Consider the following 56,355-nt stretch of genomic DNA (forward strand, 5'->3'; position numbering starts at 1 on the left):
CGTGGCATGGAGAGATCCGGCAGCCGAGTGCGGCGCGGATGCTAGCATCCGCAGGATTTACCCTCCCGCACCGCGCGGTGGCAGGGCATGGAAGGATTGGCCGCTCTCGAACGTCATGTCATCAGATACCCGTGATTCCCAACAGGCGGTGCGTGATGGACTGCTCGCAATCCTGCCGCGGCTGCGGCGACTGGCCCGGGCGCTGGCCGGGCATGTCGACGACGCCGACGATCTGGTGCAGCTGGTGCTGGAGCGTGCCTTGAGCCGCGCCGACCAGTGGCGTCCGGACGGCGCGCTGGACAAGTGGGTGTTCGCGATCGCGCGCAACGCCTGGCGCGACGAGCTGCGCTCGCGCGGCCGCGCGCAGGCCGTGTTTCTGCCGGAGGAAGCGGGTATGGCGATCATGGACGACAGCATCGCTCCCCCGGTTGAGCAACTCGCCGTGGCCGCCGCCATGGCGGCGCTGCCGCCGGAACATCGCGAAGTGGTCGCCCTGGTGCTGGTGGAAGGGCTGTCCTACGCCGAGGCCGCCGAGCTGCTCGACGTGCCGGTCGGCACCGTCACCAGCCGTTTGGCGCGCGCCCGTGCCGCACTGCAAGACCAGCTTGGACCCGAGGCATGAACCCGATCGACGACCACACCCTGCAGGCCTACGTGGACGGCCAGCTCGACGCCGAAGCCACCGCGCGCATCGACGCATTGCTGGCGACCGATCCGCTGCTCGCTGCGCGCGTGCAGCGCGAGCGCGCGCTGCGTGCCGCGCTGCGCGGGGCCTTCGATCCGGTGCTGGACGAGCCGATCCCTGCGCGGTTGGCGGCGCTGCTGCAGGCGCCGGCGGCCGAAGCGTCTCTGGCCTCGGTGACCGCGCTGCCTGCGCGACGCCCGCGCCGCTGGATGATGCCCGCGCTGGCGATGGCCGCCTCGATCGCCGCGCTCGCGGTGCTGCTGTGGCAGTCCTCGGCGCATGACCTGGTGCGCCTGCGCGATGGCGAAACGTTTGCCGGCGGCGCGCTGTCGCGCGCGCTGGACGATCAGCTCGCCAGCGCCCCCGAGCCCGGCGCGCCGATCACGGTCGGCCTCACCTTCCGCGCGGCGGATGGCCATATTTGCCGCAGCTTCGTGCGGCACGCCGCGCCGGCGCGGGCCGGGCTGGCCTGCCATGCCGAACAGGGCTGGCAGGTGCCGGTGGTGGTGCCGGTGGGCGCGCCGGCCGAGGGCGACATGCGCCAGGCTGCCAGCGTGCTGCCGCCGGCCGTGCAGCAGGCGATCGACGCGCGCCTGCAGGGCGAGGTGTTCGATGCGAGCCAGGAGCGCGCTGCGCGCGACGCGGGCTGGCGCTGACGGCGCCCGGTGGGCCCGGATGCCCGGCCGCGGCGGGCTGCGAATCGTGTAGGCTGCGGCGCCACAAAGAGGGGTCGCACATGCATCTGGAATTGCCCAAGGTCCGGCTTGAATCGCTCAAGGATTTCGCCAAGCATTACCTGATGATCGTGTTGTCGATCCTCACCGCGCTCGGGCTCGAAGCGTGGATCGAGCACGTGCATCACACCGAGGCGGCGGAGGTGGCAGAGGCTCGGATGAACCGTGAGCTGCGCGCCGATCTGGACGACATCGATCAATCGCTGTCGAAGAATCGGGGCGCGCTGGCCAAGCTGCTCGAACTGGAGAAGCGGGTGCGCGCCGACGTTGCGGCGGGCCAGACCGAGGCGCAGGTGAATGCGGACATCCACGCGCATCGCGAGCTGTTCGCGCTCAACCTCAATTTCCCCACCCTGGCCACCGATGCCTGGGACGTGGCGGTGGCCAACCAGTCGGTCGGCTGGATCGACGCGCCCACGCTGCAGCGTTACTCCTCGGCGTATTCGTCGGTGCGCGAGCTGGCCTCATGGATCCAGCACGATGCCGTGCTGCTGTTCAACGGCCCGCGCATGGTCGACTACCTCACCGATCTGCAACTGGGCAATCCGGTGGTGCCGCGGGAATTTTTGTACGAGGTGCGCCAGATGATCACCACCATCAACTCCACCCAGGGCGAGCTGGGCAGCCTGCACGACGAGCTGCACAAGGATCTCGGCCTGCCGCCCGCCCCGGCCGGTTGATCCGCCGCGCCGACTTCAGCGCCGCGTGGCGAGCACGCCATCGAGCGCGAGCTGCGCCTTGAAGCCGGCTTTTTCCAGCCGCTTCGCCACCTCGCGCGGCACGTCGCGACCGCTGGTGAGCCTGTTCGGACTGCCGGTGTAGTGGAACAGCCGGCCGCCCCGGCGCAGCACGCGGGCGAGCTGGTCGTAGAACGCCTGCGAGTACAGCTCGCCGGCGATGCCGAAGCGCGGCGGATCATGCAGCAGGGCATCCACCGACGCGTCGGCGATCTGCGCGATCGCTTCGGACACGTCGGCATGGGCGAGCTGCAGGCGACCACCGTGCTCCGGCGCCTCCGGATCGGGCGACCACGGATTGAGCGTGCGCAGCCACAGCACGTCGTCGTTCTTCTCGAACGACTGGATGCGCGCCGCGCCCGCGTCCAGGCAGCAGGCGGCGAAGTAGCCCAGGCCGCCGCAGGTGTCGAGCACGGATTTTCCGCGCGGCTCGATCAGCGCCACCTTGCGGCGTGCGTCCTCGAACGGCGATTCCTTCGCGGTGGGCAGCATCTTGATGCCGTCGATCTCGAAGGTCGGCGCGCCCCACTCGGTGGGCACCAGCTTGATCAGCGAGCCGGAGAAGCGCGCCACCGGCGCGAATTCCTCGCCGTCCCACCAGTAGACCGTGCGCTCCTTGAGCTTGCCGGGGTACGGGTAGCGCTGGCCGCGCCACTGCCAGGTGTCGGTGTCGAGCGCGGCCTCGGCAGTGGCGCGGCCCAGATCCAGCGAGCCCTGCCATGCGGCGTCGCCGCGCATGGCGGCGTCAAGCAGAGCCGCGCCGGTGTCGCGGGTGAGCAGGGGGCCGGTGTAGTGCGCCAAGGAAAGCTCCGGAGCCGCTGCGTCGGCCGGTGGTGATGCGGGAAGGGCCGGCATATTACCCCACGCCTTAGTGCTGGCCTGTGCGCGTGCGATGCAGCATGCGCCCGCTCCATACCTCGTCGTACGCTCGCATGTCTGCCTTTCCGGATGCACCGCGCGCAATGACCAACGCTCCCTTTCCGCGCCTGCGCGCCATCCGCGGCCCCGGCCTGCGCCGCGCGCTGATCGGCGGCGCGCACCGCGTGATCGCCCATCGCGATGGGCTCAACCGCATCAACGTGTTCCCCGTCGCCGACGGCGACACCGGCAACAACCTGGCTTTCACCATGGGCAGCGTGCTGAGCGGCGCGTTGAGTCGACGCGCCGGCAGTGTGGGCGAACTGCTGCGGCAGGTGGGCGAGGATGCGGTGGACGGCGGGCGCGGCAATTCCGGCGCGATCCTGGCGCAGTTCCTCACCGGGGTCGGGGCCGGCTTAGGCGACCGCATCGCGGTGGCTCCGGCGCAGCTCGCGCGTGCGGTGCAGGCCGGCGCGAGGGCGGCCCGCGAGGCGGTGGCCGATCCGCGCGAGGGCACCATGCTCAGCGTGATCGCCGCGTTCGCCGAGTCACTTGAGGCGCGCGAGGACGTGCGCGATTTGCCCGCCTGGTTCGGCGCGGCGCTGGAAGGCACGCGCCGCGCGCTGGCCAGGACACCCCAGCAATTGCCGGTACTGCTAAAGGCCGGCGTGGTGGATGCGGGCGCACAGGGCTTTCTGCATCTGCTCGAAGGCATCGGCGCGGTGATCGGCGGCGAGGCGGTGCCGATGCATAACCCCGTACCCGAGCTCGATGCGCTGCAAGCCCACGGCCATGACGAGCTGATGACCGACGCCGACCCCGCGCATCGCTGGTGCAGCGAGTGCCTGGTGAGCGGCGAAGGCCTGCATCCGGCGGCGCTGCGCGAAGCGGTTACCGCGATGGGTGCCTCCTGCGTGGTGGTGGCCGGTTCCAGCACGCGCATGCGGCTGCATGCGCACGTGGCCGCACCGCAGGAGCTGTTCGAAGTGGCCTCACGCTTCGGCCGGGTTGAGTCGACCAAGGCCGACGACATGCACGCTCAGGCCCGCACGGCGGAGGACGCCAGCGCAGTGGCGATTGTCACCGACAGCTCGGCCGACCTGCCCGACGGCGTGGCCGAGGCGCTGCACCTGCACGTGGTGCCGCTGCGGCTCAACTTCGGCGAGCAGGATTATCTGGACAAGGTGGGCATGACGCCGGCGCAGTTCTACGCGCGGCTGCGCGAGAGCGACGTCTTGCCGCGCACCAGCCAGCCGGCGCCGGGCGACTTCCGCCGGCAGTTCGAGTTCCTGCTCGCGCACCATCCGGCGGTGGTTTACGTGGGCGTGGCGCGAGCGGTGTCCGGCACGATCCAGTCCGCCGAGTCGGCTGCGCAGCGCGGCGATGCGGCGCGCACCTTCATCGTCGACAGCGCCAACGCCGCCGGAGGCCAGGCGCTGCTGGCGATCGCCGCGGCGGAATTGGCGCGGCGCGGTGTCGACGCGGCCACCATCGTGGCGAAGCTCGACGCGCTGCGCCCGCGCACGCTCACCTGGGCGCTCACGCGCGACCTCACCATGGCCGTGCGCGGCGGTCGTCTCCCCGCCTGGAGCAAGACCGTGGTGGAGCTGCTCGGCCTGGTGCCGATCGCCAAGGTCAAACCCAGCGGCAAGCTGGGCGTGGTCGGTGGATTGTTCGGAAGCGCGCGAGTGATCGAGCGTTTCGCCCGCTACGTGGCGCGGCGGCTGCCGGACGGCGAGCGCTGGCGGCTGATCGTCGGCCACTGCGATGCGGCGGGCGAGGGCGCGGCGCTGCTCGACGCCTTGCGTGTGCAGGTGCCGTGTCACGAGTCGTGGCTGGTGGAGACCGGGCCGGCGATCGGCGCGCACGCGGGGCCGGGCACGCTGGTGGTGAGCCTGCAGCCGGTGGAGGGCTGAGTTATGGCGCTCCCCGCTCCCGTCCTCATCGTTGCCTTGCTCGCGTTCGCCTACCTGCTCGGTTCGCTGTCCGGCAGCCTGCTGCTGGGCAAGCTGCGCGGCGTGGATATCCGCACCCAGGGCAGCGGCAACGCCGGCGGCACCAACGCGCTGCGCACGCAGGGCTGGCGTTTCGCGCTGGGCACCGTGCTGATCGACATCGGCAAGGGCGCGCTGGCGACCGCGCTGGCGGCGCACTGGATGCCGGCCAGCGCACACGCATGGGGCGCGTATGCCGCGGCGCTCGCCGCCGTGATCGGCCACGTCTGGCCGGTCTTCCACGGCTTCCGCGGCGGCAAGGGCGCAGCCACCCTGGTCGGTGCGCTCGCCGTGGCATGGCCCGGCGCGCTGCCGGTGATTCTCGGCGTGTGGCTGCTGTGCCTGCTGGCCACTGGCTACGTGGGGCTGTCCACCGTGCTCGCCGCAGTCAGCCTGTTCGTACTGGCGCTGCTCGTCCAAGCCGACATCGCCCGACTGGCCTTCGCGCTGGCGATTGCCGCGCTCATCCCCTGGACCCATCGCAGCAATCTCGCGCGCCTGCGCGCCGGCACCGAGTCGCGCTTCGAACGGGTGCGCTTGCTCGGGCGGCTGTTCGTGAAGCGGTAGTTCCTTCGTGCCACCACTTGCATCCAAGCTGTTCATGGCGGGCGGGCGGACGGTGCGCGGCGGGATTGCATCATGGATGGAGGAACATGCTGATGAACCGTTTGAACTGTTTTCTCATGGGTATTGCTTTCAGTGCGATGACCCCGTTGGTCGCTGTGGGCGGCGCGGAAATCACCGTCAGAGCCAACCCATTATTCGATCCGATGACGGCCATGCAGGCGGCGATGGGCGCGCTCGCACCGACGTTATCGGGTGATGCCTCGATCGGGGCAGTCGAGTTCGACCCCGTCCGGAGCGAGTGGCATTTCACCGTCGATCGCCCGGCCGCCAAGCTGCTGCCGCACGCGCTGGTGACGCTGGAAGAGCGCACCGGCAGGGTATGTGCGCGTGATCGCGAAGCCGCCCGCGGCGCTTGTGCGATCCGCGGCGATGTCAGTGCATCGCTGGATAACCTGCGCAGGCAGCGCGTGGCCATGTCGAAGGCCTTGGCCCATCCACCGCCGGACCTGCAAGGGGTGATGGGTGCGCTCATCCGCTACCAGGCGCTGAATTCCAGGGGCTACCTCCACCAGAACCGGATGCCCGTCTACGTCAGCATGAGCTGGCCGGACAATCGCCCACCGCTGGACCTCTCACCCGACGAGATAGGCAAGCTGGGCGATGTGGGCATGCCGCTCCACCCAGGCAGCGCGTTGCCGAAACACGATCCACGCGCGGTCGATCTCGGGGTGATGGCCATGAGCGTCGGCTTGCCGGTGCGCCGCGCCGATGGTGACTACGATGTGCAGTATGGGGCGGTCTGCGGGAGCCTCTGTGGCTCATGGTGGTCTGCCGTCCTGCATCATGATGCCACGGGATGGCACGTGGTTTCGACGCAGATGAATGCGATCTCCTGAGGTTCCCGTGGAGCGTCACGCAGAACAGGCACGGGCGACGGAGGCGCTGCGCGCAAGGCATCCCGAGGCTGGCTAGCGCCGGATGGCGCTGTGCACCTGGCGGGCGGTGACGGGGCGGGATGCGACCGGCACGCCGCGTGTCGGTGGGCCGCTGTATGCGCGCGCATGCAGCGAAAGCAGCTTCTTCAACGCGGATCGCCGTGCCCGTCCGCGCCCCAGCCCGGGGGCGGAGGCGATGGCGCGCGCTCTGGCAGGTCAGCCTTTGCGAAGCAGCATCGGCGCATCGAGCCGGCGCATCGCCGCCAGCGTGTGCACCAGTTCGCGATAACTGGCGGCAAGCTGCTCGTAGAGCGTGGCGGTGGCGCGGCGACCGGCGTCGGCCACGCCCTGGTAGGCGGCGCGGCCGATGTCGATGTAGTAGCCCACGTTCACGCGGCGGCGTTCGGCCACGTCGGGAAACAGGCCGGCGACCAGCAGGCAGCGGTCGCCGACGTCGCGCAGCGCATCTCCGCGCGCGGTGCCGGCCAGTTCGAGGGCGTCCAGCCAGTCCACGCCGTGGGTGTGGGCGAGCAGCTGCGCGTCGCGCTGGAAGCGCAGCAGCACGAAGACGAGGTAGCTCTCGCGCGTGTCGTCCAGCGGATGGCCGGCCCGCTCGCCGGCCTCGTGCACCAGCGCCTGCCACAGCTGCACGGGCGTGCCGTGCTGAAATCTGTCGATCATGTCGTCTAACCCCCTGTTGGTTGTCGACGGCACCAGCCTAGCGCGGCGTATCGCGTCACGCGCGGCAGCCGGGCAGGGAGAGTGCTGACAGGGGAGCCCACGCATCGCGGGACGCAAACGACGAGGGGCGCCTCGGTGGGAGGCGCCCCTCGCGTTGTTTCCAGCAGTCAGCCGATCAGTGGGCGGCGGTGGTGCTTGCTGCGGCGGCGGGCTGGGTCCACAGCGTGGCCTCGACCGGGCCGCCCAGCATCTGCGCACGCACCAGCGGAATCGGCGGGCCACCGTAGCTGAGGAACTGGTCGTGGAAGGCCTTCAGCGCGTCGGTGCCGGGATGCTTGGCGATCCAGTCCTGGCGCAGCTGCATGATCATCAGCTTGCCCAGCGTGTAGTTGAGATAGGCCGGGTCGTAGGTGCCGCGGGCGCCCTGCTGGCGCGCGCTGCCGGGGTCCTGGAAGGCCTTGTCTTTGAACATCTGCTCGGACTGCGCCATGGTCATGCCGCCGGTGTGCAGGCCGATCGCCGAGAGGTAGCGCACGTCGCGCAGCAGGGCGTTGGTGAGCTGGCCGATGTGCACCTCGGGCGTGGCGCCGTCGACGCCGGCGTCGAACATCATCTCCTCGGCATAGTGCGCCCAGCCCTCGGCATAGGCGTAGCCGACGAACAGCCGGCCGAACATCCACTTCGCGCGGTTGGCGTGCAGGAACTGCAGGAAGTGGCCGGGCCACACCTCGTGCGAGGAGACGAACTCCAGCGCCGCCTTGCCCGGCACGTAGGCGGCCTGGTCGGCCTTGCTCCAGCTCGGATCCGGCGGGGCGATGTAGTAGACCGACGGCAGGTTCTTCTCGTACGGGCCGGGGATCTCGATATACGCGAAGTTCCAGCGGTTGAACGGCGGGGCCTCTTCCACCTTGGCCTGCTCGGGGCCGGGAATGGTGACGAGGTTCTTGTCGACCACGAACTGGCGCAGCGTGGCGAGCTGCTTGCGCGCGCCTTCCACCGCGCCGCCTGCGGGCTTGTCGGCGGCCTCTTTTGCCACGCAGTCGGCCAGCGACTTGGCGGGCGCGAACTGGTCGCAGGCTTTCTTCAGCGCGTCGAGGTTGCGTTGCAGATCGGCCTCTCCGATCGCCTTGAGGCGATCCAGCGGCACGTCGACACGCTCGGTGGCGTGCAGCATGGCGGCAAACTTGACTGCGCCCAGCGCGTAGTCCTGCGTGGCCTGCGGTTTCTGTGCCTTCAGCCAGTCGGCCAGGTCCTGCGTGGCCGCGATGGCGGCCGCGTTGGCGGCCTTGAAGCGCGCCTGCAGCGCCTTGTCTTTCACGTTGGCGAAGATGCCCGGCACGTCGTTCTTGAAGAACGACGCGAAGCCGCCGAACGAATTCACGCCCAGGTCGATATACGACGCGGGCAGCGGCGTCTTGAAGTTGGCCTTCACCTGCGCCAGCGCCTTGGGCAGCGCCTCCTCGTAGCTGACGAAGGCCGCCATGCGATCGGCCAGCGGCGCGTACGGGCGGGTCAGGTACATGCTCGGCGAGAGGTCGCCGGTGTAGAACGCCGGGTTGGAATACGGAAAGCCCGACTGCTCCAGCCAGAACAGCTGGCCGTCGATCACCGCCAGCACATAGTCGCGCTGGAAGCGGCCGGTCGCGTCGAGCGTGTCGTCGGTGAACGCGGCAAACGCGTCGTGCTGGGCATGCAGCCAGTCGGCCGTGGCCTTTAGGCCTGTGGGGCTGTAGTCGGGCAGCTTGCCGTCGTACTCGTGCTTGCCGGCGTTGGCGGCGAACACCGGGTTGTGCTCGAACATGCCCTGGATGAATGCGTCCACGGCGGTGCCGAACGCCACCGTCTTGTCGGTGCTGGCCTTGGATACCGTGGCGGCCGGCGCCGGGGCGGCAGCGTCGCCGGATGGTGCGGCCTGTTCCTTCGAACAGCCGGCCAGCAGGGCGGCGGTGATGACGGCGGACAGCGTGAGAACGCGCAACGATCGCATGGTGGATTCCCCCGAGTGACGAGAGCGCCGAGCCTAGGTGCTGCGGCGACGGACGGCAACGGGGCCGGCATGTCGAATTTTCCCGCCGTGGTTCGTCGAGGGAATGGCACGGTCTCCTGCGGGAGCGGTGCAGAGCCCCTTTCATTGAGTCACGACGGAGACGACATCGTGCAATTTCTTTCCATGGTCCGGATCAACGAGAACGGCACGCGCCGCCCCGACGAGCAGCTCATGCGCGACATGGGCAGGCTGATCGAGGAGATGACCGCCGAGGGTTCGCTGCTCGATACCGCCGGCCTGCGACCCACGGTCGAGGGCAAGCGGGTGCGGCTGAGCGACGGACGCATCCGCGTGGTCGATGGCCCGTTCACCGAAACGCGGGAAGTCATCGGCGGCTACGCCATCCTCGAGGCGCCCTCGCTGGAGCGGGCGATCGAGCTGACCCGGCGCTTCCTGGCGGTGCATGGCGACAGCTGGGAGCTGGAGTGCGAGGTGCGGCAGTTGGAGCGCGGCCCGGACGCTTGCTCCTGAGTGGTGCATGCGTGGCGCCGTGGCGATGAAATCAGCGCCGCCGCTTCCAGCGGATCCAGCGGCGCTCCGCCCCGATCAGCGCGCGCCGCACCGGGCGACGGAGAAACGGCAGGTCCTGCGCGAGCAGCAGCAGGCCCAGCGGCAGCATCCATATCCCCAGGATGGGGAGGAAGCTGAGCAGCCCGCCGAACACCAGCATCAGGCCGAGCGGGATGCGCAGCCACGCCGCGCCGGGCGCGCGCAGCCAGAGCAGGATTTGGTGCAGCCAGCCGGGAAGCACCCGCTCGAGGCGGTCCAGTTGATGGTTCAGCCGTTGCTCGTCGCGGTTCACCGCTCACTCCCTGTCATTGCCGGGAACGAGGTTAGCGACTACGGCTTTATCGCCGCGGAACGCCCGGCCTGGGGCGATGGCAAGCTCACCAGAAGTACACCTGCAGCGATTCCTCCCGCGGGCGCGGCGGGATCGCGCCGAGCAGTTCGCGGTGATCGGGGAAGTTGAGCGCGCTGCGTTGGATGAGGTTGTCGATCGCCGCGAGGCTGTGCGGCGGTTCGTGGGCGGCAGGCGCGCGCAGTTCGCCGTCGTCCGGAAACAGGCCCATGCCGGCGAGCAAGCTGTACCAGGACATCACCGGATAGCCTTGGCCGAACGTACCCTGCTGGATACCGCCGACGATGGGCCGGCGCGCCAGCCAGGTCTTGAGCAGGCGAGTGAGCGGCTCGGACAGCCGGGTGTTGGCGGCATTGGCGCGCCAGTAGTCGGTATCGGTGCGGGTGTTGGTCTTGTAATGGGCCACGATGTAGTCGCGGGTGCCGTCGAACTGCGCATTGACGGCGGTGTTGAAGGTGGCCTGCGCCGCGGCGCCCAGATCCCCCTTTTCCAGCGCGTCGACGAACAGGCTGGCGGTGCGCTGCACCAGCATCAGCGCGGTCGCCTCCAGCGGCTCGATGAAGCCCTGCGCCAGCCCCACCGCCAGGCAGTTGCGGTGCCAGTGCTGCTCCACCCGGCCCGTGCGCATGCGCAGGTGCTTCGCCGGCACGTCGGCGTCGAGCAGGCCCAGCTGCGTGCGCAGCTCGGTCTCGGCTTGCTCGGGCGTGCAGAACGCGGTGCTGTAGACGTAGCCATTGCCATGGCGCCGGGTGAGCGGGATGGTCCACGCCCAGCCATGGCGCAGCGCGGTGGAGATCGTCTGCGACATGATCGGCCCGTCCAGCGGCGTGGGCATCGCCACCGCGGCGTCGTTGAACAGGGCGTCGGCGTAGGAGACGTAGGGGGTCTGCAAGGTCTTGTCGATCAGCAGGCCGGCGAAACCCGTGCAGTCGACGAAGAAGTCCGCCGCCAGCGTCTCGCCGCCTTCCAGCTGCAGGGAGGCGATGTCGCCGCGTTCGTTGCGATCCACCGCCACCACGTGACGCGGCAGGTGGCGGATGCCGCGCTCGACCGCCTTGCGCTGCAGGAATGCGCCCAGCAGCACCGAGTCGAAGTGGTAGCCGTACCACACGTCGAACGGAAACTCATGGCGCGGCCGCGGCGCCTTGCACGCGTGCGCGAGCCGCGTGGCGAGGAAGTAGCGATCCGGGTGGGCGTGTACGTCCTCGCCGTCCAGCCGCCGATGCACGTGGTCGACGAACTGGGTCATCGTGAGGTTGTCGAGCATCGAGGCGAAGGCGTGGAAGTAGCTTTCGTGCCCTGGTCGCGTGGACCAGCCGTCGAAGCGGATGCCGCTCTTGTAGGTGGCGTGGCAGGCCGGCATCCATTCGGACTCCTCGATGCCCAGCTCCTCGAAGAAGCCGCGCAGCCACGACGTGGAACCCTCGCCGACGCCGATGATGCCCACCTGCGGCGATTCCAGCACCGTCACCTGCAGCCGCGGCCCGTAGCCGGAATGGGCCAGCAGCAGCGCCGTCATCCAGCCGGCCGTGCCGCCGCCGACCACCGCGACATGCCGGATCGGCGGTTCGGCTTCAATACGCGGTCGGGCGCTGGCGCGCTGGCGATAGACGGTGGCGGTATCGGACATGCGGGCGTGCCGGCGGGACGAAGCCCGCAGCGTAGTGTGCGTGCTGGTGCGGTGCCAGAAGTCCTCCGCGCAAGCCGCTCAGCGCGATGGCGTCGCGCTGACCGGCAGGGTATTTACTGCGGCCACTTCATGTCGCCCTTGACCACCCTGGCGCCCAGCTCCAGCCACGACCGCTCGGGCAGGTCGGGGTACGCGGTTTCCATGGCGGTGATCAGCGCGTCGGCAGTTTTCGCCTGCTTCGCCTGCGCGTCGAAGGTGGTGAGGTAGTCGGCGTTGAACTTCACCGCCGCCAGCCCGGCCGGCGCCTCGCCCAGGTAATGCCCCGGCACCACGCGCACCGGCTTGAGCGCTTCGATTGTCTTGAGCGTGGCCTGCCACTGCTGGCGTGCTTCCGGCGTGGGCGTATCGGCCACCCACACGTGCGAGCCGCTGAACACCACGGCGCCGCCGACCACGGTCTTCAGCGAGGGAATCCACACGTAGCTGCGCGCCGGGGTGGGGCCGTCCAGACCCTCGATCTGCAGGCGGTGACCTTCGAGCGTCAGGTGGTCGCCCTTGAGCACCTGCGGCAGCACCAGCGCGTGCGGCTTGTTTTCCTTGAGCTGCGGGCCCCAGAAATCGAGCTTGCGCTGCATGATGGCCTTCATGGCGGCCACCGTGGGCGCGGTGGCGACGATGCGCGCCTTCGGAAACGCGGCGTGGATGACGTCGAGCCCGAAGTAATAGTCCGGATCGCTGTGGCTGACGTAGACGGTGGTGAGCGTCTTGCCGCTGGCGCGGATCTTGTCCACCAACGCCTGGGCGTCGTTGCGCTGGAACTGTGCGTCGATCAGCACGGCGTCGTGCGCGCCGCTGACGATTTCCGAGGAGACCGGAAACATCGATTTCGCGCCGGGGTTGTAGACCTCCAGCGTGAGCGGCGCGGTGGCCGCGGCGGCAGTGTCGAAGGAGGCGAGCAGTGCAAAAGCCAGGACGGTGCGACGAAACATGGCGAGGATCCCCTGAAGAGTGCCGTGGCGGCAGCGACAGGACGATAGGCAGTGCGCGGCCGGGGAAAAACCGCGATTCGGGCGACGGTTTGTTGCATCGTCCGGCGCAATGGGGCGGACGAGCGGTCCCTGGTTCCTTGTCGATCTCGCCATGCTGCGGCGCTGCGGCAGTTGCGATTCCACGTGCGGCGGCGCCCAATGACGCAAGTGATGCCTCGCGCATCGGCGACCGTCCAGTGAGGATTCCGCCATGAAATCGATGACTACGCTTGTTGTTGCGGGGGTGCTCGCGCTGGCGGCTGGTGCCGCCGTCGCCGAGTCGATGTCGTTAAACCGTTTCCGCGACCGCGTGCTGCCGGTGCTGGTGAAGGTCGACACGCACGGCAAGGTGACGCGCCTGTCCTCGGCGATCGAGCTGACGCCGCGCTTCGACCGCCTGCTGCGGCAGACCGTGGATCAGTGGATCACCGGGCCGGCCATGGATCACGGCAAGCCCGTGGCCAGCCAGTTCGTGATGAAGCTCGGCATGCAGGCCACGGCGCGGCCGGACGGCGAATACGACACGCGCTTCGTCTACCTGTCCAGCTCGCCGGTGCCCTCCGGCGAATGGATCTGGCAGAACGAGGACGGCCACCGCCTCGCCCTGGTGCGGGCCGACGGGTTGAATTACCGCGGCATGCGTTATCGGCACCACGACTTCCCCACCTGGCGTGCCCCGTGGATCGGCGACCGGCCGATGCGCCAAGCCCCTCAGCCGGCTCCGGCACAGGCCCTGCCGAACAGCCGCCCCGGCCGCTGACCGCCTCGCTCAATCCCGGTCCGGCGCGCCCAGCGGAAAGTAGTGGCGATACGGGCGCGCCTCGTCCACCGCGCGGGCGAATGACGGCCGCGCCAGCAGGCGCCGCCGGTAGGCGTGCACGTTGGCGAAACGTGCGTCGATCGGGTGCGTCCAGTCCGCATAGAACAGGAAAGGCGCGGCACCGCAGTCGGCCAGGCTGAAACGCTCGCCGACCGCCCACGTGCGCCCGGCCATGCGCTGGTCCAGCCAGGCATAGGCGGTGTCGAGCATGGCACGGGCCTCGGTCACGCCGAAGGGATCGCGCTGGTCTTCCGGTCGTATGCGGTCGAACACCACTTTCTGCTGTGGCGTGGAAATGTAGTTGTCGAAGAAGCGATCGAGCATGCGCACCTCCAGCGCGGCTTCGGCATCGTCCGGCACGAATCGGGTGGCGCCGGGGTAGTGTCGGTCCAGGTGCTCGATGATGCAGGTGGCCTCCAGGATCGTCCGCTCGCCGTCGACCAGCACGGGAAAACGCTTGATCGGCCACCGCGCGGCCAGCTCGGCCTGTGCCTGCGGGTCCTCCAGCATGCGCAGCTCGAACGGCGTGCCGTTCTCGTAGAGCGCCACCAGCACCTTCTGGCAATAGGACGAGAAGGGGTGGGCATAGAGGCGGGGCAGGGCAGGCATGGGCGCGATTCTCCAGTTGGGTTTCGCTGACGACGAGCCATGGCAGCGCAGATCGACAGCGCCCGGCCCGCCGGCTCCGTCGTCGCGCTCCGCCGTGCCAGAATTCCCGGGGCGGCGCGCCCCGTGGGCGCCATCCGGCCGCCACGAATGGACGCCATACTGTTGCCACATCCAGGGAGAGGTTTCTCATGTCACGTCTGTCGATTGCGCGGCACCGGCCTGCCCGCTGGCCGCGGTATCTGCTTGTCCCGGCGTTGTGCCTGCTGTTGCTCGCCGCCTGCGGCCGCGGCCACGAGGGCGACAAGCCAACCCTGCAGGGCGCACCGGCCGGATCCTCGACTTCCGCCCAGGCCGGCGACAAGGCCGGCTTCATGCTGATGTCGGGCAGCTCCTCGGTGCGCAACGATCGCACCCAGCTCGATCTGGTGTTCAACGCCAAGCTCGCCTCGTCGCAGGCTTTCGACGACGTGCTCGCGGTGACCGGCCCCTCCGGCGAGACGGTGAGCGGCAGTTGGGGCCTGAGCGACGATGGCACCACGCTGAGCTTTCCCTACGTGGCCCCCGACACCCGCTACGCGGTGGCGATCAAGCCCGGCCTGCTGGCGGCGGACGGGCGCACGCTCGGTCACGCGGTCAAGCGCGACATCTATTCGGGCAACCTGCCCGGCGCGGTGGGCTTCGCCTCGCACGGCAGCGTGCTGCCGGCGCGCGGCACGCGCGGCCTGCCGCTGGTCTCGGTGAACGTGCACGACGCCGACGTGGAGTTCTTCCGCGTGCACGAGGACGCACTGTCGGACCTGTTCTGTTCCTACCCGCGCAACGGCCATCGCGACAGCTACGAGCTGGACCACGACCCCTACACCTACGACGCCTGCGGCCCGAACGGTAGTCGCAGCAAGCGCGCGCTCACCGACATGGCCGACTCGGTCTATGCCAACCACTACGCGCTCAAGGGCGCGCCGAACGAGCGCACGGTGACCTACCTGCCGGTGCAGAACATCCGCGAGCTGGCCGAGCCGGGCGTGTACATGGCAGTGGTCAAGGCCGCCGGCACGTTCAAGGGCGGCTACGACACGGCGACCTTCTTCGTCAGCGACCTCGGCCTGCACCTGCGCGTATACCGCGACAACGTGCTGCTGCACGTGGCCTCGCTGCGCGACGGCACGCCGGTGGGCGGCGTCGAGGTGGAGATCCGCGATGAGGCCGGCAACCCCACGCTCAAGGCCACTACCGACGACGCCGGCAACGCGCTGATCGCCTACAAGGTGCGCGATTCGGACGTGCTGGTGGCACGCCACGGCAAGGACATCTCGGTGCTGCCGTTCAACCGGCCGGCGCTGGACGTGTCCAACTTCGACATCACCGGGCGCAAGCAGGCGCCGTTCGAGGTGTACGCGTGGTCCGGCCGTGACCTGTATCGCCCCGGCGAGACGCTGCGCGCCTCGGCGCTGCTGCGCGACGCCGACGGTCATCCGATGAAGCCGCAGTCGCTGTTCGTGCGCGTGCGCCAGCCCGATGGCCGCACGCTGCAGGACACCCGGCTGGAACCGAAGCAGCTCAACTACTTCGAGCTCAGCGAAGCGATCCCGGCCGATGCACCGACCGGACTGTGGCAATTGGAGTTCCGCCTCGACCCGGCCAGCAAGGAGTCGGTGCAGGCGTTTCCGTTCCACGTGGAGGAGTTCCTGCCCGAGCGGCTGAAGGTGGCGCTGGACAGCCCGCAGCAGCGGCTGGCGCCGAACGAGCCGCTGCAGCTGAAGGTGGCGTCGAGCTATCTCTACGGCGCGCCAGCCGACGGCAACCGCTTCACCGCCAAGCTGCTGGTGGCGCCGGAGGTGCATCCGGTGGACGCCATGAAGGACACCTTCTTCGGCGATCCCACGGTCGAGCTGCCCAAATCCGCCGACGACGTGATCGATGCCAAGCTCGACGCGCAGGGCCAGCTCGCCCAGGACGTGCCGCTGCCCGATGACGTCAAGCCGGTCGCTCCGCTGGCGGTGACGCTGTCCGGCAGCGTGTACGAGAGCGGCGGGCGCGCGGTGACACGCCTGCTCAAGCGCACCTACTGGCCGGCCGACGCACTGGTCGGCGTGCGGCCGGAGTTCGATCCCAAGCAGGGCGCGGAAAGCGAGAGCCCGGTCGGCTTCGAGATCGTTCGCGTGGGCGCCGACGGCAAGCGCGTCGCCGGCAGTCATCTCAAGGTGCGCCTGCAGCGGGAGCTGCGCGATTTCTATTGGCTGTACGAGCGCGACGGCGGCTGGAAATCCGACGCCAACCAGCGCCTGCAGCTGATCGACGAGAAGGACGTCGACGTCAGCGCCGGCACCAACACGCGCGTGGAGTTCCCGGTGGAGTGGGGCAGTTACCGCGTCGAGGTGTACGACCCGGAGACCAAGCTCACCACCGTGTTCCCGTTCTTCGCCGGCTACAGCTGGGACGACGAGAACCTCGGCAAGGAAGCGCGCCCGGACAAGGTGAAGCTGGCGCTGGACAAGGCGCGCTACCGCGCGGGCGACACCATGAAGGTCACCGTCACCCCGCCGCACGACGGCCCCGGCGTGCTGCTGGTCGAGTCCGACCACCTGCTCTACACCAAGAACATCGACGCCAAGGCCGGCGCCACGTTCTCGATCCCCGTCACCAAGGAGTGGGAGCGCCACGACGTGTACGTGGTGGCGCTGGTGTTCCGCGGCGGCGAGGCGGTGGAGCACACCACGCCGGCACGTGCGATGGGCGTGGAATACGTGGCGATGGACCGCACTGACCGGCGCATTCCGCTCACTATCAAGGCGCCCGCGCTGATGCGCCCGGGCAACCCGCTGGACGTCACCGTGCAGGCCACCGGGCTGGCCGGCAAGCAGGCCTACGTGACGGTGTCGGCGGTGGACCAGGGCGTGATCAACATCACCGACTACGCCGTGCCTGATGCATGGGCGTGGATGTTCGCCAAGCGCGCGCTCGCCACGGAAGCCTACGACCTCTACAGCCGCCTGATCGAAGCGATGGACGGCGACACCGCGCGCCTGCGCTACGGCGGCGACATGAGCGGCGATGCGCTGCCCAAGGCCGCGCGGATCAACCCGAAGGTGCAGATCGTCGACCTGTTCGCCGGCCCGGTCGCCTTCGACGCGCAGGGCAACGCGCAGGTGCACCTGGATGTTCCGGACTTCAACGGCAGCCTGCGGGTGAGTGCGCTAGCCTATACCGACAGCCGCTTCGGCAACGCCGACGGCGCGGTCACCGTGCGTGCGCCGCTGGTGGTGGAGCCGAGCACGCCGCGCGTGATGGCCGGCGGCGACAAGGCGGTGATCAGCCTGGATCTGAAGAATCTCTCCGGCAAGGACGGCACCGCAAAGGTGCGCGTCACCGGCACCGGCCCGATCCGCATCGAGCACGGCGAGCAGACCCTCGCGCTCAAGGACGGGGCCGGCACCACGCTGACCCTGCCGGTGACCGCCGGCGCCGGTGCGGCGGTGGCGGGCGTGGACATCCACGCCCAGCTCAACGACTACCAGGTCGATCGCCACTTCGAGTTCGCCGTGCGCCCGGCCTGGCCGGAGGTGCTGCGCAACCAGCCGCTGGCGCTGGAGGCCGGCAAGGCGCTGAGCATCGGCAGCGATCTGCTGGCCGGACTGATTCCCGACACCGTGCGGGCGCGCCTGAGCATGAGCACGCTGCCGCCGTTGCCCTACGGCGCGGCGCTGCGCGACATGCTGCGCTATCCCTACGGCTGCATCGAGCAGACCACCAGCAAGGGCTACGCGGCACTGATCATGGACAGCGCCACGGCCAAGGCGCTGGGTGTGACGCCGATGGACGACGCCGTGCGCAAGGCGGCGGTGGACAGCGCGATGGACCGCATCGCCTCATTCCAGGCCAGCAACGGCCACTTCAGCTTCTGGGGTGGCACCAGCCCGATCGTCACCTTCACCACGCCGTACGTGGTGGACTTCCTGCTCGACGCGCGCGACGCCGGTTTCGCCGTGCCGCAGGACGTGCTGCAGAAAGCGCTGCAGCGCCTGAGCGACGACCTGCTGGCCGGCGGCCATCCGTACTACGGCTACGAGCACCACGACCACATGCGCCTGGCGGATGAGGCGTATTCCGGCTTCGTGCTCGCCCGCGTCAACCGCGCGCCGCTGGGCACGCTGCGCGCGATCTTCGACAACGAGCGCAGCAAGCTGGTGGCGCCGCTGCCGCTGGTGCACCTGGGCGTGGCGTTCAAGCTGATGGGCGACAACGAGCGCGCGCAGAAGGCAATCGCCGAGGCGTTCGCCTGGACCAAGGAGCGCCCGTGGTACGTGGGCGACTACGGCTCGGACCTGCGCGACCTCGCGCTGATGGTCGCGCTCACCCACACCTACGGACTGAACAAGCCCGAGTACGACGCCAAACTGATCGACTGGGCGCGCAACGTGGACAGCCACGTGCGCGAGCGCCAGAAGCAGGATGCGCTGTACCGCTGGTCGTGGTCGTACCTGAGCACACAGGAGCAGTCGGCGATCGCCCGCGTCGCCAAGGCGTTCGGTGCAGGCGAGGCGGCACCGCTGGCTGCCTCGCTGAGCGTGGGCGGCAAGGCGGAGGCCTCGCCCGATCGCCGCGTGTGGAGCCGCGACCTGACCGCCGCCGAGCTGAAGTCCGGCGTGAGTCTGCAATCCACCGGCAGCGCCACCATCTTCGCCACGCTCGACGTCGCCGGCATCACCCAGCAGGCGCCGCCCGCCGACGACAGCCAGATCGACGTGCGCCGCCGCTGGTTCACCACCGACGGCAAGCCGTGGGACGGCAGCACGCTCAAGGAAGGCGACACGCTGATCGCCGAGCTCACCATCGAGGCGCGCATGGACATCCCCGACGCGCTCGTCACCGACCTGCTGCCGGGCGGGCTGGAAGTGGAGAACCTCAACCTATCCGGCGCGCAGCAGTGGGCCGGCGTGGTGATCGACGGCATCAACCTGGACCAGCACGACTCGGCCGCCAACGTGGTGCACGAGGAGTACCGCGACGACCGCTACGCCGCCGCGCTGAAGCTCGATCGCGGCGACGCGGCCCACGTGTTCTACCTCGTCCGCGCGGTGACGCCGGGCACCTACACCGTGCCGCCGCCGCTGGTGGAAGACATGTACCGCCCGGCCCTGCGCGGCATCGGCAAGACCGATCCGGCGCAGATCAAGGTGGTGGAACCGTGAGCAGGCCTCACTCGGTAGCCGCCGGGTTGACCGTCGCTGCAGGTTTCCTCGCCGCGATCATTTCGTCGGGAGCAGTCGCGGCAGCGACGACAAACGGCCGGACTATCCACGTCGAGGACGGTGTGGACTATCGAGCTCCGGACTCCAGCCCCATGCGGTTCGTGGAACTCGGACGTTACGGTGCCGGACGGTTCCAAGGGCGGTTGGAGGTTGCCGGTATATGGCACTACGGCTATCAGACGGATGATCCCGACGATGATTCCGACTATGGCGTGCCGGTGCTCTATTTTGTGCCCGACCCTGCCGGTGCCGAGAAGCTGCCGTACTGGCTTCAGAGGGGGCGCATTCGCTCCCTTCGCTTTACCAACGAGGTGATGGCGACCAACGCATTGGTTCCACTGTCTACTCGCAGCGCTTTTGCGGCTGGACATATTCGATCAGCCAGCGGGCGCGCGGTGGTGCGTGTCGCCGGATATCGCATCTCCATCGAATGCGATAACCCTACTTACTGGACCACGTTCGTCGCAGTGGAGCGACCAGGGTCGTTCGCCACTAGCGAAAGTTACGTCAAGCGTCCTTGGTGCTGAGGTGGCAAAAGGCGCGCCGGAGGCGAACGGGATGACATTTGCATGCTGGACAAGATGGCGGCGCTGGCTCCGCCGGCTTGCGATCAGCATGGTCTTCCTGTTGCTTGGTGCGCTGTTACTTGACCGCCTGTTTCCGCTGCATTTGCCGCCCCCGGACGGCGGCAGCACCGTGGTGCTGTCGCGTGACGGCACGCCGCTGCGCGCGTTCGCCGACAGCGACGGCGTGTGGCGCTACCCGGCCTCGGTCGACACCGTGTCGCCGCTTTATCTGAAGGCGCTGCTCGGCTACGAGGACCGCTGGTTCTACCGCCATCCGGGCGTGAATCCGTACGCGCTGGCGCGCGGCATGGCCGGTGGACTGCTGCACGGGCGCATCGTCTCGGGCGGCTCCACGCTCACCATGCAGGTGGCGCGCATCATCGATCCGATTCCGCACACGGTCGGTGGCAAGGCGATCCAGATCCTGCGCGCGCTGCAGCTGGAGGCGCACCTGAGCAAGCGGCAGATCCTTGATCTGTATCTCAACCACGCGCCGTTCGGTGGGCCGATCGAGGGCGTGGAGGCGGCTTCCTGGGCCTACCTCGGCAAGCCGGCGAAGAACCTCTCGCGGGCCGAGGCGGCGCTGCTGGCGGTGCTGCCGCAGGCGCCCAGCCGGCTGCGGCCGGACCGCCATCCCGAGGCGGCACGTGCCGCCCGCGACAAGGTGCTTTCGCGCCTGCGTGACGAGGGCATCTGGACGGCCAAACAGGTGCGCGACGCGCGGATCGAGCCGGTGGTCGCCCGCTCGCTGCGCGCACCGCTGTCGGCGGCACTGCTGGCCGAGCGGCTGCATCGCGAGCAGCCGGGCGAGCGGCGCATCACCACCAGCATCGACGCCAACCTGCAGCGTGCGGCGGAGGATCGCGTGAGCGGCTATCTCGCGCGCCTGCCGCAGCACACCAGCGCCGCGCTGCTGGTGGTCGACAACGCCAGCCACGAGGCGCGCGTGTATCTGGGCACCAGCGACTTCGCCGACCCGGACCGGCACGGCTACATCGACATGGTGCAGGCGCCGCGCTCGCCCGGGTCCACGCTCAAGCCGTTCCTCTACGGGCTGGCGCTGGACGATGGCCTGATCACCTCCGAGAGCCTGCTGGTGGACGCGCCGCAGGATTTCGGCGGCTACCGCCCGGGCAATTTCGACGAAGCGTTCTCCGGGCCGGTCGGCGTGGCCGAGGCGCTGCAGCGATCGCTCAACGTGCCGGCGGTGGACGTGCTCGACCGGGTGGGGCCGAACCGCTTCGTGGCACGGCTTGCCGCCGGCGGTCTGGATCTGGGCCTGCCGGCCGGCGCGCAGCCGAACCTGTCGATCATCCTGGGCGGCGCCTCGACGCGGCTGGAGGATCTGGTGGGTGCTTACACCGCGCTGGCCAACCGCGGCATCGCAGTGGCGCCGCGCTACACGCCGCAGCAGGTGGCGCAACCGCGTCGCCTGCTGTCGCCCGGTGCGGCGTGGATCATCCGCGACGTACTGGCGCACAACCCGGCCGACGTCGAGGGCGCGCCGCTGGAGGGCGCGGTCAACCGCCACGCTGCGGTGGCGTGGAAGACCGGCACCAGCTACGGCTACCGCGACGCGTGGGCGGTGGGCGTCACCGATCAGTTCACCATCGGCGTGTGGATCGGCCGCCCGGACGGCACGCCGTCGCCCGGCCAGTACGGCGCCATCACCGCGCTGCCGCTGCTGTTCCAGATCGCCGACATGCTGCCCTCGCGCGGCCCGGCCACCCGTTTCGCGCAGCCGGCCAGCGTGCGCTCGGTGGAGATCTGCTGGCCGCTGGGCGGCGCGCAGGCGGCGACCGATCCGGCGCTGTGCCGCCAGCACCGCAGCGCCTGGGTGCTGGACGATGCGCTGCCGCCCACCTTCGCCGAGCGCGACCTCGGCGCGTGGTCGGCCGGCCTGGTGACGCTGCGCGTGGATGCGCAGGGCCGGCGACTGAGCGCCACCTGTCATGGCGCGGGCGAGCACGCGCTGCAGCTGGCGCGCTGGCCGGCGCTGGCCACACCGTGGCTGAGCCAGGACGACCGCGCTGCCGCCGCGCTGCCGCCGCTGGCCCCGGGTTGCCCGGCCGACTCGCTGGACAACGCCAGCGCCATCCGCATCGCCGGCCTCACCGACGGCGCGCGCCTGCGTCGCGCGCCCAACAGCAGTCAGCCGCTGCGCGTCACGCTCAAGGCGCTGGGCGCGACGGGCACCGTGCAGTGGTTGCTGGACGGCCGCTTGCAGGGCACCACCGAGGACGCGCACTCCATCGCGCTGGCGCTGGAGCAGCCGGGCGCGCACACCATCACGGCGCTCACTGCGCGCGGTGCGTGGAGTTCGCTGCGGGTGAGCGTGGCGGCGCGCTGAACCCGCTCCGCGGCGAGCCACGCAACCAAGGGCATGCGCGCGGCGCCGGGTCCCGGTGCGATCGCTGTGGATCAGGGCGCTGGATCATCGCGAGGCTTGCATCGCGCAGGACGCTTTGCCTCGGCAGGTTCGACCGCATGCGCCCCTATGATGGCGACTGCTCCATCACGCAGGGGTCCACCGATGTTCGCCGAGTATTCGCGTTACGACGCCACCGAGCTGGCCGCGCTGATCGCCCGCGGCGAGGTGAGTGCCGGCGAGGTGCTGGAGGCCGCGCTGGCGCGCGCGGCGCAGGTGAATCCGGCGCTGGCGGCGATCTGCCTGCCGATGGAGGCGATCGCCCGCGAGCGGGCCCGCGGGCCTCTGGCCGGCCCGTTTGCCGGCGTGCCGTTCCTGCTCAAGGACATGGGGCAGGACTTCGCTGGCGTGCCCAGCCCGTCCGGCAGCCGCGCGTTGCGCGATTGGATGCCCGATCGCCACGCGTACATCGTGCAGCGCTTCCTCGACGCTGGGCTGGTGGTGTTCGGCAAGACTGCCTCGCCGGAGTTCGCGCTGAAGGCGGAGACCTCGCCGCGGCTGTGGCCGCAGCCCACGCGCAATCCGTGGGACTTGGCGCGCACGCCGGGCGGCTCCTCCGGCGGTACGGCCGCGGCGGTGGCTGCCGGCATCGTGCCCGCGGCGGGCGCCTCCGACGGCGGCGGCTCGATCCGCATTCCGGCCGCGTACTGCGGCCTGTTCGGCCTGCGTCCCTCGCGCGGGCGCGTGCCCTGCGGACCGGCCGACGGCGAGCATTGGGAAGGCGCCTCCAGCCAGCACGTTATCAGCCGCAGCGTGCGCGATTCCGCGCGCCTGCTCGACGCCATCGCCGGCCCCGGGCACGGTGCGCCGTTCGCCATCGCGCCGCCGGCGCAGGCCTATGCCGAGGCGATCGCGCGTCCGCCGCGGCGGCTGCGCATCGGCTTCAGCACGCGCTCGCCGCTGGGTACGCCGGTGCATCCCGGGTGCGTGGCCGCGGTGCAGCGCGCGGCGGCCTTGCTGGCAGAGCTCGGCCACGTGGTGGAGCCGGCCGAGCCGGCGGTGGACGGTCGCGCGCTGGCGCGCAGCTTCATCACCATGTACTTCGGCCAGGTGGCCGCCGGCATGGCGCGCGCCCGCGCGCTGACCGGCGCGGGCGAGGATGCGTTCGAGCTGGAGACGCGCGTGCTCGGCCTGCTCGGGCGCACCATCAGCGCTGGTGAGTACGTGAGCCGGCACGCGCAGTGGAACGACTACACGCTGGCGCTGGCCGACTTCCACCGGCAGTACGACCTCTACCTCACGCCCACCACCGCGCAGCCGCCCAACCGGATCGGCGAGATCGACACGCCGCCGGGCCAGCGCGCGCTGGCGCGCGTGGTACTGGCGCTGGGCGCCGGTCGTCTGCTGCTGGCCACCGGCATGGTGGACGAGCTGGTCGAGACCAGCCTCGCGCGCGTGCCGTTCACCCAGCTCTCCAACCTCACCGGCACGCCGAGCATGTCGGTGCCGCTGCACTGGGCCGCGGTGGAAGAGGGCGGGCCGGAGCTGCCGTTTGGCGTGCAGTTCGTGGCGCCATTCGGCGACGAGGCCACCCTGCTGCAGCTAGCCGCCGAGCTCGAGCTGGCGGCCCCGTGGCAGGCCCGTCGTCCGCCGGCGCGGTAAGCGATCAGTCCGACACGTTCTCGCCGCGTCGCGCCGCCGCGCGCTGCACATCCAGCACGAACGCGCGCTGGTAGAGGATGGCGCCGGCAAACGGTTGTCCCTCGCCTGCCGGCGTGGCGACCAGGAACCAGTCGTCGGTGGACCAGCTCACGGCCGGCGGCCGCGCGTGCGGCGGGCGGTGGCGTTCGTCGTCGGGCGCGCCGTAACGGGCGGTGAGCGCCTGCACCATCAGAGCCATGCCAGTGGCCGGCAGCCCGTACGCCTGCACGATCACCGTGCGCTCGCCCGCGAAGCTCACGTACGCCACGGCGTCGCCGGCCTGCGCGAACGGCAGGCCGCCGATAACGCACTGCTCGGTGATGTCTTCGGCATCAACCGCCTTGCAGTGCGCGCCGGCAAAGCGCGCCTGCACCGACGCCAGCGTGTCGCCGAGCCGGATGCCGGCCACGTCTGGCACCGGCCGCATCGGGTGCGGCGGCAGCGGGACGGACGGCAGTTCGGCCGACTGGCAGCCGGCCAGCAGGGCCAGGCCGCCGAGGAGGCAAGGAAGGGAAAGGCGCCGCGGAGTCATCGCCGCAGTGTAGGCAAGCCGCGTGCTGCGGACGCTGCCGCGCATTGCCGCATGGCACCGGTAAGCTCATGTTCCCCGCCTGGAGATTCCCCATGACCGCCATGCCCTGCCTGATCGGCCGCAGCAGCTCCCACTTCACCCGCGTGCCGCGCATGTTGGCGCTGGAGCTGGGCGTCGACTGCGCGTTCCAGCCGGTCTACGACCTGGGCTCGCGCCACACCGCCGACTACGGCGGCAACCCGGCCATGAAGCTGCCGGTGCTGCGGCTGGGCGACGGGCAGGTGGCTTTCGGTGCGGAGAACATCGCCCGCACGCTGGCGGAGCTGGCACCGGGTCGGCTGCACATGGTGTGGACCGAGCAACTGCCGGGCGTCGAAGCGCGCAACGCACAGGAGCTGGTGTGGCACGCGATGGCCGCGCAGGTGCAGCTGGTGTTCGGCACGCAGGCGGCCAAGCTGCCGGCCGACAACCTGTATTTCGCCAAGGCTGCCGACGGCATGAGCAACGTGCTGGGGTGGCTGGATGCGCGCATCGACGCGGTGCTCGCCACGCTGCCGCCAGCGCGGCACTCGAGCCTGCTCGAACTCACGCTGTTCTGCCTGATCGAGCACCTGCGCTTCCGCCCCACCGTGTCGCTCGATGCTTACCCGAAGCTGACGCGCTTCACCGACAGCTTCGGCCAGCGCGCATCGGCGCTGCAGACGACGTACCGCTTCGATACGCCGCCGGCTGCGTAAGGGTTAGAACTCCAGCACGATCTTGCCGAAGTGCTGGCCCGAGGCCTCGTGGCGGAACGCGTCGGCAATGTCGGCCAGCGCGAACGAACGGTCGATCACCGGGCGCAGGGTGCTCGCGTCGATCGCGGCGATCATCTCCTGCTGGTGCGTGCGGCTGCCCACGATGATGCCCTGCAGCCGCGCCTGCCTGGCCATCAGCGCCGCGGTGGGAACCTCGCCGCCGAACCCGGTGAGCACGCCGATCAGCGAAATGTGCCCGGCAATCCTTACCGCCTCGATCGACTGCGGCAGCGTGCCCGGGCCGCCTACTTCGATCACGTGGTCCACGCCGCGTCCGTCGGTGAGCTCGCACACGCGCTGGCCCCACGCAGGCTCATTCTTGTAGTTGATGACGTGCTCGGCGCCCAGCGCAGTGAGCCGTTCGAGCTTGGCATCGGAGGAAGACGTGGCGATCACCCGCGCGCCCATCAGCCGGGCGAACTGCAGCGCGAAGATCGACACGCCGCCGGTGCCCAGCGTGAGCACGGTATCGCCGGCCTTGAGGCCACCTTCCACCACCAGCGCGCGCCACGCGGTGACGGCGGCGGTGGTGAGCGTGCTCGCCTCGGCGTGACTCCAGTGGCGCGGTGCATGGGTGAACCAGGCCGCCGGCCGCACCACCACCTCGCGGGCATAGCCGTCGATGCCGTCGCCGGGCGTGCCGGCAAAGTTGTCGATGCGCGCGCGGCCGTCCAGCCAGTGCGGGAAGAAGGTCGATACCACCGCATCGCCCGTGCGGAACTCCTCCACGCCCGCACCCACCGCTTCCACCATGCCCGCACCATCTGCCATCGGGATGCGGCCGTCGGCGGTGGGAACCATGCCTGCCACCACCGCGTAGTCGTGGAAGTTGAGCGAGCTGGCGTGCACTCGCACGCGCATCTCGCCCGGGCCGGGCGCTCCCGGGTCGGCGGCGTCGACCAGTGCCAATTGCTGCAGTCCGCCGGGGCGCTTCAGGACGATCTGTTTCATGGGGATGCCTCGTTGCGGGTTGAACGGTCAGACATGCGGCCGCGTCCGGCGCGTGCCAAGGGACCGACCGCATGCAGCGCATCACCCGCTGCTGAAAGCAGCCTGCAAGATGCGCCTGCGAGCATGCCGAGGCCGCCATCGAGGGCGGATGTCAGGAGTCGATTCGGTGGCCGTTCCATCTCCACAGGACGATCCAGGCTCCGGCGTGCGCGCCGTGTTCGCGCGGCTGCTCGGGCTGTTCGCGCTGCTGCTGTATCCGATCCTGCACGCCGACCGTCCCTACAACGACGATCTCAAGCGCGCGCTGCTCGGCCGGGCCAGCTGGGATTCCAACGGCCGTCCGCTGACCACGCTGCTGATGCGCGCCCTGCAGTGCTACGACCACGCCATGGTCGACATCGCGCCGCTGCCGCAGATCGGTGCGATCGTGCTGCTCGCCTGGACCGGCGCCCGGCTGGCGCGCCGCTTCACCGACGCCTCGCCGTGGCTCGCCGCGCTGCTGGTATTTCCGCTGGGCGCGCAGCCGTTTTTCCTGGAGAACCTGTCCTACCAGTTCGATGCGCTGAGCATGGCGCTGGCGATCTGGCTGGCGGTGTGGCCACTGCTGCTGCCCACCACGCGGCGCGGCAGCGGCTGGGGCATCGCGAGCCTGTTCGGCGCGCTGTGCCTGTACCAGCCGGCGATCAACGTGTTCCTGGTGCTGACGCTGGCCGAGCTGGTGCTCACGCAGGCGACCGATCACGAGGCGGCCGCGGGGCTGCGCACGCTGCTTCGTCGCACCGTGCAGATCGCGGTGGCGATGGTGGTCTACGAGCTGCTGGTGGGCATGCATATCAGCGGCTGGGTGAAGCGGCAGGCGACGCCCATCCACGGTTGGCGCGAGATCCCGCGCATCGCCGACAACGTCACCGCGTTCTACGGCTTCGTCGGAAGCTCGTTCAACGCCAACTGGTGGGCCGTGTTCGGCACCCTGGCGACGCTGCTCGCGCTGGCCTGCGTGGTGGTGGGCGTGCGCCATGCCCGCTCGCGCGATCCGCACCGATCGCGCAGCCAGCAGGCGCTGCTGGTGGGGCTGGCGGTGACCGTACCGGGGCTTGCGATGGTCGCGGCACTGGGGCCGATGCTGCTGCTGCGCGCGCCGGAGATCCAGCCGCGCGTGCTGATCGGTATCGGCGCCTTGCTGGCGGCGGGCCTGCTGCTGCTGCGCGCGGCGCTGCGGACGCGTGCGTGGGGTGACCGCGCCTGCACCGCGGTGGCCGCAGCGTTCGCGCTGGGCATGGGCGTGATCGCCAGCGCCTACGGCAACGCGATGACCGACCAGCAGCACTTCGAGCAGCACGTCGCCGCGCAGCTGGCGGACGATCTGGCCGCCTGGCCGGCAGCGACGCCGATCCGTCGTCTGGCGGTGACCGGATCGACCGGCTTCTCGCCGCTGGCCGAGCACGTGATCAGCGAGTTTCCGCTGATGCGCGCGCTGGTGCCGACCTACCTCGACGCCACCCATCGCTTCGCCACCAGCGGATGGCTGATGTTCTACCTGCCGCAGTGGGTGGATGCGCGGCGCCCGCTGCTCAACCAGCCGGGCGATGACGATGCCGCGCTGGCGGCGCGCTGCGCCAACGCGCCCGATCGCGTGGCGGTCGGCTACCGCCTGTGCGTGCAGGGCGACACCGCGCTGGTGCAGTTCCAGCCTCCCGCGTTGCCGACGGCGGACGAGCGGCGCTGAGCTGTCGGCCGGTCACTGCGCCGTGACGGCCGGCAAGGGTGTCGCCGGTGCTGCGGCCTTGCCGGTGAACTGCGCACCCTCCACGTCGGCGGCGTGCCAGCCGCGGTCGCGATCCATCCCGGTGGTGTGCCACTCGTGTGCGGGGATCTGGATGGGGCCGCGCACGCGCTCGTCGAAGCGCACCGGCAGGGTGAACGGACCGAGCTTGCGGTAGGCCAGGAAAGTGGTGTCGACGTGCGCGCCCTGGGTGGTCTCGAAGCCGTTGAGGGTGAGGTGCACGCGATAAAGCAGGTGCGTCTGCGGGTGGATCCACAGCACCACCTGGTCGTTCGCCGCCTCGCCGAAGCCCGGCGACAGCGTGGCCAGCAGCCGGTAGTAGCGCTGGCCGTCTTCCACCGCATCGGGCAGGCGGCTCATCGCGGTGGCGCGCGCCTTGATGAAGCTGGGGCCGAAGTGGAACAGCGCGAAGGCGTCGTTGGTCAGCGCGGTGGCACGGAGCTTCACCGGGTCGGTCTCGCGCACGCCGTTGTAGTAGACGGCGATGCCCGCGGGCGTGCTGATCACCTGCTTGTCGCCCAGCGGACCGTGGTGGTGCACCGCGTACAGGCCGTCGCGCGGGCGGTAGCGCTCCTCGGAGGTGACGCGGAAGCCGGCGTCGCTGATTACCGGCTGGATGCGCTGGATCAGCGTGTGCCAGTGGCCGTCGGTGGCGAGGTCGAGATCGCCGGGATAGTTGCGCATGTCGCCGCCGTGCGCGGCGAGGCAGTCATCGAAGATGCGCGCCGCGGTGAGGCCGTCGTCGAACCGCGCATCGGGCGTGGCCGTGGGAAAGCGCGTGCAGCCGGCGAGCAGCACGAGCACGGCCAGGATCAAGAAACGGAACAGACGGCGCATGGCAGGGACTCCGCAAGCGGGAGGCACAGCCTAACGCGATGCGTCGACAGGCTCCTGCGGGCAGCCTGCGGCGCGATGGCGCGGTGATCGTGTCAGCGCATCCGCGCCATGCAGCTACGGTAGCGGCTGTCCACGCGCTGGGCGAACCACGCGGTGGTGAGCTTGCGGGTGATCTTGGGGCTTTCCAGCCGGATCGTTGGCAGCATCGCGCGCGGCAGCGGCCGACCGTTGAGGCGGTCGGCCAGGGCGAACACGGCGGCGTAGGTGTGGGTGTCCGCAAAGGCGGCGGTTTCGCCCTTGGCCAGGTCGCGGTGGACCTCACCCGGGCTCAGGTCCAGCCGCTCGGCGAGCGTACGCACGGCCAGCTCGGTCTGGCCGCGCGCGCCCCACTCGCCGTAGCTGACCAGGTCGCCGTCGAGGTCCAGCGGGATGCCGGAGGCGCGCGTCACCGCGTTCTGGAACGCCGCGTTGCGGCTGGCGTAGAAGCCGGCGTTGTAGTCGGCGAAGCGGTACAGCGGCGTGGGGTAGTCGGCGGCGTAGCCGAGCAGGTGGGCGATGCCGAAATACAGCCCGCCGCGGCGGCTGAACACCTCGTGGCGGATCGAACCGTCGACCGGATAGGGATATTCGTGCTCGCGCGCGTACTGTTCGGCGAAATCCACGCTCACCTGCATCGGCCCGCCCGTGTGGATGGGATTGGCGTCGCCGAACAGCCGCTTGCCCAGCGGCACCATGCCGATGAAATCCTCGTAGACGCGGCTCAGCTCGCGCTCGGTGCGCACCGTTTCGATGCGGTCGGCGTAGCTGCGGCCGTCCGGCCCGTGCAGCGCCAGCGCGCCGCGCACCAGCAGCTGCGGGACGTGGTGCTCGGCGGCGCGACGGTCGATCTCCGCGCGGGCGATGCGGCCCAGCCCGGGCACGGCGGGATCGGACTGGAAATTCGACTCCTGTCCGGCCACTGCGATCACGGCGCAGAGGTTGCTGCGGCTGGGCTCGATCTGCTGGGCGGCGAGCGCCGCGGTGATGTCGCGCGCCCAGCCGGCACGGTCATCGGTACCGCCGGGCAGCACGCGCATGATGCGGGCCTGGACCTTGGCCGGATCCTGCCCCGGCGACTCCACCTGTTGGGCGGCGCAGCCGGCCACCAGCGCGATCAGTGCGCCCAGCCAGAACCGCCGCCGGTTGCGGACGGCGGGGCAGGGCGAGGCGGCGGCGGTGGCAGTGGCGACGGCGTGGTTCATGCAGTCCGGGTCAGGCGGCAACGGCGCGCATGATCGTGCACGCACGATGTCGCCAGCTTGAACGACGCGCGTCCGCTCAATGCCCGAGCCCGTCGATGCGCGCGCTGTCCAGGTCGTGGTGCGAGGCGTTCTGCGGCTCGGGCCCCTGCAGGCGGATGCGCAGGGCCAGGTCGGTCTGCGAGTCGGCGTGCTCGATCGCCTCCGCGTAGCTGATGCGCCCGGCGGCGTAGAGCCGGTAAAGCGACTCGTCGAAGGTGAGCATGCCGTGCTCCAGGCTCTGCTTCATCGCCTCCTTGATGGTGTAGATCTCGCCCTTCTCGATCAGGTCGGCCACGTAAGGGGTGGACAGCAGGATCTCCACGGCCGGCACGCGCTTGCCCTCCACGCTGCGCAGCAGGCGCTGCGATACCACGCCCTTGAGGTTGAGCGAGAGGTCGATCAACAGCTGGTGGCGGGCCGCATCGGGGAAGAAATTGATGATGCGGTCCAGCGTCTGGTTCGCGTTGTTGGCGTGCAAAGTGGACAGGCACAAGTGGCCGGTTTCGGCATAGGCGATGGCCGCCTGCATCGTTTCGCGATCGCGGATCTCGCCGATCATGATCACGTCCGGCGCCTGGCGCATGGCGTTCTTCAGCGCGCTGGCGTAGCTCAGCGTGTCCAGCCCCACTTCGCGCTGGTCCACCATCGACTGCTTGTGTGTGTGCAGGTACTCGATCGGCTCCTCCACCGTGAGCATGTGGCCGGTCTTGTGCGCGTTGCGGTAGTCGATCATCGAGGCCAGCGTGGTCGACTTGCCCGAGCCGGTGGAGCCCACCACCAGGATCAGCCCGCGCGGCTGCATGATCAGCTCGCGCAGGATCGGCGGCAGATTGAGCGACTCTATCGAGGGAATCTCGCTGGTGATGTAGCGCACCGCCAGCGCCACGTGTCCGCGCTGGCGATAGATGTTGACGCGGAAGCGGCCGGCGTCGGCCAGGCCGATGGCGAGGTTCATCTCCATCGTGGCCTCGAACTCGCGTTGCTGCTTGTCGTTCATCACCGAGTAGGCGAGGTCGCGCACGGTCTCGGCCGACAGCGGCGTCTCGCTCAGGTGGCGGGTTTCGCCGTCGATCTTGATGTTCGGCGGGGCGCCCACCGAAAAGAACAGGTCGGAGGCCTTCTTCTCGGCCATCCCGTGCAGGAACTGCGTCAGCTCGATTGCCATGCGCGACCTCCCCGGTGGATGGTGCATGCTACTGCGCCCGCCGCTTCCGGCGGGAAGGGCAGGGGGAGCCACCGTGGACGAACACAAAGCCGGCAGCCTGGCCTGCGTGGGCGTGGGGATGATGCTGGGCGCGCACCTGACGCCGCGGGCGCGCAGCCACATCCAGCAGGCGGACGTGGTGTTCGTGCTGGTCGCCGACGCGCTGATGGAGGAGTGGGTGCGCCGGATGAATCCCGACGTGCGCAGCCTGCAGCCGTTCTATCGCGAGGGCAGCTCGCGCATGCGCAGCTACCGGGGCATGGTCGAGGCGATGCTGGCCGAAGTGCGCGCCGGCAAGCGGGTGTGCGGGGCGTTCTATGGGCATCCGGGCGTGTTTGCGTGGGTGCCGCACAAGGCCATCGAAACGGCACGCGGCGAGGGTTATCCGGCGCGGATGGAAGGAGGCATTTCCGCCGAGGATTGCCTGTATGCCGATCTGGGCATCGATCCAGGCAAGACGGGGTGCCAGCACTACGAAGCCACGCAGTTCATGCTGTACCGCCGCCGCGTGGACACGGCCGCCTGGCTGGTGCTGTGGCAGGTTGGCCTGGCGGGCGATCGTTCGCTGAAGCATTTCTCCACCGGTGACGCGCATCGCCAGGTGCTGGTGGACGTCCTGGCCGAACACTATCCGCTCGACCACGAGGTGCTCGTCTACCGTGCGTCGTCGCTTGCGGTCGACCGGTTTCGGGCCGACCGCATGGTACTGGCCGCGCTTCCGCACGCCGTGCTGACTCCCAGCGACACCCTGGTGGTGCCGCCGGCGATGGCCATGGAAAAGAACGAGGCCGTCATCGCCCGCCTTGCCGCGCTGGATGCTGCCTGATGGCTGGCGTCACCCGGTAAATGCTGGGTTCGGAGCGTGTTTGTGCATCGCGGATATCCCTGACGGCCCCCTGTTGATTAAAGCTATGATCCGGTGATGCCGATTTGTCTTCGGCTGGCGTGTGTTGCTGGCGTGGCGCATTTTCCCGGGGGGAAGTTTCACGATGGACGTCATTGATGCACTCGAGCATCTGGGTGAAGCGGCTTGCTGGAATGTCGCCCAGGCATCGGGTGCCGAGTCAGGCCGTGCATCGGCCGTGCATGCATCCATAGCCTCCGTGTCGGCCTCGGTTTGGGATGTCGCAATGTTGCGCGCGCTGGAAGGCGAGCGTCTGCATGTAAATGTCACGCCGGCCGAAGAAGACGAAGAAGGCGACGAAGACACTCCTGAGAAAGAGGGCGTGTCCGCGCGGGATCGACATCCGGCCGGATGATCCAGGACGCAGGGAGCGGGCGGATCACCATGGACATCGGCTGGCGCCAGACAGGGCAGAGGATTTTTCGCGGGCTTGCCCTGATCTTTCTGCTGACTGCGGTTTGCCCGTCCCTGAACGCCGCATCGGACTCGGCGCCACGCGCTGTCGCACAGCTTGAACAAGCCGAGGCGCTGCGGCTCACCGACCACGCCGCGTTCATGCGGCTGCTCCGCACCATGGATGCCGGGCAGGCGGCGATGACCGCGGACCAGCGCTGGCACCTCAAGTACCTGCACGGCTGGCAGGACGATTACCAGGGCGATCATGCATCCGCCGTCACCCTGTTCCGGCAGATCCTTGCCCAATGCCCAGACGCGAAGCTACGCTTTCGCGCCCGCGCCACCCTGATCAATTCGCTCAACACCACGCGCCAGTTCGAACCTGCCTATCGCGAGCTGGATCAGCTGATGCGCGATCTCCCCGGCATCACAGATCCCGCCGTGCGTTACCAGGGGTTGGCTGAAGCTTCGATGTTGCTCAACCTTGCGGGGCAGTCCGATCTGGCCGAGCAGTTGGCGCGGCAGATGTTCCAGACAATACCGCCGGGCCAGAGCATCTGCCTTGCCCAGGTCCGGCTGCTGGACGCGCTGGTTCTGGCGGCCCGCATCAAGGCGGACGATCCGGCCTTCCCGCAGGGGATCGAGGCCTGCCTCAAGGATCATCAGGTGCTTCTTTCCGACCTGATCCGCATCCAGCACGTCGATGCGCTGGTGCGGGAAGGTCGCATGGTGGAGGCCTTGCACCAGCTGCTGACGTTCCATGACGAGGTGCTCGGGCTCGGCTATGCCCAGTTCACCGTGGACTGGGATTCCACCCTGGCCAGCGCCCTGTACCGCACCGGCAGATATGCCGAAGCGGCCCGCTATGCCAGCGAGGGCTTGCCGAAGCGTCCGTGGGAGAACCCCAGCGGCGCGATTGCCAAGGCATACCGTGTGCTCTACCGCGTGGCCAAGCAGCAGGGCGACATGGCCACCGCGCTTGCGTGGCACGAGAAATACATGGATGCGGAAAAGCGCCAGCTCGACGCTGCCAGCGCATCGTCGCTGGCTTACCAGCGCGTCCGGCAGGAGGTGGCGGCCAAGGAACGCGAGTTGAAGGGATCCACCGACGAGAACCGCATCCTGCAGCTGCAGCAGGCGTTGGATCGCAAGGCGGTGGAGACCAGCCGGCTCTACATTGCGCTGCTGATCGTGGCGCTTGCATCGGTAGGATTCTGGCTGTTCCGGCTCAGCCGCTCGCACCAGCGCTACATGCGAATGGCGCGCCACGACGGCCTCACCGGCATCTTCAACCGCCAGCATTTCGTGGAGCAGGCCGAACGCATGCTGGCCTCGGCCCAGCGCGAAGGGAGTCACCTGTGCCTGCTGCTGATGGATCTGGATCACTTCAAGCTGATCAACGATGCCCACGGGCACGGCTTCGGTGATCTGGTGCTCAAGCGCGCCGTGGCGGTGTGCCACGACCATCTGCGCAAGAACGACATCTTCGGCCGTCTCGGCGGGGAGGAATTCGGCATCCTGTTGCCGGATTGCACGCTGGCCAACGTGAGCGCGCGGGCCGAAGCCATCCGCATCACCATCGCGGAAACCTCCGACGACGAGGACACGCGCGGCGTGATGATTTCCGCCAGCCTGGGCGTGGCGTCCACCGAGCACGCCGGGTACGACCTGCAGCAGCTGATGGCCGATGCGGACCATGCGCTGTATCGCGCCAAGCGGGGTGGCCGCAATCGCGTCGTGCTCGATGTAGTGGAGCTCGGCGAACGGGCCGCGAGCTGACCACCACCCCGCTCCGCTTCCGAACGCTTTCGGATCGATCACGCCGCAGAGCCACAAGTTTTCCATCGACCGGCCGATAGTGTGGGGCAGCCGGCGCCTGTTCGACCTCTCGCAATCCGGAACCCACTGCTCCATGCTCGGACGGGGCCGGGGGCGGCACTGTGGCGAATTGTCGAACGACGGCGAGCCGCGCGGGCAGGACAGGGCAGGTGCGACATGGATCCAGCGAACGATTCCAAGCGGGCACTTCAGCCAAGCGCCGGGCGTCCTCGCAGTCGAGTCGATGCCGCAGGCAGGGGATCCCCGGCGGGACATCCCCGGTTGCCACGGCCGATGTGGGTGCTGGCGGCGGCACTGGCGTGTGCGACGCCGACGCATGCGCAAACCACCGTCCCCGCGACTGAACTCATCGCCCGTGCCGAGCAGCAGCGGACCGCCGACAACGCCGGGTTCCGCGCCAGCCTGGCGCAACTGGATGCTTCCCGGCAGGCGCTGACCGAGCCGCAGAAGTGGCACCTGCGCTATCTGCACGCCTGGCAACAGGATTTCGGCGGCGACATCGAGGGTGCCCAGCGCAACCTGCGCGAGATCATCGCGCAGGCGCCCGATCCGCTGATCCGCTTCCGCGCCCGCACCACACTGCTCAACACGATGGCGCTGACCCGGCACTACGAGGACGCCTACCGCGAGCTGGACCTGCTGATGCAGGAGATGCCGCAGGTGCAAGACCTGGCAGCGCGCTTTCAGGCCTTGGCCGAGGCGGCACAATTGATGACGGCGGCGGGGCAATACGATCTCTCGCTGCGTTTCGTCGATCAGATGCTCGCCAATCGTCCGCCCGGCGCAGGCCTCTGCCGCGCACGTTTCAATGCCGAACATGCCCGATACCGCCGCGGTGGGTTGAAGTCCAACGATGCAGGTTTTGCGGAAGCGATCGGTCTGTGCGAGGCGGAGGGGGAGACGGGCTTCGCCAACCAATTGCGTTGCGACATTGCCGAGATGCTGATCAGCCAGCACGAGGCCGCCGCTGCCATTGTCCTGCTGCGTCGCCACCTGCCCGAAGTGGAGCGCTTCGGCTACAAGCGGCAGATGGCACATTTCAAGGCGCTCCTCGCCCAGGCATTGCTGGCCGAAGGGCAGTGGGGAGCGGCGCGAAGCAGCGCGCTGGCCGCCATCGACGACGGCCGTGGGGACGGCATCAGCGAGCCGCTGGCCATCGCCTACCAGGTGCTTTACGCCGTGGCGCACCGCGCGGGCAACGACACCGAGGCGCTGGCCTGGTACCAGAAATACAGCGAGGCGGAGCGGGCTTACCTCGATGACGCCAGCGCGCAGGCACAGGCTTATCAGCGCGTGCATCTGCGGCTGGCCGAGCGCCGGCGCGAAGCGGAGGCGCTGGGCAGCCGCAACCGCATCCTGCAGTTGCAACAGTCGCTGGATCGCAAGGCGATGCAGGCGAGCGGGCTGTTGATCGCACTGCTGCTCACGCTGCTGGCGTCGGTAGCGTTCTGGGTGTTTCGCCTGAAGCGCTCGCAGCGGCGATTCATGCGGCTGGCGCGCCACGACGGGCTCACCGGCATCTTCAATCGCCAGCATTTCGTCGAGTGTGCGGAGGAGGTGCTGGCGGCGGCCTCGCTGCGGCACGAGCCCGCTTGCCTGATCCTGTTCGATCTGGACCATTTCAAGCAGATCAACGACGCGCACGGCCATCTGGTCGGCGACAGGGTGCTGCGCCGCACGGCCGAGGTATGCCGACAGCAGCTGCGGCGGAACGACATCTTCGGCCGGCTCGGCGGCGAGGAGTTCGGCATCCTGCTGCCGGGCTGTGCGGTGGATACGGTGATGGCGCGCGCCGAAGCGATCCGCGCCGCGATCGCCAGCACGTCCGACGAACGGGACCTGCGCGACGTGACGGTATCGGCCAGCCTGGGCATCGCCGGGACCCGCGATGCGGGTTACGACCTGCGCCAGCTGATGGCCGACGCCGACGACGCCCTGTACCGGGCCAAGCATGCCGGCCGCAACCAGGTGGTGATCGCCAGCCCGTTCTGCGACGAGCCGGAGTCGGCCGGGGCAGTCTCGCCGGCTCGGTAGCTCATCGTCGGCACGCGCGTATGCCGCCGGGCACTCTGGCAGAATCGGACGTCCATCCGTCCAAAGGGAATGCCCATGCCTCGTGCCGAATCCGCGCCGGCCACGTCGACCCGCCGCGTGCTGTTCGCCAGCCTGATCGGCACCACCATCGAGTTTTTCGATTTCTACATCTACGCCACCGCGGCGGTGCTGGTATTTCCGGCGCTGTTTTTCCCCTCGTCGGATGCCACCTCGGCGACGCTGCAGTCGCTGGCCACGTTCGCGCTGGCGTTCTTCGCGCGGCCGGTGGGCTCGGCGGTGTTCGGCCACTTCGGCGACCGCATCGGGCGCAAGGCCACGCTGGTGGCCGCCTTGCTGACGATGGGCATCTCCACGGTCACCATCGGAGTGCTGCCCACCTACGCCAGCATCGGCGTGGCGGCACCGGCGCTGTTGGCGCTGTGCCGATTCGGGCAAGGGCTGGGGCTGGGCGGCGAGTGGGGCGGGGCGGTGCTGCTGGCGATCGAGAACGCGCCGCCGGGCAAGCGCGCGTGGTTCGGCATGTTTCCGCAGCTCGGCGCGCCGATCGGTTTCTTCCTCTCCACCGGCCTGTTCCTGTGGCTGACCCAGGGCATCGGCGAGGCGGCGTTCCTCGCCTGGGGCTGGCGGGTGCCGTTCCTGGCCAGCGCGGTGCTGGTGGCAGTGGGCCTGTGGATGCGCCTGAAGCTGCACGAGACGCCCGCCTTCGCCCGTGCCATGGAGCATCACGAGCGCGAGCGGCTGCCGATGCTGGCGGTGGTGACGCGCCACACGCGCGCGCTGATCGCCGGCACCTTCGTGGCGCTGGCGACCTTCGTGCTGTTCTACCTGATGACCGTGTTCAGCCTCAGCTGGGCCACCAGCCGCCTGGGCTACTCGCGCGAGGAGTTCCTGCTGCTGCAGATGGTGGGCGTGCTGTTTTTCGCGGTGACGATTCCGCTGTCGGCGTGGCTGGCGGACCGCCGCGGCGCGCGCTTCATGATGGTGCTGTCCACCGTGCTGATCCTGGCGTTCGGTCTGGTTTTCGCGCCGCTGTTCGCCGCCGGCAGCGCGCCGCGGGTGCTGCTGTTCCTCGCGTTGGGGCTGGGCGTGATGGGGCTGACCTACGGGCCGCTGGGCACCGTGCTGGCGCGGCTGTTTCCGGTGCCGGTGCGCTATACCGGCGCGTCGCTGGCGTTCAACCTGGCCGGCATCTTCGGTGCCTCGCTGGCGCCGTATCTGGCGACGTGGCTGGCGGCTCACCACGGGCTGGCGTCGGTGGGCTATTACCTCGCCGGCTCGGCGCTGCTGACCCTGCTCGCGTTGTGGGCGATGCCGGCCGCTGCGCCCGACGCGCAGGCTTGAACGACCCTCGCTGCAGCGTCACCAGGGAGGCGGCGGCCGAGGATGGCGCCGCGTCGCCGCCCGGTGCCATGCGCTTGCGATGCGCACTGTGCGGCACCATCTTTGGATCACAGGGTGAGTTTCATTCGGCCCTCCGCCGGCAGGCGGGGCCGGAAACGCGATACGGAGACAGGCCATGGCAACCGGTTGGGCCGGCGACGGCGCCGTACAGGACCAGATCGACGCGACGGTGAGCGATGCCGTGCAGCGTGCGCGCCAGCAGCTGCGCCACGGCCCCGGGCTGGAGCGCTGCGAAGAGTGCGATGCGCCGATTCCCGCCGCGCGGCGCAAGGCCGTGCCCGGCGTACGGCTGTGCGTGACCTGCCAGGCCGCGCACGACGACGACCAGCGCGCCGCCGGCCTGTACAACCGGCGCGGCAGCAAGGACAGCCAGCTGCGCTGAGCGCCTGCGAATCATCCCCTCCAGCACCACGGAGACAGGGATCTCGACGCGTGGCGCGCGAATCATGATTTCAGCCATCCCCTCTCACGGAGATCCGACCCCTGCCGTAAGGGTCTCGCGTTGCGCTCACCGCGTTGCACACCCGGCGCCGGGACTCTCGCAAGGCGTGCAGGCGACCGCGGTCCGCTCTCGGGGAGCGGTCGCACGCCATATTGCAGCGCGCATTTACGCAGCGGTACGTAAACGTTTACATTCCCGCGGTCCCTGATCCGGGCGACGGCTCGCCGACGCCCGCTACCCCGCGGAGAATCGATGAACTTCCAGCCCCGATCCGGCTCGCGCCCCCGTTCCCTGCTCCTGTGCGCCGCCGTCGCGCTCGCCGTGGCCGGAGTCGCCGTCGCCGCGCCCGCCGATGCCCCCGCAACTGTCGCCCCGTCCAACGCCCAGCTGGCCTCGCCGCAGATCGAGCGCAAGGTCGACGCGCTGCTGGCGAAGATGACCTTGGCCGAGAAGATCGGCCAGCTGATGCAGTACAACGACCAGGGCTCCTCGGCACCCACCGCGGCCGATGCGGGCGCGGCCATTGCCGTGAATCCCGAGACGCGCGACCACGTCGATGCCTACGATCTCGCGAAGAAGGGCGAGCTGGGCTCCATGCTCAACGTGATCGGCGCCGACAAGACCCGCCGCTTCCAGGAGGCGGCGATGCACAGCCGCCTGGGCATCCCGATCCTGTTCGGTGCCGACGTCATCCACGGCTATCGCACCATCTATCCGGTGCCGCTGGGCCTGTCCGCCTCGTGGGATCCGCAGCTGGTGCAGGACGTCTCGCACATGTCCGCGGTGGAGGCCACCACGGGCGGTGTGAAGTGGTTCTACTCGCCGATGGTGGATATCTCGCGTGACGCGCGCTGGGGGCGCTCCACCGAGGGCGCGGGCGAGGACGCCTTCCTGGGCTCTGCGATGGCGCGCGCGTATATCCGTGGCTACCAGGGCACCGACCTGTCCAGGCCCGATAGCGTGGCCGCCTCGGTCAAGCATTTCGCCGCCTATGGCGCCGCCGAGGCGGGGCGCGAATACAACACCACCGACATGTCCGACATCCGCCTGCGCCAGATCTACCTGCCGCCGTACAAGGCCGCGGTGGAAGCGGGCGCGGCCACGATGATGAGCTCGTTCAACGCACTCAACGGCGTGCCGGCCACCGCCGATCCGTACCTGATGACCGACATCCTGCGCAAGGAATGGGGCTTCGACGGCTTCGTGGTCAGCGACTACACCGCGATCATGGAGCTGACCCACCACGGCATCGCGCTGGACGCCGCCACCGCCACCAAGAAGGCGCTGGAGGCCGGGGTGGAAGTGGACATGATGAGCCACTTCTACGACACCCAGATCCCGAAGCTGCTGAAGGAAGGCAAGCTGTCGATGGCCACCGTGGACGAGGCCGTGCGCCGAGTGCTGCGGGTGAAATTCGCGCTCGGCCTGTTCGAGCATCCCTACGCGCGCGGCACCGAGGTGACCCAGGCGGTGGACGCGCACCGCCCGCTGGCGCGCCGTGCGGCGGAGGAGTCGTTCGTGCTGCTGAAGAACGGCGGCGCGGGCCAGGCTCCGTTGCTGCCGTTGTCGTCCTCCGTGAAGAAGCTCGCCCTGATCGGCCCGCTGGCTGACGACGCCAGCGAGATGCAGGGCGCCTGGGGCGGCGCGCAGCATCTGCCCGACGTGGTCACCCTGCGCGGCGGCCTGGCCGCGCGCATGAAGAAGCTCGGCGGCGAGTTGCTGTACGCCAAGGGCACCGATGTGCTGACCGACTCGCAGGCCGGCTTCGCGGCGGCCAAGCAGGCCGCCGCCCAGGCCGACGTGGTGGTGATGGCGCTGGGCGAGTCCTCCAGCATGAGTGGCGAGGCGGGCTCGCGGGCGCACCTGGACCTGCCGGGCAACCAGCAGCAATTGCTCGAAGCCATCGTCGCCACCGGCAAGCCGGTGGTGCTGCTGGCGTTCTCCGGCCGCCCGCTGGTGCTCGACTGGGCCGACCAGCACGTGGGCGCGATCATGGAAACCTGGTTCCCCGGCACCGAGGCCGGCAACGCCGTGGCCAACGTGCTGTTCGGCGACGTGGCGCCCAGCGGCAAGCTGACCATGAGCTTTCCTCGCGCAGTGGGCCAGGAGCCGCTGTACTACAACCAGTTCCCGACCGGCCGTCCCGCGGGCGACGCCGACCTGAGCAAGCCGCCGGCCGGCGACACGCGCTTCATCTCGCGCTACATCGACGTGCCCAACAGCGCGCTGTACCCGTTCGGCTACGGCCTCAGCTACACCACGTTCGACTACTCCGGCGTGCAGCTCTCGCGCAAGCGCGTGCCGCTGGCCGAGGCCAATCGCTCCGGTGCGAAGGATCTGGTCACCGTCACCGCCACGGTGAAGAACACCGGAAAGCGTGCCGGCACCGAGGTGGTGCAGCTGTACGTGCGCAACCTCGGCGCCAGCGTGGAGCAGCCGGTGCGCAGCCTGCAGGGCTTCCAGCGGGTGACGCTGAAGGCGGGCGAGTCGAGGCAGGTGACGTTCAAGCTGGGCTTCCCGGAGCTGTCGTTCTACAACGTGAAGAGCCAGCCGGTGGTCGAGCCCACGCACTACACCGTGTGGGTGGGCGGCAGCTCGCTGGCCACGCAGCAGGCGGACTTCGACGTCACGCCCTGAAGCGTCGGGCGGATGGCGGCGTGTCCGTCATCCGCTTGCCTGGCGCAGTGATCAGCGCACCAGCTTTCGGCACTTCGGGGCGTGTGGCGGGTCGGCTAGATTGCCGGCCTTGGTCACTCACGGGTTTGCGACATGAGCCGAAAGCACTGGCTGCACGCGATGTGCGCCCTTTTCATCGCCGTGGCCGGCGCCGTCCGGGCGGGAGGCGCCGATTCGCGTCCCGCCGAAGTGGTGGTGCTGTCCACCTTGCACCAGCTGCACGCGCAGGTGCCGGGTTACTCGTTCGACCGCCTGCGCGAGGTGCTCGAGCAGCTGCATCCGGACGTGCTGTGCCTGGAAGTGCGCGCCGACAAGCTCGCCGCCCGTGCGCCGGAGAGCACCAAACAGGAATACCCGAAGGTCATCTACCCGCTGCTGGCGCGCGGACACTACGTGGTGGTGGCGATGGAGCCGTCCGAGCCTGAGTACGGCGCGATCCTGCGCCCCTACCTCCAGGCCAACACGACGTTCCAGGCTGCCGGCGGTGCCGCGGTGGCCGCGCTGGGCGCCTATTCGGACGCCACCTATGCGGCGCTCAAGACCCACTGGCGTGATGCCGCTGCCGTCAACGACGCCACGACCGACGACATGCTGCGCGCCAAGCACGCGTTCCAGCAGGCGGCGATCGGTGCCGGCGAGCGCGAGGGCTGGGAGCGCTGGAACCGGCATTTCCTGGCGGTGATCGAGCAGGCGGCGGCAGAGCACCCGGGGCAGCGCATCGTGGTCACGGTCGGCGTGGAGCACGGTTACTGGCTGCGCGGACACCTGGCTGCCGTGCCCGGCATCCGCCTGCTGGATACCGCCGTGCTGCTCTCGCCGGCGCTCACGCGCCCGGATTGAGCTGCCACAGCGCCGCGTTGAGCACGGTGGCGAAGCTCACCCAGGCGATGTACGGCACCATCATCCAGCCGGCCGCGCGATCGCGGCGGAAGAACGCCACGGTGGTGGCGACGATCAGCGCGAGCAGGACCACGATGTCCACCAGCGCCACGGCGAGCAGGTGGCGGCCGAAGAACAGCCACGACCACGCCGCGTTCAGCACCAGCTGAGCCAGCCACAGGCCGGTGGCCGCGTCGATGCCGGATTTGCGCCACGCGCGCCACGCGGCCACCGCCATCAGCAGGTAGAGCGCGCTCCATACCGGAGCAAACACGCTGTTGGGCGGGTTGAACGAGGGCTTGGTCAGCGCGGCGTACCAGTCGCCGGGAGGGAACCGGCTGCCCACGAAGCCGGCGGCAAACGCCAGCAGCACGAACACTCCCAGTGACATCCACTTGCGCATCGGTCGCTCCCTCGCACCAGAAGTGGTCGAGGCTAGCGGCGATGCGGGGGGGCCACAAGCCAATGGCGCAACCGTCGAGACGCCGCTCGCGATCTTGATAGACATCGTTGTCATCATGCCTGCCGATGTAGCCACCTGGGGAGCGCATCGAGCGCTTGGCTGGCAACGGGTCCGTGCTGTTGGTCGCGACCCGACAGGGTTCGGTCCATCCGTCCAGTTCCTTGGGAATCCTCGTCTATCTTCCTGCCTCATGTGCGGTCGCATCAATCACGCGAGCCGTCACAGTTTGGAAAAAGTCTGATAGACAACGTTGTCATTCAAGTCGTATCAAGGGCCGGTTCGCAGCATCCACAAGCGGTAGCTGCACGGACGCACCGGCGACGTATCCCCACCGGCCGACAGGACGCGGCCGCGACAACGCCCGACAACCACCCGTAGCGATGTATCCATCAGGAGAACGACTCAAATGAATGTGAAGCGATCGGTTTCGTGGTCCCGTCTGGCGCTCGGTGTGCTGGGCAGCCTGGGCGGCTCGGCCATGTCGGTGGGCCTGCTTGCGGCCGCGCCCGTCACGGTGCACGCGCAGATGGTGGCGTCGTGCGCCGCGCCCTGGAGCGCCGGCACGGCGTATTCCGGCGGCGCCACCGTCAGCGAGAACAGTGTCAACTACACGGCCAACTGGTGGACCCAGGGCGATGACCCGGCCACCCACAGCGGTCCGTCCGGCTCGGGTCAGCCGTGGACCTCGCAGGGCAGTTGCGGCGACACCAGCGGCTCCGGCGGCAGCACGGGCGGTACCGGCGGCACCGGCACCTCGGGATCCACCTGCGCACTCGCGTGGAGTGCGGGCACCGTGTACACGGGCGGCCAGACGGCCAGCGAAAACGGCATCAATTACGTGGCCAACTGGTGGACCCAGGGCGACGATCCGGCCACCCACAACGGCCCCACCGGCTCGGCGCAGCCGTGGACCTCGCAGGGCAGCTGCGACGGCTCGGGCAGCGGCGGCACAGGCGGCACAGGCGGTACGGGTGGAACCGGCGGCACCGGTGGCACCGGCACGCCGCCGCCCGCACCGGACAGCCTGCTGTTCAGTCCGTACAAGGATGTCACGATCAACATGGACTGGAACACCAACACCATGCGCAGCGCGGCCGCCACCGGTTCGCCGATTCCCGTGGTTGGCAGCAACAGCCTGGTGTCGAACTACGTGCCCAACCTCGGCGCGATCACCCTCGCGTTCGCCTCGGGCGAGTGCGGCAGCGAAAGCTGGGGCGGCATCCCGGGAGCCAACTTCGCCAGCGCCAACGTGCAGGCGCTGGCCGATGCGGGGGTGAACTACGTGGTGTCCACCGGCGGCCAGGCCGGCAGCTTCACCTGCGGCTCGACGGCGGGCATGGCGCAGTTCATCGGCCGCTACAACAGCGCGCATCTGGTGGGCGTGGACTTCGACATCGAAGGAGGCCAGACCCAGACGCAGATCAACAACCTCGTCGCCGGTGCAGTCTATGCGCAGAGCCTGTACCCGAACCTGCGCTTCTCCTTCACGCTGGCCACGCTGGCCGCCTCCGACGGCAGCTACGGCGGCCTCAACAGCGTGGGCGACATGGTGGTGCGCTCGGTGCTGGCGTCCTCGCTGCAGCACTACACCATCAACCTGATGGTGATGGACTTCGGTGGTCCCAGCCCCGGCGTGTGCGTGGTGTCCGGCGGCGTGTGCGACATGGGCCAGTCGGCGATCCAGGCGGTGACCAACCTGAAGCACACCTACGGCGTGCCGGCCAACCACATCGAACTCACCCCGATGATCGGCCTCAACGATGTCACCAGTGAAACCTTCACCGCGGCCGATGTGGACACGGTGACGGCGTATGCGGTGAACGCGGGGCTGGTGGGCGTGCACTTCTGGTCGCTGGACCGCGACACGCCGTGCGCCGGCGGCAGCAACGGCTACGCCTCGCCGGTGTGCAACTCGATCGACGGTACCACCTCGCTGGAATACACCCAGCGCTTCCTGCACGACCTGGGACGCTGATCGGCTGACGGCTGGACCGAGCATGCCCGGCCCGCCGGCCGGGCATGCTCGCTTCGCGGCTTCGACCAAGGCCGTGTCGACAGCCGGCCGCCGCGCTCGCTAGCGTGTTGGCCATGCCTCTCGTCCGCACCCGCCGATGACTCGCGCCACGCCCGGCCACGCCAGCGTGGACGCCGGATTCTACGCGACCCTGCTCGGCGCCACCTTCCTGATGGGTTCGAGCTTCATCGCCGGCAAGATCCTGCTCGGCCTCGGCGTGCCGGCAATCCTGCTGGTGGGCTGGCGGTTCCTGCTGGCGGCGATCGCCACGCTGCCGCTGCTGGCGATGGCGCGCGTTCCGCTGCGCGCGCAGCTGTGGCCGCCGGCGATGGCGCCGCGGCAGGCATGGGTGGTCGGCGCGATCGGGCTGCTGCAGACGGCGGCGGTGATGGGGCTGCTGTTTGTCGGCATGCGCAGCATCCCGGCCGCGGCGGCAGCGATCCTGCTGTTCAGCAATCCGATCTGGGTGGCTTTGCTTGGACGGCTGTTCCTGCACGAATCGCTGGGGCCGATGCGCGTGGCGGGCCTGATACTGGGCATGCTCGGCGTGGCGCTGGCGATCGGGCCGGGCGCCTTGCTCACGGGCCAGCGCGAGGCCTTGTTCGGCGAGCTGTGCTGTCTGGCATCGGCGGTGTGCTGGGCGGTGGCCACCACCATCAACAAGCGCGCAGCGCTGCCGATCGGCGGATTGGCGCTCAATTTCTGGCAGATGCTGATCGGCGCGCTGGTGCTGCTGGCGCTGGCCTACACAGGCGGCGAACGATGGCCGGCGGATGTCGGTGCGCGCGCGTGGCTGTGGTTCGCGTGGCTGGCGGTGCCGGCGTCCACCGGGTCGTTCGGGCTGTGGTTCGTGGCGCTGCGTCGCGGCGGCGCCACCCACGCCAGCGGCTGGCTATTCCTGGCGCCGCTGTTCGCCGTGCTGCTGTCGTTCGCCGTGCTGCACACCACCCTGTCTCCGCTGCAGCTGTTTGGCGGCGTGCTTATCGGCGTGGGCTTGTGGTTGGTGAACCGGGTGCGAGGCTGACGGGAGCGTCGTGCCAGGCGAACAGCCGCGCGCGCAGCCAGTCCGCCACCGTTTCGACGTGGCCATCGGCGAAGCGGATCGTGTATGGCTTGCCCGACATCGACGAGCCGGTGGCACACAGCCGGATGAAGTCGTCGGCGCTGCGCACGCGATCGCCGGCGTAATGCCGCTTCAGTTCGAGGTGATGCACCGCCGCGGCGGCGTGGTAGGCGCTGCCGTTGCGGATGAATTGCGCGCCCTTGAGTTGCGCCACGGACTGGATCAAGTAGTCGATCTTGCGCTGCTCGACCGCAGGGGGCGATTGGGCCAGCGCAGTGAACGTGACGAGCAGCAGCACCGCAACCAGCATGAGACGGACCATGATCGGGCGGCGCCTCACAGCAGGCTCTCCACCGGCAGCAGCTTGATCAAGCCCACCTCGGCCTTGCGGCCGGTGGTGGCGTCGGGGTCGCTGTCGTGGGTGACCAGTTGGCCGCCTTCGTCGCCCTGCCAGCGCAGCCCGGCATCGGCCGCCGGCTTGCCGGGATCGAGCATCACGCGCCAGGCACTGGTGGGCTTGGTGGCGTCGTCGAAGTAGCGCTCCACGGCGGCGGCCAGCGGCGCGTTGTCGACGATGATGCCCATCTCGGTGTTGAGCAGCTTGGAGCGCTCGTCCATGTTCATCGAGCCGATGAACACCTCGTGCGAATCCACCACGATGGCCTTGGCGTGCAGGCTCACGCCGGAGGATTTGCCGGCATCGGTGGCGGGCTGCTTGGCGCCCGGCGCGGGACGCAGTTCATACAACTGCACGCCACCACGCAGCAGCGGCAGCCGGTAGCGCGAGTAGCCCGCATGCACGGCCGGCTCGTCGGTGGAGGCCAGCGAATTGGTCAACACCTGCACGCGCACGCCGCGTGCCGCCAGGCCGGCGAGGAACGCGGTGCCCTCGTCGCCGGGGATGAAGTACGGCGAGATCAGCCGCACGTCGCGCCGCGCGCCGTCGAGCATGGCCTTGATGTCGGGGCCGATGCGCAGGCTGGGATCGTCCTCGTCGGCGTCGATCTTGGCCGGCTGGTCAGCCACCAAGGTGGCCTTGCCCCAGAACCACTTGCCCGGGCGATCGCCGGACGGACCGTGCGGCAGCTGCTCCAGCGTGGCCTGGGCGTAGTCGCTCTGCGCGAACTTGCGCGCATCCTTGCCCAGCTGCTGGCGCAGCGTGGCCAGTTCCAGGTGGCCGGGATGCTTGCCGCTGAAGGCTTTCACCGGATAGGCGGCGTCGCAGTTCCAGTATTCGTCGAAGGCCTGCGAGGCCTGGCGCACCACCGGACCGATCGCGATCAGGTCCAGGTCGCGAAAGTGCGTGCTGTCGCCGGCGTCGAAATAGTCGTCGCCGATGTTGCGCCCGCCGACGATGGCCACCGTGTTGTCCGCGATGAACGACTTGTTGTGCATGCGGTGGTTGAGCCGGCTGCCGTCGAGCACGAACTGCGCGGCCTTGCCCAGGCCGGTGCGCGCGCGCGTGCCGAATGGGTTGAATAGGCGCACTTCAATGTTGGGGTGCGAGTCGAGCGCGTCGAGCATGTCGACCTGGCCGTCGACATTGATGTCGTCCAGCAGCAGCCGGACGCGCACGCCGCGATCGGCCGCGGCGAGCAGGCGCTGCGCCACCAGCCGGCCGGTCGCATCGTTGGCGAAGATGTAGTACTGCAGGTCCAGCGTGTGCTCGGCATGGTCGGCCAGCGCCACGCGGCTCATCAGCGCGTTGGTGCTGAAGGTGAGCAGGCGGAAGCCGGACAGCTCGTCGTGCCTGGCCACCTCGCGATGCACGTAGCGTGTGCTGGGCGTGTCCACCTTCGGCGGCAGCGCGGTGGTGTGCGCCTTGGGGAAGTCCTTGCGCAGCGTGGCGCAGCCGGCGAGGGTGAGCGCGGCCAGCAGTGCCAGGGCGGTTCGGTACCAACGTGCGGGCATGGGGAACTCCGACGGAAACATTGCAGCGAATTGACGGTGCGCAGGCGTGCGTCACGCATGAGTGAAAAGGGCGTCACGCGGCTGGCCAGCGTTTATGCTGGTATCCCCACGCTGCCCGGTGCGGCGTTTTCCCCTCGATCCGCAACGGAGCGCGAATGACGATGCGCATGTTGGTTCTCGGCGCCGGTGGTACCGGCGGCTATTTCGGCGGACGCCTGGCCCAGGCCGGCGTCGATGTCACCTTCCTGGTACGGGAGGCGCGCGCCAGCCAGCTTACCCGAGACGGCCTGGTGATCCGCAGTCCGCTGGGCGACGCGCAGTTTCCGGTGGCGCATCTGGTAGCCAGCGAGCTGGCCACGGCGGCGGCCGAGCGGCCGTTCGACCTGGTGCTGCTCAGCTGCAAGGCCTACGACCTGGACAGCTCGATCGAGGCCATCGCGCCGGCGATGGGCGAGGGCACTGCCGTGCTGCCCATCCTCAACGGCCTGCGCCACTATGCGGCACTGGATGCGCGCTTTGGCGCCCCGCGCGTGCTCGGCGGGCTGTGCTTCATCAGTGCAACGAAGGGCGAGCAGGGCGAGGTGCTGCACCTGGGCAAACCGGCCTCGGTGACGTTCGGCGAACGCGACGGCCACGCCCGGAGCGCGCGATGCGAGGCGCTTGCCGCCGCGTTCGCCGCGGCCGCGGTGGACCATCGCCATTCGCCGGACATCGCGCAGGACCTGTGGATCAAGTTCACCTTTCTCACCACGCTGGCGGCCGCCACCTGCCTGATGCGCGCGAGCATCGGCACCATCGTGGCCGCCGAGGGCGGGCAGGCCTTCATCGGGGCGATGTACGACGAATGCGTGGCGGTTGCCGCCGCGGCGGGCCAACCGATCCCGCGCGAGGCGCAGGACAACGCGCGGCGCATGCTCACCCAGGCCGGTTCCACCGTGACCGCCTCGATGCTGCGTGATCTGGAATCGGGCCAGCGCATCGAGGGTGCGCACATCGTCGGCGACATGCGTCAGCGCGCTCACGCGGCCGGACAGGCCGCGCCGCTGCTGGATCTGGCCTGGGTACACCTGCAGGCTTACGAGGGGCGTCGTACCGGCCGAGCGTAGCGACCGCTTATACTTGCCCGCCCACTGGCCGAGTCGCCCCGATGTTCGATCTCCCCGCGTGTCCGCGTTGCGGCATGGAAAACACCTATCCGGACGGCGCCAGCTGGATCTGTCCCGACTGCGGCCACGAGTGGCCGCTGCAGTCCGACGGGGCCGCGGAAGAGCAGGCGGTGGTGGTGCGCGACGTCAACGGCCAGGCGCTGAGCGACGGCGACACGGTGCTGGTGATCAAGGATCTGAAGGTGAAAGGCTCCTCGATTCCGCTCAAGCAGGGCACGGTGATCCGCAACATCCGCCTGGTGGATGGCGACGCGGAGCACATCGAGGGCAGCTCGGAGAAGATCAAGGGGCTGGTGCTCAAGACCTGCTTCCTGCGCAAGGCCTGAGCGTCGCACCCGGCTGCGGCGAGTTCAAAGCATCCGGCGCAGCGTGTTGTCGCGTTTCACCACGTGGTGCCACAGCGCGGCCGCCACGTGGAGGCCGATCACCCAGTAGAAGATCTCGCCGAGCAACTCGTGCAGTTCCTCCACCACCTCGCGCGCAGCGGGGTCGGCATGCACCAGCATCGGCAGCGCTACGCCCGACCACGGCAGGGTGACCGCTTCGCCCGCGTAGTTCACCGAGAGGATGCCGAGGATCGGCTCCCCCAGCAGGAACAGGTACAGCGCCGCGTGCGTGATGCCTGCCGCCAGCACGGTGAGGCGGCCGGGCGCGGGGACGATGGGCGGTCGATGGCCGCGCGCCATGCCGACCACGCGCACCACCAGCAGGGCCAGCACCGCCAGCCCGGCGAGGTAGTGGCCCTGCATGGCCAGCGCGGGTGTGCCGCCGCGCTCGTCGTCCTCCCCCAGCTCCACCAGCAAGTAGGCGGCCGCGATGGCGAGCACGGTGAGCCAGTGGGCGAGCCGGACGGTGATGGAGTAGCGGCTGCGCGCAATCGTGCTCATCGTGCAGGCCCCTGCCTCAGGGCTTGGGCTGCGGCGTCGCGGCCACGCTGGGCGGCAGCACCGGCAGCGTGACCTGCGGCTGCTCGGCGGTGAGGCTGCCGAGGAACGCCGTGATGCGATCGATCTCCGCATCAGTGAGCTGTGCGCCGAGCTGGCTGCTGCCCATCACGGCCACCGCCTGGCGCAGATCCCACACCTTGCCCGAGTGGAAGTACGGCGGTGTCAGTGCCACGTTGCGCAGCGACGGCACGCGGAACACGTAGGCATCGCTCACCGTCTTGGTCACCGCGAAGCGGCCGCGGTCGCCGGGCGGCAGGATCTCAGCGCCGGGGCGCTCCACCACGCCGAATGGCGCGTACATGGCGCCGCCCACGTTGATGCCCGCGTGGCACGCCGCGCAGCCCTTGCCGATGAACAGCGCCAGGCCCTCGGTCTGGGTGGTATCGAGTGCGGCGACATCGCCCTTGAGGTAGCGGTCGAACGGCGCGTTCGGGGTGATCAAGGTCGCTTCGAACAGGGCGATGGCGCGGCGGATGTTGTCGAAGGTGATCGCCTCGCCGCTACCGGGAAAGGCCTTGGCGAATTCCGGCCCGTAGCCTGGAATGGCGCGCAGCTGCTCCACCGCGTGAGCCTCGGTAGTGTCCATCTCCACCGGGTTGACCAGCGGCCCGCCGGCCTGCTGCTCGAGGTCCTTGGCGCGGCCGTCCCAGAACTGGGCGACGTCGAACACCGCGTTGTACACCGTGGGTGCGTTGCGACCACCGCGCTGCCAGCGGTGGCCGATCGAGGTCTCCTGCAGGTCCACCCCGCCCAGGCCGATCATGTGGCAGGAATTGCAGCTGATCGCGTGGCTCTGGGACAGGCGCGGGTCGAAGTACAGCATCTTGCCCAGCGCCACGCGTTCGGCCGTCGCCGGATTGCCCGGCAGGGCGGGCGGCGACGAAGGGATGGGCTTGAACAGTTGCTGCGCCTGCTTCTGCAGGTCCGACTGCGACCACGCCGGCGCAGCCAGCGCGCTGGCCAGCGACAGCGATGCGATGAGGAAGAGTGGTCGCATGGTGCTGCTCCTGTGGTGTGAGGTCGATGCGCGGATCAGTGGCCGTCGCTCTGGTCTCCAGAGCTGCGCTCGCGCTGCTCCTGCTCGGTCTGCTCGCGGGTCGGCGTGCCTTGGCCGGACGATGACGGCGTGCCTTGCTGCGTGCGTTCGCGGGTTTCCTGCTCGGTCTGCTCGCGTACGCGCTGCGTGGCCGGATCCTGGCCCATGCCGCCGCGCGCGCCCTGGGCCGGTGGGCTGTCGGGGAGTTTCACGCCGCGCTCCTGCGCACGCTGCTGCATTTCCTCGTGATGCTGGGTACGGAACGCCTCGCGCTCCTGTTCGGTCTTGAGGCTGCGCATCTTCTTCCGGTAGGCGCTGCGTTCGGAGGAGGTCATCAGCTGCGAGCCGTAGATGGTGTCGCGGTCGCGGTCGCGCAGGCGGTCACGATCGTACAGGCGGTCCTGATCGTGCAGCCGATCCTGGTCATGCAGCCGATCGCGCTGCACGTCGCCTCGTCCCGCACCGCCGGTGGCCGGGCGGCCGTGCTGTGCCGCGAAGAGGGTGGATGACGGCAGGCTCCCCGCCAGGGTCAGGGCAGCGAGGACAAACACGGTGGGGTAGCGCATGACGGCATCTCCGGGGCAACTGAGGTGGGGGTCACCAGACTTGCGCGCGGAATGCGGGATCGAGTTGATCCTCGTCAACGGGAGCGCTGTTGCCGCGGCGTCAGGCGCCGGCAGGGGGTGGTGTGGTGGACATCAGCAGGCGGTTGCCGCCGCGGCGCTTGGCGGCGTACATCGCGTCATCGGCCAGCTTGAGCAGGGCATCTTCGCTGTCGCCATGGTCCGGATAGAGCGCGATGCCGATGCTGGCCGACACCGTGGCCGGGCGGCCGTCCAGCTCGAACGGCCGGTGCAGCTCGCGGCGGATCTTCTCGGCAACCGCCATGGCGTCTTCCGGCTTGACGATACGCGGCAGCAGTACGGCGAATTCGTCGCCACCCAGCCGGCCGACGGTGTCCGATTCGCGCACGCAACTGCCGAGCCGGCGCGCGACTTCGCACAGCAGGAGGTCGCCTGCGGCGTGGCCCAGCTGGTCGTTGATTTCCTTGAAGCGATCCAGATCCAGATACAGCATCGCCACGCGCTCCAGGTCGCGTCGCGCTCGGGTCAGCGCATTCTGCAGGCGGTCGCGGAACAGCGCGCGGTTGGGCAGGTCGGTGAGGTGGTCGTAGCGCGCCATGTGGTTGAGGCGCGCCTCGATCTGCTTGCGCTCGATCGCCGCCGCCACCTGGGTGGAGACGAACTGGAGCAGATGCGTGTCGTCATCGCTGTAGGTGACGTCGCCGGTGTAGCTCTGCACCACCAGCGCGCCGATCACCCCGCGCTGGGCGATCAGCGGCACGCCCAGCCAGGCCAGCGGCGCATGGCCGATGGGCCGCCGCGCCATGATCGCGCGCACGCGCTCGTTGGCGGTGGAGACATCGTCCGAGCGCAGCAGCAGCGGCTCGCCGCTGCGCACCACCTCGGCACTCAGTGTGCCGGAGTCGAGCGGGCGCGGGTCCGGGGCTGCATCGAAGTCGTCCACGAAGTAGGGAAAGCTCAGTTCGTCCCGCTCGGCGTCGTACAGCGCCACGAAGAAATTCCGCGCAGGCAGCAACCCGGCGATGATCTGGTGCACGCGCTGGAACAACGCGCCGAGGTCGGCGGTGGTATGCGCGGCCTCGGAGATGGCATAGAGCGCCGCCTGCATCGACTCGGCGCGCTTGCGCCCGGTGATGTCGCGCGCCACGGCTACGCGCACGCCGTCCTGCGCCGACCAGCGCGCGGTCCACATCAGGTCGACCACGCGGCCATCCTTGCGCACGTAGCGGTTCTCGAAATAGCCCGGCGCCCCGCTGGTCACCAGCTGCTGCGCGTGCAGCAGCGTGCGCTCGCGGTCATCCGGATGCATGAACTCGGACATGTGGCGGCCGATCATCTCCTCGGGCCGATAGCCGAAGATGCGCTCGCTGGCGGCGCTGATGAACACGATCTCGGTGTCCGCGCGCACGACGCAGATCGCGTCGACCAACAGGTCGATCACGTTGGCGAGCGGAACCGGACAGGGATCAGGGGTCATCGGAAGCAACTGGTGGCAGGGAGGTGGGGATGCCGGGACTCAAGCATGTTCCGTGCCGGTGCGAAGCGGTCCAGCGTGACAGGTTATCGGCGGGCGTGTATTGATCGGGGTCAGCGGGATGACGCGTGCCGTCCGTTACTGCCGCTGGCGGCACCCGCGGCGTGGGGCCCCGGGTGCGGCGGGCCGGCGCGTTCCAGCAGCGCCCTGGTCGCGGATCGCCACAGCGTCCAGTTGTGGTGACCCGGCAGCATGATCACGTGGTCGGCCGGCAATCGCGGGCTCATCAGCTCGATCGATGCCCGGAACCGCTCGCTGTCGCCGTAGGCCAGCCAGGTGGTGCGGGTGCGCCCGGGATGGTTCGACCAGTCCTTGAGGTAGCGCCAAAGCTCGCGCTGGAAGGTGGATGGGCCGATCGGCTGCACCGGGCCGGGCTGCCAGGTGTCCAGCCCGCCGGCGTCGCGGATCTCGCGGTGGATGGCGCCGTCGCCAAGGTACGGCGATATCAGCAGCAGGCCGTCCGCCTCGCCCGGGTAGGCCCGGTCGTACAGCAGGGCGCCCAAGCCACCGAGCGAGATGCCGGCCAGCAACACCTGGCGGTAGCGGCCTCGCGCCGGCGTCATGATCTCGTCATGCAGGCGGGGAATGGCCCGGTCCTGCCGGTAATACGGCATGGTCAGCCCGGTCAGCATCACGTCGGCGTCCGGCCACTGCTGCTGAATCAGCTGCGCAATGCCCGTGCGGGTCAGCGAATCGAGGCTGTCGCCACGCCCGGGCAGCACCACCACCAGCCGGGTCGCCGGCGTCGGCGCCGGGACCAGGGTGGTGGGAATCGGCAGGCGCGGATCACCGCCGGCGACACAGCCGCCCAGCCACAGGGCGAACAGCGCGACGAGACAAAACAGCAGGCGACGCGGATGCATGAGGGCTCCTTGCCTGGCGCGGCATGAGTTGGGCTTGGCCGCAGCCGGACCAAAGATGACGCGGCGTGCCCGGCGATGGCGCGTGTTCAGGCGCCGCGTTCGTCCGCACGGGCGGGGTGGCGGGTGTTCTCGCGCTGCTCCAGCCACGCCACGAAGGCCCCGGCCGGCAGCGGCGGACAGATCAGGTAACCCTGCAGGCCATCGCAGCCCAGGGTGTCGAGCGTGGCGCGCTGGCTTTCACTTTCCACGCCCTCGGCGATGGTGGTCATACCCAGCCGGCGACCCACATCCACGATGAAGCTGGCCAGCGGGCTGTGCGCTTCCGGGCGCAGGCCGCAGATGAAAGAGCGGTCGATCTTCAACTCGTGCAGCGGCAGCTGGCTGAGGTAGCTCAGCGAGGAGTAGCCGGTGCCGAAATCGTCCAGCGCCAGCCGGAAGCCGATGCCCGCCAGCGCATACATGGTCTGCAGTGCCGCCTCGAAGCCCTGCAGCAGGGCGCTCTCGGTGAGTTCCAGTGTGATGCGGCCGGGCTGCACGCCGGCTTCGCGCACCAGCTTCTCGGTGCGATCGACGAAGTCCGGATGCGCCAGCTGCCAGGGGCTCACGTTGACCGCCAGATGCTCGCCGAAGTCCACCCGGTGCGCGTCCCACTCGCGGATGCGCGCGCAGGCCTCGCCGATCACCCACGCGCCGAGCGCATGGATCAGTCCGGTCTCCTCGGCGATCGGAATGAACACGTCCGGCGCGACATCGCCCAGCGTGGGATGGCGCCAGCGCAGCAGCGCCTCGGCGCCCAGCAGACGGCCGCGAATGCTTACCTGCGGCTGGAAATGCAGCTGGAACGAAGTCTCGCTGCCCAGGCTCTCCACCGCCGCGCGCAGGCCGCGCTCCAGCTCCAGGCGCTCGTCGGCCACACTCTGCATCTCCGGCTCGAACAGGCGCACCGCGTTGCGGCCGGCGGCCTTGGCGCGATACAGCGCGATGTCGGCGCGGCGGATCACGTCGGGCGCATCGCCGTCGCGGCCGGAAAAAAGCGCCACACCCACGCTGGCGCCCACCGCCAGCACGTTGCTGTCCACGTTGATCGGCGCGGCGAGTCGGGCGCGCACGTCCTGGGCGATCTGCTGCGCCTGCGCGCCGGCCTCTTCGACGTCCGCCGGCAGATGCTCCACCACCACCATGAACTCATCGCCGCCGAGCCGGCCCAGCGCCGCTTCCGCTGGTGCGGCGGCGAGCAGGCGGTCGGCCACCGCTTCGAGCATGCGGTCGCCGACGTGGTGGCCGAGCGCATCGTTGATCGTCTTGAAGTTGTCCAGGTCGATCACCATCGCCGCGCAGTGGCTGCGCGTGCGCCGGGCGCCGGTGGCGCTCTCGGCGATCATGTCCAGGATACGCAGGCGGTTGGGCAGGCCGGTGAGCGCGTCGTGGTAGGCGAGGTGGCGCAGGCTCAGTTCGGCCTGTTCGCGCGTGCTGGCCTCGGCGCGCAGGCGGCGCGTGGTCTGCTCCAGCTGCAGCGTGCGCTGGTGCAGCTGGCTGGCCATCGACAGGCCCATCAGCAGCACGAACGGCAGGAACGAGAACGCATCCACGTACGGGTAGGGCATGCCCATCAGGTCGATCACGATGTCGCCCCACAACAGCGCGGAGAACTGCACGGCCAGGCACAGTCCCAGCAGCATGGCGGGGAGGCGGTCGCCACGGCGGAACTGCAGCGCCACCATCGCCAGCGCCCAGGCGAAGGCCAGATAAGTGAGCAGATGGAAGGTCCAGCCCAGCGGCGAGGGGATGCCGTTGAGCTTGGTCACCCATTCGCCCCACGGCAGTTCGGATGTCTGCATGCCACTGATGCGCGAATAGAACATCGTGCCGGGCGAAAACTGGTTGACCAGCAAAAAGGCGACACACACCGCGGTGATGATGGCCAGCGTCCGCCGCCGCAGCGGCCGGCCGGTGTAGCAACCGACGAAGGTGAAGAAGAACGGAAACGACAGCGCCGCCGCCATGCACATGGCGCGCAGCATCTCCACCGCGTGGAGCTGTGTCTGCGCCAGCCCGAACAGCGCGTTGAAAAAGGCGAGCCCGGCAATGCACAGGCACAGCATCGCGTAGGAGAGATAGAGCTGGTCGCGCTGCTGGCGAAGGCCGATCAGGATGAACTGGATGCTGGACGTGACCGCGATGCACGCCGTGGCCACCAGCGCGGCCGTGTAGTAACCGAATACCGCGTGTGCTGCAGCTTCCCCCATACCCGATACGTCCCCGGTTGTTACCATGGCCGATAGCGCTGCCCCAGTCGCGCCACGATAGCCCAAGCCACGGGCAAATGCTGCGGCAGCCGCGACGCAGTCATTCCGGCATGTCGCGGCAGGCGCTTCTCCCTGTCTCGACCGCGGCGGCAGCGACTTGAGTGAACCATCCCGGCCGTGCCGGGTCCCGTGATTTCGGTATTCGCAGAGGTCCCCACATCATGAGCAAGCGTTCTTCCGGCGGCGGCTGGGTCATCGCCGCCATCGCACTGCTGGTTATCGCCGGTGCCGCCTACTTCCTCGCGCAGCGCGCGCGCCAGGCCGACACCAAGCCGGCGTCATCGGTTGCACCGGCAGCGTCATCGCCCGCGCCAGCCAGCACCGCGCCCGCCATCGCACACCCGATCGCGCAGGCCGACAGCGGCCCCACCCCGGCCAGCACGGCGCCGCTGCCGGCCCTGGCCGACAGCGATGCGAACGTGGC

At 69.4% G+C, this 56,355-nt stretch carries 49 protein-coding genes (2 of these 49 running past the window's edge); 27 read left to right on the forward strand and 22 right to left on the reverse strand.

The window, feature by feature from the left end:
• Positions 1–8, reverse strand: partial view of a S8 family serine peptidase gene (locus ISP17_RS15330; protein ID WP_404634728.1) — the 5' end (the start) only. 1,249 nt of this gene lie to the left of the window's left edge; the window shows 8 of its 1,257 coding nt (coding positions 1–8); its start codon is at positions 6–8; its stop codon lies off the left edge, out of view.
• Between the two features lie 107 nt (positions 9–115).
• Between ISP17_RS15330 and ISP17_RS15335 the strand changes: the two genes are divergently transcribed.
• From ISP17_RS15335 to ISP17_RS15345, 3 genes are all read left to right on the forward strand, one after another.
• Positions 116–622: an RNA polymerase sigma factor gene (locus tag ISP17_RS15335; protein ID WP_404634730.1), complete on the forward strand. Its 507-nt coding sequence runs from the start codon at positions 116–118 to the stop codon at positions 620–622.
• Positions 619–1,341, forward strand: a complete 723-nt coding sequence (locus ISP17_RS15340) for an anti-sigma factor family protein (RefSeq protein ID WP_404634732.1) — start codon at positions 619–621, stop codon at positions 1,339–1,341. Before ISP17_RS15335 ends, ISP17_RS15340 begins: the two co-directional genes overlap by 4 nt.
• 80 nt (positions 1,342–1,421) lie before the next feature.
• Positions 1,422–2,099 (forward strand): RNA-dependent RNA polymerase family protein, encoded by a 678-nt coding sequence (locus ISP17_RS15345; RefSeq protein WP_404634734.1) that lies wholly within the window; start codon positions 1,422–1,424, stop codon positions 2,097–2,099.
• A 15-nt stretch (positions 2,100–2,114) separates the two neighbouring features.
• Here ISP17_RS15345 and ISP17_RS15350 read toward each other — a convergent pair whose 3' ends face one another.
• Complete coding sequence (locus ISP17_RS15350) at positions 2,115–3,011, reverse strand: class I SAM-dependent methyltransferase (RefSeq protein WP_404634736.1); 897 nt, start codon at positions 3,009–3,011, stop codon at positions 2,115–2,117.
• A 107-nt stretch (positions 3,012–3,118) separates the two neighbouring features.
• Between ISP17_RS15350 and ISP17_RS15355 the strand changes: the two genes are divergently transcribed.
• The 3 genes from ISP17_RS15355 to ISP17_RS15365 all read left to right on the forward strand — a co-directional run bounded on the left by ISP17_RS15355 (position 3,119) and on the right by ISP17_RS15365 (position 6,471).
• On the forward strand, positions 3,119–4,930 hold the full coding sequence (locus ISP17_RS15355) for a DegV family protein (RefSeq protein ID WP_404634738.1): 1,812 nt from the start codon (positions 3,119–3,121) through the stop codon (positions 4,928–4,930).
• Between the two features lie 3 nt (positions 4,931–4,933).
• Positions 4,934–5,575 carry a glycerol-3-phosphate 1-O-acyltransferase PlsY gene (gene plsY, locus ISP17_RS15360; protein ID WP_404634740.1) on the forward strand — a complete coding sequence of 214 codons (642 nt, stop codon included), beginning with the start codon at positions 4,934–4,936 and terminating at the stop codon, positions 5,573–5,575.
• Positions 5,576–5,661: 86 nt separating this feature from the next.
• A complete protein-coding gene (locus ISP17_RS15365; protein ID WP_404634742.1) occupies positions 5,662–6,471 on the forward strand; it encodes a hypothetical protein in 810 nt (269 codons plus the stop codon).
• A 255-nt stretch (positions 6,472–6,726) separates the two neighbouring features.
• Here the strand turns inward: ISP17_RS15365 and ISP17_RS15370 are convergent, their stop codons facing one another.
• Complete coding sequence (locus ISP17_RS15370) at positions 6,727–7,191, reverse strand: hypothetical protein (RefSeq protein ID WP_404634744.1); 465 nt, start codon at positions 7,189–7,191, stop codon at positions 6,727–6,729.
• 175 nt (positions 7,192–7,366) lie between these two features.
• Complete coding sequence (locus ISP17_RS15375; protein WP_404634746.1) at positions 7,367–9,178, reverse strand: DUF885 domain-containing protein; 1,812 nt, start codon at positions 9,176–9,178, stop codon at positions 7,367–7,369.
• Positions 9,179–9,346: 168 nt separating this feature from the next.
• Between ISP17_RS15375 and ISP17_RS15380 the strand changes: the two genes are divergently transcribed.
• Positions 9,347–9,709 (forward strand): YciI family protein, encoded by a 363-nt coding sequence (locus ISP17_RS15380; RefSeq protein ID WP_404634748.1) that lies wholly within the window; start codon positions 9,347–9,349, stop codon positions 9,707–9,709.
• Between the two features lie 31 nt (positions 9,710–9,740).
• Here the strand turns inward: ISP17_RS15380 and ISP17_RS15385 are convergent, their stop codons facing one another.
• The 3 genes from ISP17_RS15385 to ISP17_RS15395 form a co-directional block, all read right to left on the reverse strand.
• Positions 9,741–10,040 carry a hypothetical protein gene (locus ISP17_RS15385; RefSeq protein WP_404634750.1) on the reverse strand — a complete coding sequence of 100 codons (300 nt, stop codon included), beginning with the start codon at positions 10,038–10,040 and terminating at the stop codon, positions 9,741–9,743.
• 85 nt (positions 10,041–10,125) lie between these two features.
• The gene (locus ISP17_RS15390) at positions 10,126–11,727 is read right to left on the reverse strand and encodes a tryptophan halogenase family protein (protein WP_404634752.1); all 1,602 of its coding nucleotides are present in this window, start codon (positions 11,725–11,727) and stop codon (positions 10,126–10,128) included.
• A 113-nt stretch (positions 11,728–11,840) separates the two neighbouring features.
• Complete coding sequence (locus tag ISP17_RS15395; protein ID WP_404634754.1) at positions 11,841–12,716, reverse strand: MBL fold metallo-hydrolase; 876 nt, start codon at positions 12,714–12,716, stop codon at positions 11,841–11,843.
• Positions 12,717–12,966: 250 nt separating this feature from the next.
• Here ISP17_RS15395 and ISP17_RS15400 point away from each other — a divergent pair, with 250 nt between their 5' ends.
• Positions 12,967–13,515, forward strand: a complete 549-nt coding sequence (locus tag ISP17_RS15400; protein WP_404634756.1) for a hypothetical protein — start codon at positions 12,967–12,969, stop codon at positions 13,513–13,515.
• A gap of 9 nt (positions 13,516–13,524) precedes the next feature.
• Here ISP17_RS15400 and ISP17_RS15405 read toward each other — a convergent pair whose 3' ends face one another.
• Positions 13,525–14,184 (reverse strand): glutathione S-transferase family protein, encoded by a 660-nt coding sequence (locus ISP17_RS15405; RefSeq protein WP_404634758.1) that lies wholly within the window; start codon positions 14,182–14,184, stop codon positions 13,525–13,527.
• A gap of 188 nt (positions 14,185–14,372) precedes the next feature.
• Here ISP17_RS15405 and ISP17_RS15410 point away from each other — a divergent pair, with 188 nt between their 5' ends.
• The 4 genes from ISP17_RS15410 (at position 14,373) to ISP17_RS15425 (ending at position 24,029) form a co-directional block, all read left to right on the forward strand.
• Complete coding sequence (locus ISP17_RS15410; protein ID WP_404634760.1) at positions 14,373–19,373, forward strand: alpha-2-macroglobulin family protein; 5,001 nt, start codon at positions 14,373–14,375, stop codon at positions 19,371–19,373.
• Entirely contained in the window at positions 19,370–19,960 is a 591-nt protein-coding gene (locus tag ISP17_RS15415) for a hypothetical protein (protein ID WP_404634762.1), read from the forward strand. Before ISP17_RS15410 ends, ISP17_RS15415 begins: the two co-directional genes overlap by 4 nt.
• Positions 19,961–19,991: 31 nt before the next feature.
• On the forward strand, positions 19,992–22,349 hold the full coding sequence (pbpC, locus tag ISP17_RS15420) for a penicillin-binding protein 1C (RefSeq protein ID WP_404634764.1): 2,358 nt from the start codon (positions 19,992–19,994) through the stop codon (positions 22,347–22,349).
• A 183-nt stretch (positions 22,350–22,532) separates the two neighbouring features.
• A complete protein-coding gene (locus tag ISP17_RS15425) occupies positions 22,533–24,029 on the forward strand; it encodes an amidase (protein ID WP_404634766.1) in 1,497 nt (498 codons plus the stop codon).
• Positions 24,030–24,033: 4 nt separating this feature from the next.
• Here the strand turns inward: ISP17_RS15425 and ISP17_RS15430 are convergent, their stop codons facing one another.
• Complete coding sequence (locus ISP17_RS15430; protein ID WP_404634768.1) at positions 24,034–24,645, reverse strand: hypothetical protein; 612 nt, start codon at positions 24,643–24,645, stop codon at positions 24,034–24,036.
• A gap of 47 nt (positions 24,646–24,692) precedes the next feature.
• Here ISP17_RS15430 and ISP17_RS15435 point away from each other — a divergent pair, with 47 nt between their 5' ends.
• Complete coding sequence (locus ISP17_RS15435) at positions 24,693–25,337, forward strand: glutathione S-transferase N-terminal domain-containing protein (protein ID WP_404634770.1); 645 nt, start codon at positions 24,693–24,695, stop codon at positions 25,335–25,337.
• 3 nt (positions 25,338–25,340) lie between these two features.
• Here the strand turns inward: ISP17_RS15435 and ISP17_RS15440 are convergent, their stop codons facing one another.
• On the reverse strand, positions 25,341–26,348 hold the full coding sequence (locus ISP17_RS15440) for a zinc-dependent alcohol dehydrogenase family protein (RefSeq protein WP_404634772.1): 1,008 nt from the start codon (positions 26,346–26,348) through the stop codon (positions 25,341–25,343).
• Between the two features lie 166 nt (positions 26,349–26,514).
• Here ISP17_RS15440 and ISP17_RS15445 point away from each other — a divergent pair, with 166 nt between their 5' ends.
• Complete coding sequence (locus tag ISP17_RS15445; protein WP_404634774.1) at positions 26,515–28,074, forward strand: glucosyltransferase domain-containing protein; 1,560 nt, start codon at positions 26,515–26,517, stop codon at positions 28,072–28,074.
• Between the two features lie 12 nt (positions 28,075–28,086).
• Here ISP17_RS15445 and ISP17_RS15450 read toward each other — a convergent pair whose 3' ends face one another.
• From ISP17_RS15450 to ISP17_RS15460, 3 genes are all read right to left on the reverse strand, one after another.
• Complete coding sequence (locus tag ISP17_RS15450; protein ID WP_404634776.1) at positions 28,087–28,968, reverse strand: hypothetical protein; 882 nt, start codon at positions 28,966–28,968, stop codon at positions 28,087–28,089.
• A gap of 92 nt (positions 28,969–29,060) precedes the next feature.
• Positions 29,061–30,209: a DUF1615 domain-containing protein gene (locus tag ISP17_RS15455; protein WP_404634778.1), complete on the reverse strand. Its 1,149-nt coding sequence runs from the start codon at positions 30,207–30,209 to the stop codon at positions 29,061–29,063.
• 76 nt (positions 30,210–30,285) lie between these two features.
• Positions 30,286–31,407: a PilT/PilU family type 4a pilus ATPase gene (locus ISP17_RS15460; RefSeq protein ID WP_404634922.1), complete on the reverse strand. Its 1,122-nt coding sequence runs from the start codon at positions 31,405–31,407 to the stop codon at positions 30,286–30,288.
• A 79-nt stretch (positions 31,408–31,486) separates the two neighbouring features.
• Here ISP17_RS15460 and ISP17_RS15465 point away from each other — a divergent pair, with 79 nt between their 5' ends.
• The 8 genes from ISP17_RS15465 (at position 31,487) to ISP17_RS15500 (ending at position 42,005) form a co-directional block, all read left to right on the forward strand.
• Entirely contained in the window at positions 31,487–32,278 is a 792-nt protein-coding gene (locus tag ISP17_RS15465; protein WP_404634780.1) for an SAM-dependent methyltransferase, read from the forward strand.
• Between the two features lie 163 nt (positions 32,279–32,441).
• Positions 32,442–32,711 (forward strand): hypothetical protein, encoded by a 270-nt coding sequence (locus tag ISP17_RS15470; protein WP_404634782.1) that lies wholly within the window; start codon positions 32,442–32,444, stop codon positions 32,709–32,711.
• Between the two features lie 200 nt (positions 32,712–32,911).
• On the forward strand, positions 32,912–34,531 hold the full coding sequence (locus ISP17_RS15475; RefSeq protein WP_404634784.1) for a sensor domain-containing diguanylate cyclase: 1,620 nt from the start codon (positions 32,912–32,914) through the stop codon (positions 34,529–34,531).
• A gap of 81 nt (positions 34,532–34,612) precedes the next feature.
• Entirely contained in the window at positions 34,613–36,625 is a 2,013-nt protein-coding gene (locus tag ISP17_RS15480; protein WP_404634786.1) for a GGDEF domain-containing protein, read from the forward strand.
• A gap of 75 nt (positions 36,626–36,700) precedes the next feature.
• Positions 36,701–37,987, forward strand: coding sequence for an MFS transporter (locus tag ISP17_RS15485; RefSeq protein ID WP_404634788.1), 1,287 nt, complete (start codon positions 36,701–36,703; stop codon positions 37,985–37,987).
• A 175-nt stretch (positions 37,988–38,162) separates the two neighbouring features.
• On the forward strand, positions 38,163–38,429 hold the full coding sequence (locus ISP17_RS15490) for a DksA/TraR family C4-type zinc finger protein (protein WP_404634790.1): 267 nt from the start codon (positions 38,163–38,165) through the stop codon (positions 38,427–38,429).
• Positions 38,430–38,741: 312 nt separating this feature from the next.
• Positions 38,742–41,126 (forward strand): beta-glucosidase BglX, encoded by a 2,385-nt coding sequence (bglX, locus tag ISP17_RS15495; protein ID WP_404634792.1) that lies wholly within the window; start codon positions 38,742–38,744, stop codon positions 41,124–41,126.
• Positions 41,127–41,258: 132 nt separating this feature from the next.
• Entirely contained in the window at positions 41,259–42,005 is a 747-nt protein-coding gene (locus ISP17_RS15500; RefSeq protein ID WP_404634794.1) for a hypothetical protein, read from the forward strand.
• Here the strand turns inward: ISP17_RS15500 and ISP17_RS15505 are convergent.
• Positions 41,989–42,447: a TspO/MBR family protein gene (locus ISP17_RS15505; protein WP_404634796.1), complete on the reverse strand. Its 459-nt coding sequence runs from the start codon at positions 42,445–42,447 to the stop codon at positions 41,989–41,991. The two genes, ISP17_RS15500 and ISP17_RS15505, sit on opposite strands and share 17 nt — an antisense overlap.
• 466 nt (positions 42,448–42,913) lie before the next feature.
• On the opposite strand from ISP17_RS15505, the gene ISP17_RS15510 reads away from it, so the two are divergent.
• Together ISP17_RS15510 and ISP17_RS15515 are read left to right on the forward strand one after the other, a co-directional pair.
• Positions 42,914–44,482, forward strand: a complete 1,569-nt coding sequence (locus ISP17_RS15510) for a carbohydrate-binding protein (RefSeq protein ID WP_404634798.1) — start codon at positions 42,914–42,916, stop codon at positions 44,480–44,482.
• A 136-nt stretch (positions 44,483–44,618) separates the two neighbouring features.
• Positions 44,619–45,545: a DMT family transporter gene (locus ISP17_RS15515; RefSeq protein ID WP_404634800.1), complete on the forward strand. Its 927-nt coding sequence runs from the start codon at positions 44,619–44,621 to the stop codon at positions 45,543–45,545.
• Here ISP17_RS15515 and ISP17_RS15520 read toward each other — a convergent pair.
• A complete protein-coding gene (locus tag ISP17_RS15520) occupies positions 45,502–45,906 on the reverse strand; it encodes a DUF5329 family protein (protein ID WP_404634802.1) in 405 nt (134 codons plus the stop codon). The two genes, ISP17_RS15515 and ISP17_RS15520, sit on opposite strands and share 44 nt — an antisense overlap.
• Positions 45,907–45,920: 14 nt before the next feature.
• Positions 45,921–47,495: a phospholipase D family protein gene (locus tag ISP17_RS15525; RefSeq protein WP_404634804.1), complete on the reverse strand. Its 1,575-nt coding sequence runs from the start codon at positions 47,493–47,495 to the stop codon at positions 45,921–45,923.
• Positions 47,496–47,656: 161 nt separating this feature from the next.
• Here ISP17_RS15525 and panE point away from each other — a divergent pair, with 161 nt between their 5' ends.
• Together panE and ISP17_RS15535 are read left to right on the forward strand one after the other, a co-directional pair.
• The gene (gene panE, locus ISP17_RS15530; RefSeq protein ID WP_404634806.1) at positions 47,657–48,601 is read left to right on the forward strand and encodes a 2-dehydropantoate 2-reductase; all 945 of its coding nucleotides are present in this window, start codon (positions 47,657–47,659) and stop codon (positions 48,599–48,601) included.
• A 41-nt stretch (positions 48,602–48,642) separates the two neighbouring features.
• A complete protein-coding gene (locus tag ISP17_RS15535) occupies positions 48,643–48,987 on the forward strand; it encodes a zinc ribbon domain-containing protein YjdM (protein ID WP_404634808.1) in 345 nt (114 codons plus the stop codon).
• Between the two features lie 24 nt (positions 48,988–49,011).
• Here the strand turns inward: ISP17_RS15535 and ISP17_RS15540 are convergent, their stop codons facing one another.
• From ISP17_RS15540 to ISP17_RS15565, 6 genes are all read right to left on the reverse strand, one after another.
• A complete protein-coding gene (locus tag ISP17_RS15540) occupies positions 49,012–49,548 on the reverse strand; it encodes a cytochrome b (protein WP_404634810.1) in 537 nt (178 codons plus the stop codon).
• Positions 49,549–49,564: 16 nt separating this feature from the next.
• Positions 49,565–50,605 (reverse strand): cytochrome-c peroxidase, encoded by a 1,041-nt coding sequence (locus tag ISP17_RS15545; protein ID WP_404634812.1) that lies wholly within the window; start codon positions 50,603–50,605, stop codon positions 49,565–49,567.
• A gap of 35 nt (positions 50,606–50,640) precedes the next feature.
• Positions 50,641–51,210: a hypothetical protein gene (locus ISP17_RS15550; protein ID WP_404634814.1), complete on the reverse strand. Its 570-nt coding sequence runs from the start codon at positions 51,208–51,210 to the stop codon at positions 50,641–50,643.
• A 100-nt stretch (positions 51,211–51,310) separates the two neighbouring features.
• Positions 51,311–52,705, reverse strand: coding sequence for a diguanylate cyclase domain-containing protein (locus ISP17_RS15555; protein ID WP_404634816.1), 1,395 nt, complete (start codon positions 52,703–52,705; stop codon positions 51,311–51,313).
• Positions 52,706–52,815: 110 nt separating this feature from the next.
• Positions 52,816–53,625 carry an alpha/beta hydrolase gene (locus ISP17_RS15560; RefSeq protein WP_404634818.1) on the reverse strand — a complete coding sequence of 270 codons (810 nt, stop codon included), beginning with the start codon at positions 53,623–53,625 and terminating at the stop codon, positions 52,816–52,818.
• An 86-nt stretch (positions 53,626–53,711) separates the two neighbouring features.
• Entirely contained in the window at positions 53,712–55,871 is a 2,160-nt protein-coding gene (locus ISP17_RS15565) for a putative bifunctional diguanylate cyclase/phosphodiesterase (RefSeq protein WP_404634820.1), read from the reverse strand.
• 221 nt (positions 55,872–56,092) lie between these two features.
• On the opposite strand from ISP17_RS15565, the gene ISP17_RS15570 reads away from it, so the two are divergent.
• A protein-coding gene (locus tag ISP17_RS15570) for a DUF3014 domain-containing protein (RefSeq protein ID WP_404634822.1) crosses the window boundary here: on the forward strand, positions 56,093–56,355 show its beginning. The gene runs 592 nt beyond the window's last position; the window shows 263 of its 855 coding nt (coding positions 1–263); it begins with the start codon at positions 56,093–56,095; its stop codon lies beyond the right edge, outside the window.

It is taken from the genome of Dyella ginsengisoli (assembly GCF_044904665.1).
Classification (GTDB): domain Bacteria; phylum Pseudomonadota; class Gammaproteobacteria; order Xanthomonadales; family Rhodanobacteraceae; genus Dyella_A; species Dyella_A ginsengisoli.

What these genes read in the sequence shown, in the direction of transcription:
- ISP17_RS15455 (WP_404634778.1), bottom strand. Translation starts at nt 30,209, where the DNA reads ATGAACCACGCCGTCGCCACTGCCACCGCCGCCGCCTCGCCCTGCCCC.
- ISP17_RS15475 (WP_404634784.1), top strand. Translation starts at nt 32,912, where the DNA reads ATGCGGCTGCTCCGCACCATGGATGCCGGGCAGGCGGCGATGACCGCG.
- ISP17_RS15485 (WP_404634788.1), top strand. Translation starts at nt 36,701, where the DNA reads ATGCCTCGTGCCGAATCCGCGCCGGCCACGTCGACCCGCCGCGTGCTG.
- ISP17_RS15405 (WP_404634758.1), bottom strand. Translation starts at nt 14,184, where the DNA reads ATGCCTGCCCTGCCCCGCCTCTATGCCCACCCCTTCTCGTCCTATTGC.
- panE (WP_404634806.1), top strand. Translation starts at nt 47,657, where the DNA reads ATGCGCATGTTGGTTCTCGGCGCCGGTGGTACCGGCGGCTATTTCGGC.
- ISP17_RS15425 (WP_404634766.1), top strand. Translation starts at nt 22,533, where the DNA reads ATGTTCGCCGAGTATTCGCGTTACGACGCCACCGAGCTGGCCGCGCTG.
- ISP17_RS15470 (WP_404634782.1), top strand. Translation starts at nt 32,442, where the DNA reads ATGGACGTCATTGATGCACTCGAGCATCTGGGTGAAGCGGCTTGCTGG.
- ISP17_RS15565 (WP_404634820.1), bottom strand. Translation starts at nt 55,871, where the DNA reads ATGGGGGAAGCTGCAGCACACGCGGTATTCGGTTACTACACGGCCGCG.
- ISP17_RS15560 (WP_404634818.1), bottom strand. Translation starts at nt 53,625, where the DNA reads ATGCATCCGCGTCGCCTGCTGTTTTGTCTCGTCGCGCTGTTCGCCCTG.
- ISP17_RS15340 (WP_404634732.1), top strand. Translation starts at nt 619, where the DNA reads ATGAACCCGATCGACGACCACACCCTGCAGGCCTACGTGGACGGCCAG.
- ISP17_RS15430 (WP_404634768.1), bottom strand. Translation starts at nt 24,645, where the DNA reads ATGCGCGGCAGCGTCCGCAGCACGCGGCTTGCCTACACTGCGGCGATG.
- ISP17_RS15365 (WP_404634742.1), top strand. Translation starts at nt 5,662, where the DNA reads ATGCTGATGAACCGTTTGAACTGTTTTCTCATGGGTATTGCTTTCAGT.
- ISP17_RS15395 (WP_404634754.1), bottom strand. Translation starts at nt 12,716, where the DNA reads ATGTTTCGTCGCACCGTCCTGGCTTTTGCACTGCTCGCCTCCTTCGAC.
- ISP17_RS15440 (WP_404634772.1), bottom strand. Translation starts at nt 26,348, where the DNA reads ATGAAACAGATCGTCCTGAAGCGCCCCGGCGGACTGCAGCAATTGGCA.
- ISP17_RS15355 (WP_404634738.1), top strand. Translation starts at nt 3,119, where the DNA reads ATGACCAACGCTCCCTTTCCGCGCCTGCGCGCCATCCGCGGCCCCGGC.
- ISP17_RS15370 (WP_404634744.1), bottom strand. Translation starts at nt 7,191, where the DNA reads ATGATCGACAGATTTCAGCACGGCACGCCCGTGCAGCTGTGGCAGGCG.
- bglX (WP_404634792.1), top strand. Translation starts at nt 38,742, where the DNA reads ATGAACTTCCAGCCCCGATCCGGCTCGCGCCCCCGTTCCCTGCTCCTG.
- ISP17_RS15350 (WP_404634736.1), bottom strand. Translation starts at nt 3,011, where the DNA reads ATGCCGGCCCTTCCCGCATCACCACCGGCCGACGCAGCGGCTCCGGAG.
- ISP17_RS15515 (WP_404634800.1), top strand. Translation starts at nt 44,619, where the DNA reads ATGACTCGCGCCACGCCCGGCCACGCCAGCGTGGACGCCGGATTCTAC.
- ISP17_RS15435 (WP_404634770.1), top strand. Translation starts at nt 24,693, where the DNA reads ATGACCGCCATGCCCTGCCTGATCGGCCGCAGCAGCTCCCACTTCACC.
- ISP17_RS15525 (WP_404634804.1), bottom strand. Translation starts at nt 47,495, where the DNA reads ATGCCCGCACGTTGGTACCGAACCGCCCTGGCACTGCTGGCCGCGCTC.
- ISP17_RS15335 (WP_404634730.1), top strand. Translation starts at nt 116, where the DNA reads ATGTCATCAGATACCCGTGATTCCCAACAGGCGGTGCGTGATGGACTG.
- pbpC (WP_404634764.1), top strand. Translation starts at nt 19,992, where the DNA reads ATGACATTTGCATGCTGGACAAGATGGCGGCGCTGGCTCCGCCGGCTT.
- ISP17_RS15375 (WP_404634746.1), bottom strand. Translation starts at nt 9,178, where the DNA reads ATGCGATCGTTGCGCGTTCTCACGCTGTCCGCCGTCATCACCGCCGCC.
- ISP17_RS15550 (WP_404634814.1), bottom strand. Translation starts at nt 51,210, where the DNA reads ATGCGCTACCCCACCGTGTTTGTCCTCGCTGCCCTGACCCTGGCGGGG.
- ISP17_RS15510 (WP_404634798.1), top strand. Translation starts at nt 42,914, where the DNA reads ATGAATGTGAAGCGATCGGTTTCGTGGTCCCGTCTGGCGCTCGGTGTG.
- ISP17_RS15490 (WP_404634790.1), top strand. Translation starts at nt 38,163, where the DNA reads ATGGCAACCGGTTGGGCCGGCGACGGCGCCGTACAGGACCAGATCGAC.
- ISP17_RS15540 (WP_404634810.1), bottom strand. Translation starts at nt 49,548, where the DNA reads ATGAGCACGATTGCGCGCAGCCGCTACTCCATCACCGTCCGGCTCGCC.
- ISP17_RS15535 (WP_404634808.1), top strand. Translation starts at nt 48,643, where the DNA reads ATGTTCGATCTCCCCGCGTGTCCGCGTTGCGGCATGGAAAACACCTAT.
- plsY (WP_404634740.1), top strand. Translation starts at nt 4,934, where the DNA reads ATGGCGCTCCCCGCTCCCGTCCTCATCGTTGCCTTGCTCGCGTTCGCC.
- ISP17_RS15555 (WP_404634816.1), bottom strand. Translation starts at nt 52,705, where the DNA reads ATGACCCCTGATCCCTGTCCGGTTCCGCTCGCCAACGTGATCGACCTG.
- ISP17_RS15500 (WP_404634794.1), top strand. Translation starts at nt 41,259, where the DNA reads ATGAGCCGAAAGCACTGGCTGCACGCGATGTGCGCCCTTTTCATCGCC.
- ISP17_RS15505 (WP_404634796.1), bottom strand. Translation starts at nt 42,447, where the DNA reads ATGCGCAAGTGGATGTCACTGGGAGTGTTCGTGCTGCTGGCGTTTGCC.
- ISP17_RS15400 (WP_404634756.1), top strand. Translation starts at nt 12,967, where the DNA reads ATGAAATCGATGACTACGCTTGTTGTTGCGGGGGTGCTCGCGCTGGCG.
- ISP17_RS15410 (WP_404634760.1), top strand. Translation starts at nt 14,373, where the DNA reads ATGTCACGTCTGTCGATTGCGCGGCACCGGCCTGCCCGCTGGCCGCGG.
- ISP17_RS15450 (WP_404634776.1), bottom strand. Translation starts at nt 28,968, where the DNA reads ATGCGCCGTCTGTTCCGTTTCTTGATCCTGGCCGTGCTCGTGCTGCTC.
- ISP17_RS15345 (WP_404634734.1), top strand. Translation starts at nt 1,422, where the DNA reads ATGCATCTGGAATTGCCCAAGGTCCGGCTTGAATCGCTCAAGGATTTC.
- ISP17_RS15520 (WP_404634802.1), bottom strand. Translation starts at nt 45,906, where the DNA reads ATGGTCCGTCTCATGCTGGTTGCGGTGCTGCTGCTCGTCACGTTCACT.
- ISP17_RS15545 (WP_404634812.1), bottom strand. Translation starts at nt 50,605, where the DNA reads ATGCGACCACTCTTCCTCATCGCATCGCTGTCGCTGGCCAGCGCGCTG.
- ISP17_RS15390 (WP_404634752.1), bottom strand. Translation starts at nt 11,727, where the DNA reads ATGTCCGATACCGCCACCGTCTATCGCCAGCGCGCCAGCGCCCGACCG.